This is a genomic window from Streptomyces sp. NPDC087440, assembly GCF_044744005.1.
Classification (GTDB): Bacteria; Actinomycetota; Actinomycetes; order Streptomycetales; family Streptomycetaceae; genus Streptomyces.
Genome location: NZ_JBIUXN010000004.1, coordinates 178,366 through 232,848, shown reverse-complemented (window position 1 = coordinate 232,848; position 54,483 = coordinate 178,366). Strand labels below are relative to the sequence as shown.

Below are 54,483 nucleotides of genomic sequence, written 5' to 3'. Positions count from 1 at the left end.
ACCTGGGGCTGCTGTGCGCGGCCCAGGGACGTACGGCCCAGGCCGAGCAGTGGTACCGGCGGGCCGCCTACGCGGGCCACCGGGAGGCGGCGAACGCGCTGGCGATCCTGCTGATGCAGGGGGGCGATGCTTCCGGCGCCGAGCCGTGGTTCTCCAAGGCGGCCGAAGCGGGGAGTGTGGATGCCGCCTTCAACCTGGGGATTCTGTACGCGGGCCGGGGCGACGAGCAGGGTGCCTTCGAGTGGTACGAGCGGGCGGCCGCCGCCGGGCACACCGAGGCGGCCCTCCAGGTCGGCATCGCGCTGCTGCGGGACGGCGACGAGATGGACGCGGAGGCGCATCTGCGGCGGGCCGCGGGCGGGGGCAGTGCGGAGGGGGCGTTCCGGCTCGGGATGCTGCTCGACGCGCGGCGGCCGCCCGCCGGGCCGCCCGTGCTGGGCGAGCCGGTGGACGAGAAGTCCGAGTGCGAGGAGTGGTACGAACGCGCCGCCGAGCAGGGGCACCGCCGTGCACAGGTACGGGTCGGGATGCTGGCCGCCGGACGCGGTGACGCGGAGGGCGCGGCGCGGTGGTACCGGGAGGCGGCCGAGGCGGGGAGCCTGGGCGGGGCGTTCAACCTGGGGCTGCTGCTGGCCAGGGAGGGGCGCGAGCCCGAGGCGCAGCTGTGGTGGACGCGGGCGGCGCACGCCGGTCACGGGCGGGCCGCGCTGCGGCTGGCGTTGCTGGCGGCGCGGCGGGGGGAGCTGGGCGAGGGTGAGCGGTGGTGTGTGCGGGCCGTGGAGCTGGGGCCGGCGGAGGTGGCGGAGCGGGCGGCGAGGTTGCGGGACGCGTTGCACCAGGAGCTGACGGCTTGAGCGGCGGTGGGTGGGGGTGGGGTCGGGGTTGTCGATTTGCGCTGGTCGGGGGCGCGGCGTAGGGTTGTGTCTACCGACGCGGGGTGGAGCAGCTCGGTAGCTCGCTGGGCTCATAACCCAGAGGTCGCAGGTTCAAATCCTGTCCCCGCTACTAGAGGCCGAAGGCCCGGAACTCGTGAGAGTTCCGGGCCTTCGGTCGTTTTTGTGCGCGGGGTGGGTGGGGGGTGCTGTTACTGCCGGGGGCGCTGCCCCCGGGCCCCCGTTTCGTGCCCCGGTCCCGCCCCTTCACCTAAAGCGCTCGCCGCGCGGCTTGGGGTTTGGTTGCTCGCGCAGTTCCCCGCGCCCCTTATGGGGCGCAGGTGGGGCAGAGGCCGCGGTAGGTGACTTCCACGGCGGAGATGGTGAAGCCGAAGCGTTCCGTGTCCGGGAGGTCGGAGAGGGGGTTGCGGGAGGGGTGGACGTCGCGGATGGCGCCGCACTGTGCGCACACCAGGTGCTGGTGCGGGCGGTGGGCGTTGGGGTCGTAGCGCTTGGCGCGGCGGTCCGTGGAGACCTCGATGACCTCGCCCAGGGAGACCATCTCGCCCAGCGTGTTGTAGACCGTGGCGCGCGAGATCTCCGGCAGCCGGTCGACCGCGCGGGCGTGCACCTCGTCCGCGGTCAGGTGCATGTGGTCCCCGTCGAGGACCTCGGCCACGACGCGACGCTGTGCCGTCATGCGCCAGCCGCGTCCGCGCAGTCGTTCCAGTAGGTCGCTCATGTCTTCCAGCCTAACAGGGGAGGGACCTTAGTCCCGAATGGGTGTGGAGTTGGATGCTTGTTTGACTTGGACTAAGTCCAGAGTAGGATCGATTGCAGCGAAAGCCAATGACGCAGGAGGCGTACGTGACCACGCAGGGACCGCTCACCACCGAGGCCGGCGCGCCGGTCGCCGACAACCAGAACAGCGAGACGGCCGGCGTCGGCGGGCCCGTACTCGTCCAGGACCAGGCGCTGCTGGAGAAGCTCGCGCACTTCAACCGGGAGCGGATCCCGGAGCGTGTCGTGCATGCCCGGGGAGCGGGTGCGTACGGCACCTTCACGCTCACCCGTGACGTCTCGCAGTGGACGCGGGCGGCGTTCCTGTCCGAGGTCGGCAAGCAGACGGAGACGTTTCTGCGCTTCTCCACCGTCGCGGGCAACCTCGGTTCCGCCGACGCCGTGCGCGACCCGCGCGGCTTCGCGCTGAAGTTCTACACGGAGGAGGGGAACTACGACCTCGTCGGGAACAACACCCCCGTCTTCTTCATCAAGGACGCCATCAAGTTCCCCGACTTCATCCACACCCAGAAGCGCGACCCGTACACGGGCAGCCAGGAAGCCGACAATGTGTGGGACTTCTGGGGGCTGAGCCCGGAGTCCACCCACCAGGTGACGTGGCTCTTCGGCGACCGGGGCATCCCGGCGACGTACCGCCACATGAACGGCTACGGCTCGCACACGTACCAGTGGAACAACGCCCGGGGCGAGGTCTTCTGGGTGAAGTACCACTTCAAGACCGACCAGGGCATCAAGAACCTCACCACCGAAGAGGCCAACCAGCTCTCCGGCATGGACCCCGACAGCCACCAGCGCGACCTGCGCCAGGCCATCGAGCGCGGTGAGTTCCCGTCCTGGACGGTGCAGGTGCAGATCATGCCCGCGGCGGACGCGGCGACGTACCGCTTCAACCCGTTCGACCTCACCAAGGTGTGGCCGCACGAGGACTACCCGCCGGTCGAGATCGGGAAGCTGGAGCTCAACCGCAACCCGCAGAACGTCTTCGCCGAGGTCGAGCAGTCGATCTTCAGCCCCGCGCACTTCGTGCCGGGCATCGGCCCGTCCCCCGACAAGATGCTCCAGGGACGGCTGTTCGCGTACGGCGACGCCCACCGCTACCGCGTCGGCATCAACGCCGACCACCTGCCGGTGAACCGCCCGCACGCCACCGAGGCGCGCACGTACTCCCGTGACGGCTTCCTCTACGACGGCCGCCACAACGGCGCCAAGAACTACGAGCCGAACAGCTTCGGCGGCCCGGTTGAGACCCACCAGCCGCTGTGGCAGCCGGTCGCGGTGACCGGCCCGACCGGCAACCACGAGGCCCCCGGCCATGCCGAGGACGACGACTTCGTGCAGGCGGGCACCCTCTACCGGCTGATGTCCGAGGACGAGAAGGTCCGCCTGGTCGACAACCTCGCCGGGTTCATCTCCAAGGTCTCGCGCGAGGAGATCGCCGAGCGCGCGGTGAACAACTTCCGCCGGGCCGACGCCGACTTCGGCAAGCGCCTGGAGGCCGCGGTGCGCGAGCTGCGCAGCCAGTAGGGCTGATGCCGCGAGGCCGGTGGGCCGGATTCCCCTGGAGGTCCGGCCCACCGGATTTTCCGTACCGTACGAGAATTTCCGTACGGTACGGCCTCAGCCCGCCAGTGTCGCCGGGCGGCGGCTCGGGGCCCAGCAGCGGATGATGTCGCGGACCGAGACGACGCCGACCGGCTCGCCCTGCTCGTCCAGCACGATCAGGTGGCGGAAGCCGCCGTGCGCCATGGCCTCGGCCGCGTCCTCCAGGGTCCAGGAGGGGGCGGCGAAGACGACGTCGGTGGTGGTGTGGGAGCCGGCCGTTTCCAGGTCGGGGTCCTGGCCCGACCCGACGGAGTTGAGGAGATCGCGCTCGGTCAGGATGCCCAGACCGCTGGTGTCGGAGTCGAGGACGATGGCCGCGCCGACATGACGGGCGGACATCAGCCGGGCGGCCTGGCGGAGGGTGTGGGCGGGGCCGATGGTGAGGACCATCGTGCTCATGGCATCGCGTACGAGCATGGAGTGCAGCCACCTCCTGAGTGTGCGTCCGCAGCCCCGTGGCGGTCTCCGCAACGGGAACGGATTCACAAGTTCACAAATGAGGGAACTCTCAGAGTCGCAGGCTCGCCAAGGGTCAACAAGGGGCAGGTAGAGGCAAACTGAGGGGCGCGTAAAAAAATGACACACGCCCCTCAGGCGGCTCAGGAGCGCTGGTTGAGATAGCCGAGGAGCTCGGCGTGGAGCAGGCCGTTGGAGGCCGCCGCGTTGCCGCCCTCGACGCCCGGGACGCCGTCCAGGCTGCTGAAACTGCCGCCCGCCTCCTCGACGACGATCGCGTTCGCGGCCATGTCCCACAGGGAGAGCTCCGGCTCGGCGCAGATGTCGACGGAGCCCTCGGCGACCATCATGTACGGCCAGAAATCGCCGTAGCCACGGGTGCGCCAGCACGCACGCGTCAGGTCGAGGAAGCCGTCGAGGCGGCCCTGCTCCTCCCAGCCGGTCAGTGAGGAGTACGCGAACGAGGAGTCCTCGATCTTCGGCACCTTGGAGACGTGGATGCGGGTCGCGGAGGTCAGGCTGCGGCCGGTGTACGCGCCCGCGCCCTTCGCCGCCCACCAGCGGCGGCCGATCGCGGGGGCGGACACCACGCCGACGACCGGGCGGAAGCCTCCCTCGCCCGCCTCCATGAGGGAGATCAGGGTGGCCCACACCGGGACGCCTCGCACGTAGTTCTTCGTGCCGTCGATCGGGTCGATCACCCAGCGGCGCGGGCCCGAACCCTCCAGGCCGTACTCCTCGCCGAGGATCGCGTCGCGCGGGCGGGCGCGCTTGAGGTGACCGCGGATCAGCTCCTCCGCCGCCTTGTCGGCCTCCGTCACCGGCGTCATGTCCGGCTTCGTCTCGACCTTGAGGTCCAGGGCCTTGAACCGCTCCATGGTGGTGGCGTCGGCGGCGTCGGCGAGGACGTGGGCGAGGCGCAGGTCATCGTGATAGTCGGGCATGGGCGTCACAGTAGCCGCAGCGCGTCCGGCGGGGCGCGGGCGGTCTTGACAGTGGGTGACGGGCCGTCAACGCTGACAGACGGGAGGCGAGGCTATGCCCACTGCGCGAGAAGCCCTGTTGGACGCCGCCTACACGTCACTGGCGACGCGGCCCTGGACGGCGGTGCGGATGGTCGACGTGGCCGCGGCGGCCGGCGTGTCCCGGCAGACCCTCTACAACGAGTTCGGCTCCAAGGACGGCCTGGCGCGGGCGCTGGTACGGCGGGAGGCGGACGGCTTCCTGGCGGGCGTCGACCGGGTGCTGGCGGACCGCACCGGCGCGGACGCGGACCGGCTGGCCGGGGTCGCGGAGTGGATCGTCCGGGCGGCCCGGACGAACGTCCTGGTACGGGCGCTGGTGACGGGCTGCTGGTCGGACCGGCTGCCGTCGGGGCGGGCCGCGCGGGGCGTCCCGGCGGGGGCGGCGGGGGCGGCGCAGCGGCGGGCCGACGGGGGTGTGCCGGGGGCCCCTGAGCTGGTGGAGGACGTACGGGGGCGGATGGCGGCGGGGGTGGGGGCGGGGGTGCCGTGCGAGGTGGTGGTGCGGGTGGCGGTGTCGTGGGTGGTGGCCCCTGGGGCGGGGGGCGGCGGGGTGGGGGAGGTCGTGCGGGGCCTGCTGTGAGGGGCTTGGCCTCGGGCCGGTGCAGGGCTGGCCCGGCGGCGAGAGGGCCGGGAGCGGGGTGGCCCGGTGTCGGGCGGGCCGCCCCCTTGCCCGCCCGTTCCGCCCCCGGGGGGCGGCCCCGCCGCCCAAGGGGGCGGGGGGGGGATGGCTGCCCGGAGGGCATGCCATCAGGGGCGCGGGGAACTGCGCGACCAGCCACGACGCACCCGCACGGAACAGACACCCACCACGCACCCGCACGGAACAAAGACCCACCACGCACCCGCACCGGGCAGCGAACCCGCCCCCCGTTGCCCCGCGCCCGAGCGGCTAGTGGGAGGAGCCGGAGAGTTGGAGGCCGATGACGCCGATGATGACGAAGGAGATGGAGACCAGCTTCAGGGTGGAGACCACGTCGTCCAGGAAGACCATGCCGTAGATGGCGGTCCCCGCCGCCCCGATCCCGGTCCAGACCGCGTAGGCGGGGCCCACGTCCAGGCGCTTCAGGGCCAGGGTCAGAAGCCCGAAGCTGCCCAGCGCGAACGCGGCGAACGCGATCGTCGGCCAGAGTCTGGTGAAGCCGTGGGAGAGCTTGAGGCAGACCGCGAAACCGGTTTCGAGGATGCCTGCGACCACCACTAGCAGCCACGCCATTGAGTGCCTCCCGCGTCAGCCGGAAGCCGCGTCGGCCCCGGTCGGTGACTGCTTCGTCTCGCTTGGTGTGATTATGCCTTTACCAGGGGGACGCCGGGGCAAACGCGTTCGGTTCAGTCCCCGTCGCGGCGTTCCCGGGTGGCGAGCAGCCGGCGCAGCGAGTACAGCCGGGCCGGGTCCGCGTGCCCGTCCGACACCCACTTGTCCAGCGCGCAGTCCACCGCCTGGTCGTCGTGGGTGCAGCCGCGCGGGCAGTCCTCCGTGCCCGGCTCCAGGTCGGGGAAGGCGTTGATGACGCGGGACGGGTCCACGTGGTGCAGCCCGAAGGACCGCACGCCTGGGGTGTCGATCACCCAGCCGGACTCGCCCGCCAGAGGGAGCGCGAGCGCGGAGGTGGTGGTGTGGCGGCCACGTCCGGTGACCGCGTTGACGTGCCCGGTGGTGCGGCGGCGTTCCTCGGGGACGAGCGTGTTGACCAGGGTCGTCTTCCCGACGCCGGAGTGCCCCACGAAGGCCGTGATCTTGCCGTCGAGGTGCTCCCGTACGACATCGCTCGCGGCGCCGTTCTCCAGCTCCTCGCGGCTCGTGACGATGTACGGGACGCCCAGCGGCACGTACATCTCCAGCAGGGAGTCCGCGGAGGCCAGGTCGGACTTGGTGAGGACCAGGAGCGGTGTCAGACCGCCGTCGTACGCTGCCACCAGGCAGCGGTCGATCATGCGGGGGCGCGGTTCGGGGTCGGCGAGCGCGGTGACGATGGCGAGCTGGTCGGCGTTGGCGACGACGACCCGCTCGAAGGGGTCGTCGTCGTCGGCCGTGCGCCGCAGCACGGAGCTGCGCGGCTCGATGCGGACGATGCGCGCGAGGGTGTCCTTGTCGCCCGAGAGATCCCCGACGATCATGACCTTGTCGCCCACGACCGCCGCCTTGCGGCCCAGTTCACGGGCCTTCATCGCGACGACCTGACGGTCCTCGACGAGGCAGGTCAGGCGGCCCCGGTCCACGGTGAGGACCATGCCCTCCTGGGCGTCCTCGTGCTTGGGCCGGATGTGGGTGCGCGGGCGGTTGCCCTTGCGGTTGGGCCGGACGCGGATGTCGTCCTCGTCGGGGTTCTTGCCGTAGCGGCGCATCGTCGCGTCCCCGGCCCGTCAGTTGCCCGCGAGCATGTCGGACCACATGGCCGGGAAGTCGGGCAGGGTCTTGGCGGTCGTCCCCACGTTCTCGATCTCCACGCCCTTCACCGCGAGACCGATGATCGAACCGGCCGTCGCCATGCGGTGGTCGTCGTACGTGTGGAACGTGCCGCCGTGCAGCGGGCGCGGCCGGATGTGCAGGCCGTCGGCGGTCTCGGTGACGTCGCCGCCGAGCTCGTTGATCTCCTTGGTGAGCGCGGCCAGGCGGTCCGTCTCGTGCAGCCGCAGGTGGGCGACGCCGCGCAGCGTGGAGGGGGAGTCGGCCAGGGCGGCGACGGCGGCGATGCCCGGGGTCAGCTCGCCGACCTCGCTCAGGTCCCAGTCGATGCCGTGGACCCGGCCCGTGCCGGTGAAGGTCAGGCCGCGCTCGGTCAGTTCGTACGTACCGCCCATGGCCGTGAAGATCTCGCGCAGCGCGTCGCCGGGCTGGGTGGTGCGCTCCGGCCAGTCGGGGACGGTGACCCGGCCGCCGGTGATCAGGGCGGCGGCGAGGAAGGGCTGCGCGTTGGACAGGTCGGGCTCGACGGTGAGGTCGCGGCCGAGGAGGGCGCCGGGCGTGACCCGCCACACGTTGGCCTCGCCCCCGGACTCGGGAGTGTCGACCTGGGCGCCGATCGTACGCAGCATGTCGACGGTCATCCGGATGTGCGGCAGGGACGGCAGGGTCGAGCCCACGTGCCGTACCTCCACGCCCTGGTTGAAGCGCGGCGCGGACAGCAGCAGCGCGCTCACGAACTGGGAGGAGGACGAGGCGTCGATCTCGACGACACCGCCGTCGAGGGCGCCCCCGCCGAACACCGTCAGCGGCAGCGCGCCCCGGTTGTCGTCGTCGATGCGGGCGCCGAGCGCGCGGAGCGCCGTGATCACGGCGCCGAGCGGACGCTCGTACGAACGGGGGTCGCCGTCGAAGCGGATCGGACCGTCCGCGAGGGCGGCCACCGGCGGCAGGAAGCGCATGACCGTACCGGCGTTGCCGACGTCCACGGTCGCCGGGCCGTGCAGCCCGTTCGGGATGATCCGCCAGGCCTCGCCGGAGCCGTCGGGGCCGACGCCCTCCTCGATGCCGACCCCCATCGAGCGCAGTGCCTCCGCCATCAGCAGGGTGTCGCGTGAGCGCAGCGGGCGGCGCAGCCAGCCCGGCTCGGCGGCCAGGGCGGCGAGGACGAGCGCCCGGTTGGTGACCGACTTGGAGCCGGGCACGGTGACCGTCGCGTCGACGGCCCCGGTCGCGTGGGGGGCGGGCCAGAGGGCAGGATGCACGGCGCTTTCGGTCATGCTGCCGAGTTTAGTGGGTGGGCACTGCGACGCTTCCCCGCTCCGGCACCCCGTTCCAGGTCACAGCCCGAGCAGCCAGCGCCCTCCGCCGAGCAGCGCGCACACCGACACCACGTGGAACATCCCCAGCCACATCAGCGGCGGTACGTGCGTCAGCCGCGCCAACTGGTCGGCGTCGGAGTCGGGCGCCCCGCCGTGCCGCCGCTTCGACTGGAGCTCGAAGGCGGGCCGCACCCCGCCGAGCAGCAGGAACCACACCACCGTGTACGCGAAGGCGGCCTGCACGTCGGGCCCGGTCAGCCAGGAGACCAGCACGAAGGCGGCACCCGTGAGGACGACCGTCAGCACCCCGTACGCATTGCGGATCATCACCAGCATCACCAGCAACAACGCCGTCACCAGCCACAGGAACAACGTGATGTGGTCGGCGGCCAGCAGCCACGCCCCGCCGAGCCCGAGCAGCGGCGGCGCGGTGTATCCGGCGGCGGCGGTCAGGATCATGCCGATGCCGGTGGGTTTGCCCCGGCTGACGGTGAGCCCGCTGGTGTCGGAGTGCAGCCGGATGCCGGTCAGGGTGCGGCCGGTGAGCAGGGCGATCAGCCCGTGGCCGCCCTCGTGCGCGATGGTGATCGCGTTCCGGGACACCCGCCAGACGGGGTGCGGCACGACGGCTATGAGGGCCAGCACGGCCGTCGCGTACAGAATCCACTTCTCGGGATCGGGCTGGGTGCCGGTGAGCCGGTCCCAGAGGGACCCGAGGTCGGAGGCGGCCAGGTGGACACCGGGCGGGAGACCGTGGGCGAGGACGTTCATTTCTGCGGACGGCTCCTTGGTGGCTGTACGGGCGTGGCAGTGTGGCACGTATGTGTGGACGGTATGCGGTGAGCCGGGGGGCGGAAGACCTCGCCGGGATCTTCGACGTGCAGAAGTGGGACCCGGCCGAGACCTTCGTCCCCGACTGGAACGTGGCGCCGACGAAGACGGTGCCGGTGATTCTCGAACGTACGGTGAAGGACGCAGAGGACCCGCGTCCGGTTCGCCAGCTGCGGATGCTGCGCTGGGGTCTCGTCCCGTCCTGGGCGAAGTCGCCCGAGGGGGCGGCGCGGATGATCAACGCGCGGGCCGAGACGATCCACGAGAAGCCGTCGTTCAAGCGGGCGTTCGCGACGCGGCGGTGCATCGTGCCGGCGGACGGCTATTACGAGTGGGTGACGGGGGCCGCCGAGCGGGACCTGGAGGAAGAGGGCAAGAAGAAGCGCCCCCGCAAGCAGCCGTACTTCGTGACCCCTGCGGACGGGTCGGTCATGGCGATGGCCGGGATCTACGAGTTCTGGCGGGACCGCTCCCTCCCCGACGAGCACCTGCTCGCGTGGTGGGTGACCTGCTCGGTCGTCACGACCGAGGCGGAGACGACCCCCCTGGCCGGGGGCCCGGCGGGCGAGGGCGGCCCGTCCTCCCTGACCGAGATCCACCCCCGGATGCCGCTGATGCTGACGCCGGACAAGTGGACGGCGTGGCTGGACCCCACCCTGACGGAGGTCGAGGAGGCCCGGGGCCTGCTGGTGCCGCCGGGGGCGGGGTCGGTGCGGGCGTATCCGGTGGGGACGGCGGTCAGCAATGTCCGCAACAACGGGCCGGAGCTGGTGGGGGAGCTGGACGGGCCGGAGGTCGGCACGCTCTTCTGACCACACGGGGAGGCTCGTGCCCCTCCAGGGGCGCGGGGCTGTGCTCTGCGTCCCCGCCGCACGGACGCGCCCCTTCAGGGGCGCGGGGCTGTGTTGCACGTGCGGCTCCGCCGCGCGGGCGCGACCGCTTGGTACCGGGCGGCTCTTCCGTGCCCCGTCAGGGGCGCGGGGAACTGCGCGACCAGCCACGACGCTCCCGCACGGGAACCCTGGGCAGCCGCGCGGCGAGCGCTTTAGGGAAAGGGGCGGGTCCGGGGCCTCTCTGCCTGAGCCGGGCGGGGCTGTGCGTCCGGTACGGGGGCGGGCCGGGGCCTCTTTGGACGGGCGTCCGGTGCCGGGGCTGGGCCATGGGGCGGCATCCGGGTGGGCCGGGAGCGGGAGGGGCCGCCCCCTTGCCCGCCCGTCCCGCCCCCGGGGGGCGGCCCCGCCGCCCAAGGGGGCTAGGGGGAAGGGGAAGGGGGGAGGGCGGCCCCGCCGCCCAAGGGGGCTACGGGGAAGGGGAGGAGGGCGGCCCCGGTGGCCAGTGGGGGGCTAGGGGGGAGCGGGAGGAGGGCGGTCCCGGTGGCCGAGGGGGCCCCGTCGTGGATGGGCTCGTGGTGTGCGCACCGGCAAGATGGCCGCATGGATCATGTCGTGAGTGTGGAGACCGGGGCCGGTGAGGCCAGGGTGCACTGGTATCGGGCGAAGAAGGCCCGGGCCGTGCTGGCCATCGGGCACGGCGCCGGAGGCGGGGTGGAGGCCCGGGACCTCCAGGCACTGGCCGCCGCCCTGCCCGCCACCGGCATCACCGTCGCCCTCGTCGAGCAGCCCTGGCGCGTCGCCGGGAAGAAGGTGGCCCCGGCGCCCAAGACCCTGGACGTGGGCTGGCACGGCGTCTGGCCGGAGCTGGCGAAGCCCGGCCTCCCCGTGATCGCCGCAGGCCGCAGCGCCGGCGCCCGCGTCGCCTGCCGCACCGCACAGGAGCTGGGCGCCCGCGCCGTACTCGCCCTGAGCTTCCCCCTGCACCCCCCGGGCAGGCCCGAGAAGTCGCGGCAGGACGAGCTGCTGGGCACCGGCGTCGACACCCTCGTCGTCCAGGGCGGCAACGACCCCTTCGGGAAGCCCGAGGAATTCCCGAAGGGGGACTTCGGCCTCGTGGAAGTGCCGTACGGCGATCACGGATTCAAGGTCCCCAAGAAGGCGGGGCTCACCGAGGAGCAGGTCCTCGCGGTGATCACGGACGCCGTCGGCACGTGGACCCGGACACTGCGCTGACGCTCCGGGAATGCCCGGCGGCGTACCACTGTTGTCGCCTGCGTCCGACGTAGAAACGAGAGGGAGTTCGCCGCATGGGTTCCACCATCTGCCCGCGCCGCCCGCAGGCCTCTGACCTGGAGTGGACGGTGATCTCCGGGGCGGCGGCCACGGCCGCTCAGGCGGCGGGCAAGCAGGGTAGTCGTCTATCCTCCGAGTCGAGCGGGTCCGCATTCGGGCTCGCCACGGCGCTGAAGGAGGTGGGTCCGGTCACTGGGACCGACGCAGGGACCGATGCCGGCCACGCGGAGGAGACCACCGCCGAGCGCAACGCGCGCTTCGAGCGGGACGCGCTGGGCTTCCTCGACCAGATGTACTCGGCGGCGCTGCGCATGACGCGCAACCCCGCCGACGCCGAGGACCTGGTGCAGGAGACGTACGCGAAGGCCTACGGCTCCTTCCACCAGTTCCGCGAGGGCACGAACCTCAAGGCCTGGCTCTACCGCATCCTCACCAACACGTTCATCAACTCCTACCGGAAGAAGCAGCGCGAGCCGCTGCGCAGCGCTTCCGAGGAGATCGAGGACTGGCAGCTGGCCCGCGCCGAGTCGCACATGTCGACCGGACTGCGCTCCGCCGAGTCGCAGGCGCTCGACCACCTGCCCGACTCGGACGTGAAGTCCGCCCTCCAGGCCATCCCGGAGGAGTTCCGCATCGCGGTGTATCTCGCCGATGTCGAGGGGTTTGCCTACAAGGAAATCGCGGACATCATGGGGACACCCATCGGTACGGTCATGTCCCGGCTGCACCGGGGCCGCCGCCAGCTGCGCGGCATGCTGGAGGACTACGCACGCGAGCGCGGACTGGTGCCCGCGGGCGCCTCGTCCGCCTCCGGAGAGTCGAACGACGGGAAAGGCTCGGGCTCATGAGCTGCGGAGATCCGCACGAGACGGACTGCTCAGAGGTGCTCGACCATCTCTATGAGTTCCTCGACAAAGAGATGCCGGACGGCGAGTGCACCAAGTTCGAGGAGCACTTCGAGGAGTGCTCGCCGTGCCTGGAGAAGTACGGCCTGGAGCAGGCCGTGAAGAAGCTCGTCAAGCGCTGCTGCGGCTCGGACGACGTACCCGTCGACCTGCGCTCCAAGGTGCTCGGCCGGATCGACCTGATCCGGGCCGGGCAGGCCGTCCCCGAGCAGGACGTGGCCGCACCGGACCTGATGTCGCCCGAGGTACCGGCGGACATCGCCTCCGAGGCCAAGAAGTAGGACCCCCGAAGGCCGCCGGTTCCCCCTCGTCACTCGATGGGGGGAACCGGCGGCCTTCGCGCGTTTTCGGCCCCTCGTCTCGCTAGCCTGGCCCGCGATGTGGCGGCTGTGCTGAAGGGGTGCGGGGGAGCGGGTGCGAGCCTTGCCGGCGGGTGCGCGGATCTACCTCTGCTGCGCCGTGCTGCTCTCGGGCCTGTGCGTCCTGTCCGGGGCGAGTGGCCTGGACCGGGCCCCCTGGGACGCGGTCGCGCTGCTCGCCGTCCTCTACACGGTCTGCGAACTGCTGCCCCGCTGCCCGTTCGTGGGGCACGCCGTCTCCGTCGATCCGGGCGCCTTCTTCCCCGTACCGCTGGCAGCCGTCTTCCTGCTGCCGCCGTCGGCCGCCGCGCTCGCCGTGCTGCCCGGCGCCCTGCTGGGGCGGGTGAAGCGCACGCCGGGCGGGGTGCGCCGGGTGTGGCGGGCGGCGGAGCTGTCGGTCGCCGTGTGGGCGGCGTCGTCCGTGCGGACCTGGTGGGGCGGGGACACGGACGACTTCCCGGGCCTGCTGGCCCCCGCCGGAGCGGCGGTCCTCGCCTTCTGCGCCGTCCTCACCGTGCTGGACGGCGGCATCCTGGTCACCGCAGAAAGGATTCCCGTACGGACCGCCTGGCGCGGCCTCTTCCTGCGCTCGCTGGCCCCGCACTGCGTGCACGGGCTCGCCGGGCTGATGATGGCCGTCCTGTGGCGCAGCCCCTACGGACCGGTCGCCGCCCTCTTCGTCCTCCTCCCGATGTACCTCTCCTGCTGGGTCTTCTCGCAGTACGAACGCGAGCGCGACGCCCACCGGTCGACGATCCGCGCGCTGGTCCAGGCGGTCGACCTGAAGGACCGTTACACGCGCGGCCACGGCGAACGGGTCGGCCGGGCCTCCGCGATGATGGCCGCCGAACTGGGCATGGACGAGGAACGGCGGGAGGTGCTCCGCTTCGCCGGAATCCTGCACGACGTCGGCAAGATCGGGGTCCCGACCCGCATCCTGCGCAAGGACGGACCACTGACCCCCGAGGAACGCCGGGTCATCGAACTCCACCCCGAGTACGGGCACGAGATGGTGCGCGGCATCGGCTTCCTCGGGGAGGCGCGGGCGGCGATCCTGCACCACCACGAGCGGATGGACGGCAGCGGCTACCCGTACGGACTCTCCGGCGAGCGCATCCCCGAGTTCGCCCGGGTGGTGGCCGTCGCCGACGCCTTCGACGCGATGACCTCGACCCGCTCCTACCGGCGGGCCCGGCCGGTGGCGGCGGCCGTCGCGGAACTGGAGCGGTGCGCGGGCACCCAGTTCGACGCCCGCATGGTGCGCGCCCTGGTCGCCGCCCTGCACCGGGAGGGCTGGAACCCGGCCGTCACCGCCGACGAACCCGACACCCCCGGCCCCCTCCTGGTGGCCCCCCGCGGGTCCACCCCACGGGAGGCCCAGGGCGGGGCGGTCCCCGCACCGGGCCCACCCCCTCCCGGAGGCGACGACCCCGCCCCCCGCCGGGACACCGGCAGCTCCTCCCGCACCCCCCTCCTCAAGCGGTGGAAGGCCTGACGTGGGCATCGCCTTGCGCATCGCCGCACTCCTCTGGGGCCTCGCCGCCCTGGGGCTCCTCCTGCGGGGCGGGATCGCCGAGCCCGGCACCGCCCTCGCCTTCGGGGTGCTCATCTGCCTCGGGGAGTTCGCCCACCGGGGCGGCGAGGCCGCACCGCTCGCGACCGCGGGGGCCCTCGCGTACGCCCTGCTCGGGCACTGCGGGGGCGAGGTCACCACGCACGGCGTCGCGCAGGTCGTCGTCGTGAGCGCCGCCGGTTCCCTGCTCGGCATGCTGGCGCGCAGGAGCCGCCCCGGCCCCGACCGCTGCGCCCGGCGCGTGCTGACCGTCGGGTTCGCCGCCGTGCTCTTCCAGCCCGCGTACAACTCCGGGGTGGTGGACGCGTGGGTCGGGCACGGCAGCCTGTACGCCCTCTTCCTCGCGGTGCTGCTCGCGCTCACCGGGCTCTGCGAGGCCGTGCTCGCCGCCGCACTGGTGCGGGCGCGCACCGGACATCCGTACGGCCCCCTCCTGCGGGACGAGCTGCGGGCCCTGCGCGGCATCGGCTCGGCGGTGTGCGCGAGCGGGGTGGTGATGGCCCTCGCGGTCGGGGTGGTCGGACTGTGGGCGTTGCCCGTCTTCTGCGTACCGCTGCTGCTGACCCAGCTGTCCTTCCGGCGCTACGGGGAGGTCAGGGACACCTACCGGCAGACCATCGCCTCGCTCGCCCGCGCCACCGAGATCGCCGGACACACCCGCCCCGGGCACGCCCACCGGGTGGCGGCCCTTTCGGCGGCCGTCGGACGCGAGATGGGGCTCTCCGGGGACGAGGTGACCGTGCTGGAGTACGCGGCCCTCATGCACGACATCGGGCAGCTCTCCCTCGTCGACCCGGTGCCCGCCGGGGCCACCGCCTCCCTCCCCGCCGACGAGCAGCGGCGCATCGCGCTGCTCGGGGGCGCGGTCGTGCGGCAGACCGGGGTTCCGGCGGACGTCGCCGTGGTCGTGGAGCGGCAGGCCGACCCGTACCGTGAGCAGCCCCTCACCGCCAGAATCGTCCGTACCGTCAACGCGTACGACGACCTCTCGGGGGAATGCGGAGGTGGGCTGGGCGGCCCACTGAGCGCCCTGGAGCGCCTGAGACTGGGCACCGGGCGCGACTATCAGAGCGAGGTCGTGGAATCCCTGGCCCGTGTCGTCGCGCGCGGAGTCGCCCTGCCCCCACCTGGGTAACCAGTGGGTAATGAGCGGGCCTCCGACCGGGCATGGTTGGATGCGAAGAGAGCCCCTGGCAGCGGATACGCGCAGGGGAGAGAGCCAACCGGCAGGCGGGAATCGTGAGGATCTTCGGGAAGGTACGGCATCGGCCCTCCGCCTCGTGGCGGCAGGCCACCGACCGCGCGTTCACGCTGATCGGCGACGGTCGGTACGAGGACGCGGGAGCGCTGCTGACGCGTGCGGCGGATCTCGAACCCTGGCTCTCGGAGTCCTGGTTCAATCTGGCGCTGCTGCACAAGTTCCGGCACGACTGGGACCAGGCGCGCGCCGCCGGCCTGCGGGCCGTCGCCCTGCTCGACCGCGAGGAGGGCGCCCCCGACTGGTGGAACGTCGGCATCGCCGCCACCGCCCTCCAGGACTGGCCGCTCGCCCGCCGGGCCTGGCAGGCGTACGGGCTGAAGGTGCCCGGTGCGCCCACGGAGAGCGGCGAACCGGTCGGCATGGAGCTGGGCAGCGCCGCCGTGCGCCTCTCGCCCGAGGGCGAGGCCGAGGTGGTGTGGGGCCGCAGGCTGGACCCCGCCCGCATCGAGGTCCTCTCCATCCCGCTCCCGTCCTCCGGGCGGCGCTGGGGCGAGGTCGTCCTGCACGACGGGGTGCCGCACGGGGAGCGGGTGACGGCCGCCGGGCCCTCCTTCCCGGTCTTCGACGAGATCGAGCTGTGGGCCCCGTCCCCGGTCCCGACCTGGGTGGTCCTCCTGGAGGCCGCCACCGAGGCCGACCGGGACGCACTGGAGCGCCTGGCCGCGGACGCCGGATTCGCCGCCGAGGACTGGTCCTCGTCCGTACGACTCCTGTGCCGCTCCTGCTCGGAGTCCCGGATGCCCTCCGACGAGGGCGACGGCGAACAGCACCTGGACCCGCACGACCACTCCGAACCCGGCCACCCGGGCCCGCTCGGCCACCGCACCAACGGTGACCTCTGGGTCCCCGAGCGCGAGTGCGGCCTGGCCGCGCCGCCGCAGCTGGTGCGCGGACTGCTGGACGGCTGGGTCGCGGACAGCCCGGACAGCCGCGAGTGGCGGGACCTCGAAGAGGTCTGCTGAGCGCTTGTGGCCGGTGCCCGTAGGCTGTACGGGCATCGATTCGGGTTTTGAGGAAGGCGTACGGCGGACATGGCGCAACAGCAGCAGGTCGACGAGAAGGCCGACAGCGAGTTCGTGATCGACACGGAGGACTGCGAGGCGCGCGAGCTGGCGTACCGCGAGCGCGGCACCGCCCGGCCGATCACGGTCGTCGGCAACCCGGTGCTGCACCGCGAGTGCAAGAACGTCACCGAGTTCGACGCCTCCCTCGCCTCCCTCATCGACGACATGTTCGCCAGCCAGAAGGCCGCCGAGGGCGTGGGCCTGGCCGCCAACCAGATCGGCGTCGACCTCAAGGTCTTCGTGTACGACTGCCCCGACGACGACGGCGTGCGCCACACCGGCGTCGTGATCAACCCGGTCCTGGACGAGCTGCCCGCCGACCGCCGCGTGCTGGACGACTCCAACGAGGGCTGCCTCTCCGTCCCCACCGCCTACGCCGAGCTGGCCCGCCCCGACTACGCGGTCGTGCGCGGCCAGGACGCCGAGGGCAACCCGATCGCGGTGGAGGGCACCGGCTACTTCGCCCGCTGCCTCCAGCACGAGACGGACCACCTCTACGGCCGCCTCTACATCGACCGCCTCTCCAAGCGCGAGCGCAAGGAAGCGCTCAAGCAGATGGAAGAGGGCACCCCGCGGTACGAGACGGTGCCCAACGCGTAGTCCCCGCTTGTACGTTCACCGGTGCCCGGCCCCTCGACGAGGAGCCGGGCACCGGTCGTTCACCCGGCGTCCGGCCGGGCACCGCTCGTTCGGCCCGCTTCCGGCCGGGGCCTCAGGCCGATCAGGGCGGGTGGGCCGTGTCCCGCGCCCGCTCAGGCGGCCCGGGCCGGGCCCCGGAAGGTCCGGCGGTACGCGTGCGGGGTCGTGCCCAGCGTACGCAGGAAGTGGTGGCGCAGCCCCGCCGCCGTACCGAAGCCCGACCGCCCCGCGACCGCGTCGATCGTCTCGTCCGAGCCCTCCAGCAACTGCTGGGCCAGCAGCACCCGTTGACGCAGCACCCAGCGGTACGGCGTGGTCCCGGTCTCCTGCTGGAAGCGGCGGGCGAAGGTGCGCGGCGACATGTGCGCCCGCTCCGCCAACTGCTCGACGGTCAGCTCCAGTTGAAGGTTCTGCTCCATCCAGGCCAGGGTCTCGCCGACCCGGTCGCACTGGGTGCGGGTGAGCGGCCGCTCGATGTACTGGGCCTGTCCGCCGTCCCGGTGCGGCGGCACCACCATGCGCCGGGCGATGGTGTTCGCGACCTCGGGCCCGTCCTCCTGCCGTACGAGATGCAGACAGGCGTCGATGCCGGCGGCGGTGCCCGCCGAGGTGATCACGCTGCCCTCGTCGACGTACAGCACGTCCGGCTCGAGGCGGGCCCGCGGGTGCCTGCGCGCCAGCTCGGCCACGTGCCGCCAGTGCGTGGTGCAGCGCCGGTCGTCCAGCAGTCCGGCGGCGCCCAGCACGAACGCCCCCGAGCACACGCTCAGCACCCGCGCCCCACGCTCCGCGCCGCGCCGCAGCGCCTCCAGCAGCGGCTCCGGATACGTGCGCGACTCGCAGTGCTGATCGGCGGGCACGCAGATCAGATCCGCCTCCTCCAGCCGGTCGAGCCCGTGCGGGACATTGATGGTGAAGGCCCCGGACCGGGTGGACAGCGGACTCTCCTCGACGGCACAGACCGCGAAGTCGTAGACGGGCAGCCCGTCTTCGCTCCGGTCGATCCCGAACACCTCGCACAGCACGCCGAGTTCGAACGGGTTGGCCCCGTCCACCAGCGCCACGGCCACGTTTTTCAGCATGCCACCAGTGTGGCAGTAATTCGATGCCTCATGACAGTCCTGCCACTCATCAATTCGGCTGCCGTGTACGAGAGTTGAGGCATGAACACATTCCTGAACTTCCTGGTCGTAGCGTTCGTCTTCGTACTTCTCGCACTTCCTTCGCTGATCGGGCACGCCCGGGACCTGCGGATCGATCGGCAGATCCGGAGGGCGGGGGAGGCGCGGGGCGTGGAGGAGGGGAGGGAGCGGGTGCGGGGTGCATATGGCCGTGCGGCATAGGGGTGGTGGCCGGGGTGGGGGCTGGTGGGCTCGGGGTCCGCGCCTTGTGGGGTGGGGGAGGGCGGTGTGGGGGTGGGCCCGGAGTGGGTGTTGGTGGGGCCGCCCTCTGGACCGGAGTGTGGCGCTTACGGGGAGCCCGTCAAGGGCGCTCCTTTGTCGCGTCGGCTTCGCCGATTCCGCTTCGCTTCACCCTTGACGGGCTCCCCTCCAGCGCAGGTTTCGTTGTGCGGAGGACGGCCGAAAAATGGCCCCGGAGAAGGTCCGGGGAGTGGCCGCCCGCCGTTGCCGGGCGGCGGGTGTGTGGGTGGGGGCTCCGGGAAACGGCCGATGTCGTACGTGCACCCGTCGGTGTGTGGGTGGGGTGTCGGCTATGGGTGGCGGGAGCGTGCGTCTGATGGCGGCCGGTGGGGGTGCGCCGACCTCAATGGGGCTGCTGGCGTCAGCTCGGCGGCCGACCGTGGGCGGGCAGCTGGTGCTCAAGCACGTGGCTGATGTGGGTGGGTGGTAGCCGGATTCCTCCGGCCGGTGATGAGTGACGAGTGGTTGGTGGGTGCTCAAGCTTGTTGCTGATGCGGGTGGGCGCATTCCCAAGAGATGGGGGTGCTGGGACATATACGTTCGACGCACATAGCGCCACTCCGTCTCCTGAATCTCGACTTTCGCCGCGCGGGACGCCGTGGAGGGAGGGGACGTTCGTTAAGACCGGAGCAGACGGGTCGTGGCGTGGATGATGCGACGGGTGATGCGATGGTTCATGACGGGGCACGGGTGGGAATTCGGCGGGGTGAGGCAGGGGTATCTCAGAAGTGGGACACATGGGCGCAGAAGTGTCCCACTTCTGAGATACCCCTGCTGCTTCCTCGTGGCATCACCCACCGCCCGTTCATCCCGTTCTCGAAATACGTCCGATCTCTCTCGTCATCGGGCGCGGCGAGAGCCGGGATTCCGGGGACTGGATGGCGTTATGTGCGTCGAACGTATATGTCCCAGCACGGCCACCTCCCTCACCGCCCGCCCGTCGCGGTTTCGATGAACTCCCCTTCTCCCTCCGGGGTATCAGACGTGGCGGGGCCGGGATTCCGGGGATGGGATGACCTTATGTGCGTCCAACGTATATGTCCCAGCACGGCTACTTCCCTGGAATCCACCCACTCACATCAGCAACCAGCTTGAGCACTGGCCCTACGGCGGCCCGCACCCGCAAAGCCCAGCCCGGCAGCCCCATTGAGGTCGGCGCACCCCCACCGGCAGCCATCAGACGCACGCTCCCGCCACCACGAGCCGACACCCCACCCACTCACCGACGGCTGACGAGCAACCCGGGCTGTTTCCCGGAGCCCCCACCCACACACCCGCCGCCCGGCAACGGCGGGCGGCTACTTCCCGGACCTTCCCCGGGGCCATTTTTCGGCCGTCCTCCGCAAAACGAAACCTGCGCTGGAGGGGAGCCCGTCAAGGGTGGAGCGACAGCGAAATCGGCGAAGCCGACGCGACAAAGGAGCGCCCTTGACGGGCTCCCCGTAAGCGCCACACTCCGGTCCAGAGGACGGCCCCACCAACACCCGATCCGGGCCCACCCCAACACCGCCCCCCCGGCTCCGGGAGCGGTCAGCCGGCGGTGCGGTCTCGCGCAAAGGCCCGACCTGCTGTACGGGGCGGGTCTCAATTCGCTTGGGCGGCAGCCGCGTTCAGCTCCTCAGGGCTTCTCCCTGCCTGGGCAGAGCGAGGAAGGCGTTCCAGGCCGCGCTGGTGAAGGTGAGGGTGGGGCCAGCGGGGGTCTTGGTGTCGCGGACAGGGACGATGCCGGGCAGGTTGGGGGCGAATTCGAGGCAGTTGCCCTCGCTGCCGCCGCTGTAGCTGGACTTACGCCATGCCGGTGCTTCGGTGCTCATGCTCATATTCCTCTGCGATCCCCCTGAGCAGTGCCAGGGACTTCTCGTGCGACAGTGCGTCACCCAGGGCTAGATCGTAGGAGGTCTGGCACCGGAGTACTACCGGCTCCTCGTCGATGAGATTTCCCGAGTGCAGGCCATCGGTATAGGCCGCAGGTGGCATGTCGTCGAACCACATGAGCGTCAGACTGCTTTCGACCAGTGCATGACTTCCCACCTCGAACGGAAGCACGTGCACCCGCACCCGGTCCCGCTCCCCCAACTCGATGACATGCCTCAACTGCTCCGCCATGACAGCGGGTCCACCATGAGGACGACGCAGTGCGGCCTCGTCCAGCAGCGCGGTCATGTGGGGCAACAGGGGATCTTCCAGAATGTGCGCCCGCTCCAGCCGCGCAGTGACCGCCTCTTCGAGCTTCTCCTTGCTCTTGACGGGGAAGTAGGCGCGGAACACCGCCCGCATGTACCCCTCGGTCTGCAACAGGCCCGGGATCAGGGTGAGCCCGAACTCCCGGATCATGCAGGCCTGGGACTCCAACTCCCGTGCCGCCTCGAAGTGCTTGGCGACCTTCCGCTTCTTCGCGTCCGGAAGGAATCGTACGAACACCCCTCCCGTCTGGAGGATTTCGTCCAGGCGGCGTGCGTCGTTCAGCGAGGGAATGCGCCTCCCCGCCTCGATGTGCGCGATATGGCTTTGGGTCATGAAGGCCCGTGCGGCCAGCTCTTCCTGAGTGAGCCCCGCCTTTTCGCGGCGGGCCCTCAGCTCCCCTCCGTACGGGGTGGTGGCCTTGCGGGGCTGGGGCCTGGGCAGCGAAGAGGGGTCTGGTTGCATCTCAACTCCCTTGCAGGGGCGACGGGTTGCCCCCGCAAGATACGCCGAGGGCCCCCTCCCCGTAGGCGGAACGGATGCGTTCCACCCCATCCGGCGAGGGGGCCCTCAAGCGTGCGTACCGCAGTACGGCCTAGAAGTCGTCGTCGAAACCGACGGTGCCCTCGACGGCCACCTGGTACGCGGAGACCCGGCGCTCGAAGAAGTTCGTCAGCTCCTGGACGCCCTGGAGCTCCATGAAGGAGAACGGGTTGGAGGACCCGTACACCTTCGGGAAGCCGAGACGCTCCAGGCGCTGGTCGGCGACGCACTCCAGGTACTCGCGCATGGACTCGGTGTTCATGCCCGGCAGGCCCTCGCCGCACAGGTCGCGGCCGAACTGCAGCTCAGCGGCGACCGCTTCCTTCAGCATGTCGGTGACCTGCTGCTGGAGCTCGTCGTCGAAGAGCTCGGGCTCCTCCTTGCGGACGGTGTCCACGACCTCGAACGCGAAGTTCATGTGCATGGTCTCGTCACGGAACACCCAGTTCGTCCCCGTTGCGAGACCGTGCAGCAGGCCCCGCGAGCGGAACCAGTACACGTACGCGAAGGCGCCGTAGAAGAACAGGCCCTCGATGCACGCCGCGAAGCAGATCAGGTTGAGCAGGAAGCGGCGGCGGTCGGCCTTCGTCTCCAGGCGGTCGATCTTCTCGACCGAGTCCATCCACTTGAAGCAGAACTGCGCCTTCTCGCGGATGGAGGGGATCTCCTCGACCGCGTCGAAGGCCGCGGCGCGGTCCTCCGGGTCGGGGAGGTAGGTGTCCAGGAGCGTCAAGTAGAACTGGACGTGGACGGCTTCCTCGAAGAGCTGGCGGGAGAGGTAGAGCCGCGCCTCGGGGGAGTTGATGTGCTTGTAGAGCGTGAGCACCAGGTTGTTGGAGACGATCGAGTCGCCGGTCGCGAAGAAAGCGACGAGGCGGCCGATCATGTGCTGCTCGCCCGGGGTCAGCTTCGCGAGGTCCGCGACGTCCGAGTGGAGGTCGACCTCCTCGACGGTCCAGGTGTTCTTGATCGCGTCCCGGTAGCGCTCGTAGAAGTCCGGGTAGCGCATCGGGCGGAGGGTCAGCTCGAAGCCCGGGTCGAGGAGGTTCTTTTCGCTGTTGGTGCTCATTACTGGCAGGCCTCGCAGGACTCGGGGTTCTCAAGGGAGCAGGCGAGCGCTTCGGCGTCCGATACGTCCGTCACCTGCTGGGCGGGGAGGGTGGTGGGGGCCGGGGCCGCGGCGGACGCCTGCGAGCCGGCGGCGCGGGCGATCCGGGTGGCCGGGCGCGAGCGCAGGTAGTACGTCGTCTTCAGGCCCTTCTTCCAGGCGTACGCGTACATCGAGCTGAGCTTGCCGATGGTGGGCGTTTCCAGGAAGAGGTTGAGGGACTGGGACTGGTCGAGGTACGGGGTGCGGGCCGCCGCCATGTCGATCAGGCCGCGCTGCGGGATCTCCCAGGCGGTGCGGTAGAGGTCGCGGACCTCCTGCGGGATCCAGTTGAAGCCCTGGACCGAACCGGACGCGTCGCGCAGTGCCTCGCGGGTCTGGGCGTCCCAGACGCCGAGCTCCTTGAGGTCGCGCACCAGGTACGAGTTGACCTGGAGGAACTCGCCGGAGAGCGTCTCGCGCTTGAAGAGGTTGGAGACCTGCGGCTCGATGCACTCGTACACGCCCGCGATCGAGGCGATCGTGGCGGTCGGCGCGATGGCGAGGAGGAGCGAGTTGCGCATGCCGGTCTTGGCGACGCGGGCGCGCAGGGCGTCCCAGCGCTCCGGCCAGGTGGGCGTGACGCCGTAGTGGTCGGGGTGCAGGACGCCGCGCGCGGCGCGGGTCTTGTCCCAGGCGGGGAAGGTGCCCGCGCGCTCGGCGAGGTCGCAGGAGGCCTCGTACGCGGCGAGCATGATGCGCTCGGCGATACGAGTGGAGAGTGCGGCCGCCTCCGGGGAGTCGAACGGCAGCTTCAGCTTGAAGAAGACGTCCTGGAGGCCCATCGCGCCCAGGCCCACCGGGCGCCACGTGGAGTTGGACTTCCCGGCCTGCTCGGTCGGGTAGAAGTTGATGTCCACGACGCGGTCGAGGAAGGTGACGGCCGTGTGGACCGTCTTGTCCAGGCGGTCCCAGTCGATCTCGCCGCTGTCGAGGACGAAGGCGCCCATGTTGACCGAGCCGAGGTTGCAGACGGCCGTTTCGCCGTCGTTGGTGACCTCGAGGATCTCGGTGCACAGGTTGGAGGAGTGGACCGTGTGGCCGGGCTCCGCCGTCTGGTTGGCGGTGCGGTTGGAGGCGTCCTTGAACGTCATCCAGCCGTTGCCGGTCTGCGCGAGGGTGCGCATCATGCGGCCGTACAGCTCGCGGGCCGACATGGACTTCTTGGCGAGACCGGCGGCCTCCGCCTTGCGGTAGGCGGCGTCGAAGTCGTCGCCCCACAGGTCCACCAGCTCGGGGACGTCGGCGGGGGAGAAGAGGGACCACTGGCCGTCCTGGTCCACGCGGCGCATGAACTCGTCCGGGATCCAGTGGGCGAGGTTCAGGTTGTGGGTGCGGCGGGCGTCCTCGCCCGTGTTGTCGCGGAGCTCCAGGAACTCCTCGATGTCCGCGTGCCAGGTCTCCAGGTAGACCGCTGCGGCGCCCTTGCGGCGGCCGCCCTGGTTGACGGCCGCGACGGAGGCGTCGAGCGTCTTCAGGAACGGGACGATGCCGTTGGAGTGGCCGTTGGTGCCGCGGATCAGGGAGCCTCGGGCGCGGATGCGCGAGTACGAGAGGCCGATGCCGCCCGCGTGCTTGGAGAGGCGCGCGACCTGGTGGTAGCGGTCGTAGATGGAGTCCAGCTCGTCGAGAGGGGAGTCGAGGAGGTAGCAGGACGACATCTGCGGGTGGCGGGTGCCGGAGTTGAAGAGCGTCGGCGAGGACGGGAGGTAGTCCAGGCGGCTCATCAGCTGGTAGAGCGAGGCGACCTCGGCGAGAGCCCGCTCGCTGTCGTCCTCGGCCAGACCGGAGGCCACGCGCAGCATGAAGTGCTGCGGGGTCTCGATCACCTGGCGGGTGATGGGGTGGCGCAGGAGGTACCGGCTGTAGACCGTGCGCAGGCCGAAGTACTCGAAGCGGTTGTCGCCGTCGAGGTCGATCAGCTCGTCCAGCGCCGCCGCGTGCTTGGCGACGAAGTCGGCCGTGCGGTCCGCGATGAGCCCTTCGCGGTGACCGACGGAGACGGACTCGGAGAAGCAGCCCACACCCTGGGTGGCGGCTTCGTCCCGGATCGTCCGGGCGAGGAGGCGCGCGGCGAGGCGCGAGTAGGCGGGGTCCTCGGAGATGAGACCGGCGGCGGCCTCGGTGGCGAGCTCCCGGAGCTCGGCGGCGTCCGAGCGCGCGTTGCGCCCACGCAGGGCGGCGGCGGCGACCCGGCCGGGGTCGGTGTCGGTCAGGTCGGCGGTCAGGTCGGTCAGGGTGCGCAGCAGCGCGGTCCCGGGGGCGTCCTGACTGTCCTGACTCTGCTCGGCGATGGCCGGATCGACTGGCGCGATGGTCACGTGGGGGCTCTCCCTCGCTCGGCGCGGGGCCACGGGGAGGAGCGGGGGCGCGCGAGCACACGGCAGCCCGGAAAAGGGCGCACGTCGCCTGGCGTCCACCGGCCCATCCTCGGGGCCCGGACGTATCGGTATCCGGTTCGGTCGAGCCGGATGAGCCGTCGGCAGGTCCTCGGACTTGGCGGTGCGCAAATGCGCACATGACACACCGTTGCGGGACAGTTCCGGATTCTCACCGGATTCCCCTGCGGCGACAGCGAGGACGAGCATACATGTGGTGGGTGCCCGTTGGGGAACCCACCACATGTTGTGTCGCGTGGCGTAACACTTCACCGGCGGAAGCAGGCCGGAGGGCCCCGTGCATAGGGGCTAAAGCCCCAATTCGTACGTCAGCAGGCCCAGTCCGGGCAGCGGTTCCCAGTCCTTCTCGGGCGTTCGTACGAAGCCCAGACGCTCGTAGATCCGGTGCGCGCCGAGCATCGTCGGCTGGGTCGACATCACCAGCCGTACGACGCCTTCCTCGGCCCGTGCGCGGTCGATGCAGGCCCGTACGAGTGCCCCGCCCACGCCGAGGCCCCGCGCCGCGTGCGCGACCGCGAGCATGCGGAATTCGGCCTCGCCGGCGACGGCGATGTCCTGGAGGGGGCTGCCCTGGGGAGCATAGGTGACGGTGCCCAGCACCGTCCCGTCGGCGTCCACGGCGACCAGCAGCTCGGCCTTCTCGGCGCGGGAGGCGGCGTCGCGCAGGACCGGCAGGTAGGTGTCCTGCGCGCCGTGGGAGAGGAGGCCGTCGTCCAGGTAGGCGTGGGCGGTGATCTCGCCCACAGCGGTGTATTCGGCGGGTTCCGCGATGCGGATGCGCATGTCCATGCCCGGCAGTGTGCAACGGCGACGGCCCGGTGTCCCACCCCGTATCGAGGGGCGGGACACCGGGCCGTACGACAGCCGGCCGGACCGGCTCAGCAGCAGGCTCAGCAGCAGCGGAAGCCCTCGCGCGGGTCGCCCTCGCGGGCGTCGGTGCGGCTGCGCTCGAAGGCGCGGCGGGACATGACCGGGGCGTTCGGGTCGTGCGAGCGGGCGTGGGCGACGTAACGGTCGTACGTCGCCTCGCCCGTCAGCTCGCGCACGAACCACCGCAGCCGGGACAGCCGGTGCCGCCATGCTGCCGCGCTGCGCAGGGCTCCCGTGCTCACGTGCCGCAGTGCCCCGGTGCTCATACCGTGCTCTCCTCCTTCAGCGGGCGGCCGTCCGGGCCGAGGCCCGCGGCGGCCAGCTCGGCCTTCTCCTCCTTGGTGGCGAACAGCGAGGCCGGGGCGACGATCTTCGACTTCACGTACGCCGTCTCGCTGAGGGTGACCGCCGCCGGGTGGCGGATCGCCTTCAGGCAGGCGCGGCAGGCCTCGAAGAGGACGACCACGATCAGTACGGCGAAGAGGATCGAAAGGACGCCGTCCACCGTGGAGTTGGTGACGATGGTCTCCATCTGCTCCCGGTTCTTGGCGAGTCCGACCTTGTCGAGGCCCTTGTCGAGAGCGGTCTGGTAGACGTCGCGCTGGGCGAAGAAGCCGACCTTGGGGTCGTCGGAGAAGATCTTCTGCCAGCTCGCGGTGAGCGTGACCGCGACGTCCCACAGCAGCGGAACGGCCGTCACCCAGGCGTACTTGAGGCGTCCGGACTTGATCAGCAGCGTGGTGCAGACGGCGAGCGCGACGGCCGCGAGGAGCTGGTTGGCGATGCCGAACAGCGGGAAGAGCTGGTTGATGCCGCCCAGCGGGTCGTGCACGCCGACCCACAGGAAGTAGCCCCAGGCGATGACGACGATGGCGCTGGCGATCCAGACGCCGGGCTTCCAGCTGACGTTCTTGAACGGCTTGTAGACGTTGCCCAGCATGTCCTGGAGCATGAACCGGCCGACCCGGGTGCCCGCGTCGAGCGTCGTCAGGATGAACAGCGCCTCGAACATGATGGCGAAGTGGTACCAGAACGCCTTCATCGCGGCCCCGCCGAAGGCCGCCGAGAAGATCTCGGAGAGGCCGAGCGCGAAGGTCGGCGCGCCACCCGTACGGTGCAGCAGGCTGGCCTCCTCGACGTCCTTGGCGGCCTGCGCCAGGGCGTCGGGGGAGATGGTGAAGCCGAGGTTCCCGACCGCCTGGGACGCGGCCTGCACGGTGTCGCCGACCACGCCCGCGGGCGCGTTGACCGCGAAGTACAGGCCCGGGTCGATGATGCAGGCGGCGATCAGCGCCATGATCGCGACGAACGACTCGACCAGCATGGAGCCGTAGCCGATCGTCCGGATCTGCGTCTCCTTCTGGATCATCTTCGGGGTGGTGCCCGAGGAGATGAGGGAGTGGAAGCCGGAGAGCGCGCCGCACGCGATGGTGATGAAGACGAACGGGAAGAGCGAGCCCGCGAAGACGGGACCCGTCCCGCTGGTGGCGAACTTGGTGATGCCGTCCATCTTCAGCGTCGGCAGCGCGATCAGCACGCCCACCGCGAGCAGCCCTATCGTGCCGACCTTCATGAAGGTGGAGAGGTAGTCGCGCGGGGCGAGCAGCAGCCACACCGGGAGGACCGAGGCGAGGAAGCCGTAGACCACCATCCAGATGACCAGCGTGCCCGGCTCCAGCGTGAAGGTCTCCGCCCACGAGGACTCCGCGACCCAGCCGCCCGCGACGATGGCGAGCAGCAGCAGCGCGACGCCGATCAGGGAGACCTCGGTGACCCGGCCCGGGCGCAGGATGCGCAGGTAGATGCCCATGAAGAGGGCGATCGGGATGGTCATGCCGATGGAGAAGACGCCCCAGGGGGACTCGGCCAGCGCGTTCACGATGATCAGGGCGAGCACCGCGAGCAGGATGATCATGATCGCGAACACGGCGATGAGCGCCGCCGCGCCGCCGACCGCGCCGATCTCGTCCCGCGCGATCTGGCCGAGCGAACGGCCGTTGCGGCGGGTGGAGAAGAACAGCGTGACCATGTCCTGGACCGCGCCCGCGAAGATCACGCCCGCGACGATCCAGATCGTGCCCGGCAGATAGCCCATCTGGGCCGCCAGCACGGGCCCGACCAGCGGACCCGCGCCCGCGATGGCCGCGAAGTGGTGCCCGAACAGGACGCGCCGGTCGGTGGGGTGGAAGTCCACGCCGTCGTTGTTCAGTTCGGCCGGGGTGGCGCGGGTCTTGTCGACCTTGAGCACCCGGTTGGCGATGAACTTCGAGTAGAAGCGGTACGCGATGGCGTACGAGCCGAGGGCCGCCGCCAGCATCCACGCGGCGGACACGTCCTCGCCGCGGGACAGCGCGAGCACCGCCCAGCCGGCCGCGCCGACGATCGCCACCAGGGACCAGATCGCCACCGACTTGGGCGACGGCCTGCGCCGGGCGGGCTCCGGGGCGGCCCCGGCCTGCTCGGTCTCCGCTGTCGGTCTCGGCTCTGCCATGGCGATCCGTCCCCTCGCGCGATCTTTACAGTCGTAACGTGCGCGAAATCTAGGGGCTGCGACCGCGCTGCGTAACCCCCTGTCCGTATATCGGTACGGACACGGGCCGACCATTGCAGGTCAGCGCGGGACCAGCGTCAACTCGCGGGGGAGGGGGCCGGGTTGTGGAACGGGGCCGCCGACGTGGTCGACGGCCCCGGGGCGGGACTACCAGCAGGCGTACTCGCGGTTCGGCTGGCTGACCGGCTCCTGCGTGTTCGGCTTGAGGTAGACGACCTTGTAGAGGCCGTACCAACGCTGCGTCGAGGACTGGGTCTTGCTCTTCAGCGTCTGGATCCAGCGGACGCCACCGGAGTTGTTGTCGTACGAGGAGGGGCAGCCCTTGCCCGTCAGGTTGGTGGGGCCGCCTGCCGCGTGCGCCGAGGTGGACATGGTGAGGGCGAGCATGCCGCCCGCCAGGGTCACTGCCGCCAGCTGTGCCTTTTTCCTCATGGGATGACGCGCCTTTCGGTGGATCCGGGTAGGTGCGGAACGGGTCGAGCGCGGTGCTTGCCGGTGGCCACCTGGCGTCCACGATCCTTCTTGACGGCCCCGTGCGGGTCAATGGACTAGACCAAGTGGCTGGCCGGAAAAAGCTGTACCGCGACGGGGCGCGGGAGCCGCGCCCACCGTGCGCACCTGGACGGATGCCCGGGCGGTCACGGGGACCGGATGCGGTCGAGGTCCTGGATCAAGCCTCAAACGCACCGTCTCCGTGGTCGGTTCTGGCGGTCAGTCCTGCGGGCGCTGGAGCCTCGCCACGAACTTGTAGCGGTCGCCGCGGTAGACCGAGCGGACCCACTCCACGGGCTCGCCGTTCTTGTCGAGGGAGTGGCGCGAGAGCATCAGCATCGGCAGGCCCACGTCCGTGCCCAGCAGCCCCGCCTCGCGCGGGGTGGCGAGGGAGGTCTCGATGGTCTCCTCGGCCTCGGAGAGGCGTACGTCGTAGACCTCGGCGAGGGCGGTGTAGAGCGAGGTGTACTTCACCAGTGAGCGGCGCAGGGCCGGAAATCGCTTGGCGGACAGGTGGGTTGTCTCGATCGCCATCGGTTCGCCGCTCGCCAGGCGCAGCCGCTCGATGCGCAGGACGCGTCCGCCGGCGGTGATGTCCAGAAGCCCGGCGAGGGTGTCGTCGGCGGTGACGTACCCGATGTCCAGGAGCTGCGAGGTGGGTTCGAGGCCCTGGGCCCTCATGTCCTCGGTGTACGAGGTGAGTTGGAGGGACTGCGAGACCTTCGGCTTGGCGACGAAGGTGCCCTTGCCCTGGATGCGCTCCAGGCGCCCCTCGACCACCAGCTCCTGGAGGGCCTGGCGCACGGTGGTGCGGGAGGTGTCGAACTCGGCGGCGAGGGTGCGCTCCGGGGGCACCGGGGTGCCCGGGGGGAGGGTTTCGGTCATGTCGAGCAGATGCCGCTTGAGGCGGTAGTACTTCGGGACGCGGGCGGTGCGGGTGGGGGCGGCGGCCTCCGTCGCCGTACCGCTCGCGGTGGCTCCCGTGTCTGCTCCCGTGCTGGTCTCCGTGCGTCCCCCGTCGGTGATCATGGTCCGCCCTTCCGGCTCCTGCGCTGCTGCCGTCACCGGCTCCTCCGTCTGTCGCGGCTCACATGGATGGTGGCACGGTCCGCCGCGCGGGGCTCGGGCTCCGCGCGATTCCCTCTTATACACCGCGACGCGTGGGAACGCGGTGGCTGCAGGGGCTGTTGTGCGGCCTCGTGCGGGGCCAGGTGTCGGTCCGATAACGGACGCAACGAGTGGTCTTACACACCCTTGACACCCCAAAAGGTCTAGGCCAAGCTCCAGCTACTGGTCTAAACCATTAAAGACCAGGTCCCAGTCCCACAGGCCGTACTTCGTGCGTTGTCCTCGCGGTGGGCAGGGGGTTGCAGGCATCCCTGAGCAGGAGAGTGGCGTAATGAAGCGCAAGCTCATCGCGGCGATTGGCGTCGCCGGCATGTTGGTCGGCGTTGCGGCGTGCGGTTCGGACACCAAGTCCGCCGGCGGCGGCGAAAAGGCGGCCGACACCAAGGAACTGACCGTCTGGCTCACTGTCGACGCACAGAAGAACTGGCCCGAGCTGGTCAAGTCCGCGGACGACGCGGTCACCAAGAAGTACCCGGGCCTGAAGATCAAGCACGAGTACTACGGCTGGCCGGACAAGAACGCGAAGCTGGACGCCGTCCTCGCCACGGACAACGCTCCGGACGTGGTCGAGATGGGCAACACCGAGATGCTCAGCTACATCGCCACCGGTGCCTTCGCCGAGGTCGACCCGAAGAAGTTCGACCAGTCCGACGCGTGGCTGGACGGCCTGAAGGCCTCCGTGACGTACGAGGGCAAGACCTACGGCGTCCCCTACTACGCGGGCGGCCGTGTCGGCACCTGGCGCAAGGACATCGCCGAGGAGGCCGGCGTCAAGGCGGCTCCGAAGACGTACAAGGAGCTCACCGACTCCCTGGAGAAGATCCAGAAGAAGAAGGGCGACAAGTTCAGCGCCTGGTACCAGCCCTCGCCGGACTGGTACGCCGCGATGTCCTTCGTGTACGAGGCCGGTGGCTCCATCGCGAAGGAGGAGGGCGGCAAGTTCAAGGCCAACCTCTCCTCGCCGGAGTCCCAGAAGGGCCTGACCGAGTACAAGAAGGTGCTCGACACCTACATGCACGCCGACAAGACCAAGGACGAGTCCGACCGTCCGGTCGTCTTCGGCCAGGGCAACTCGGCCATGATCTTCGGCGCCGGCTGGGAGGGTGCGACGGCCGCCACGAAGGAGAACGACAAGGTCGGCAAGCTCGACACCAAGCTTGAGAACTTCGTGATGCCCGGCCCGTCCGGCAAGGCCATGCCGGTCTTCCTCGGTGGCTCGGACCTGGCGGTGCCCGCCAAGTCCAAGTCGCAGGAGGCCGCCGCCGAGTGGATCAACGCCTTCACCGGCAAGGACGGCCAGAAGGTCCTCGCCGCCAAGGGCAACCTGCCCAACAACAAGACGGACCTCGCGCCGCTGAAGAACGACCCGAAGACGGCCGTTCCCGCCACCGCCGCCGAGTCCAGCTGGTTCGTGCCGATGGCACCGGGCTGGGGCCAGATCGAGAAGGCGCAGGTCCTCAAGACCATGCTCCAGGAGATCGGCACCGGCAAGAAGTCCGTCGCCGACGCGGCCAAGGTCGCCGACGCCGCGATCGACAAGGTCATCAACACCAAGTGACCCGCCAGCAGGGCCCCGCCGCTCGGCGGGGCCCTGCTGCCTGCCCGTGCCGAACCCTCCCGGGTCCCTGAGGGGAAGAGGGAGCAGCACGGCGCGAATGCAGTTGTACGAGAGGGATCGCTGAGGAGCGCGCGATGAGTGCCGCAGAGACAACCACCGCCAAGGTGCCGCCCACGCGGCAGGCACCGTCGCCGGGCAGCACCGGCGCCCCCGGGAAGAAGCCGGGCCGTATGACGAGAAACGGCACAGCCGCGGCTCCCTGGGCACTGCTCGCGCCCTGCCTCGTCGTGCTCGTCCTGGTTCTCGGCTACCCGCTGGTCCGCCTGGTCACCCTCTCCTTCCAGGACTTCGGGAAGTCCCAGCTGTGGGGCTTCAAGGAGACCACCTCGGTCGGCCTCGCGAACTTCACCAAGCTCTTCTCCGACAGCGAGTTCTGGGCCGTCGTGCTGCGCACGATCCTGTTCGCCGTCGGCGCGGTCGTCTTCACGATGGTCGTCGGCATGATGATCGCCCTGCTGCTGCAGAAGGTCGCCGGCTGGGTCAAGATCCTCATCAACGTCGCCCTGATCGCCAGCTGGGGCATGCCGATCGTCGTCTCCACCACCGTCTTCAAGTGGATGTTCGACAGCGACTACGGCGTCCTGAACTACCTCCTCGACAAGCTCCCGGGCGTCGAGATGAGCGGCCACAACTGGTTCGCCAGCGGCCCCCAGGGCCTCGCGGTCATCATGCTGCTGGTCGTCTGGGGCGCGGTGCCGTTCGTCGTCATCACCCTCAGCGCCGGACTCACCCAGGTCCCCAAGGAGCTGGAGGAGGCCGCCCGGCTCGACGGCGCGGGCGCCGTCAAGGTCTTCCGCTACGTCACCCTCCCCATCCTCAAGCCGATCATCGTGATGCTCACGACGCTCTCGCTGATCTGGGACATGGGTGTCTTCCCGCAGGTCTTCGTGATGCGCAACGGCCACCCCGAGGCCGAGTTCCAGCTGCTCACCACCTACTCGTACGACAAGGCCTTCGTGGTCAACGACTACTCCGGCGGCTCGGCGATCGCCCTGGTGACCGTCCTGCTCCTGCTCGGCGTCGTCGCCGTCTACATGCGTCAGATGCTCAAGATCGGAGAGGTGGAGTGACCACGACCGCAGCGGCTCCCGCCGTCACCACCGCCACGTCCACCGCCTCCGGCAAGGCCGCCAAGCCGCGCCGCAAGAAGACCAAGCTGGGCTGGAACCTGATCGGCCTGCTGGTCTTCGTGACCGCCGGGTTCCCCGTCTACTGGATGCTGAACACCGCGTTCAAGCCCGCCAAGGACGCGATCGACCCCAACCCGCACTTCTTCCCGACCGAGTTCACCCTGGACAACTTCACCCGGGCGTTCCAGGTCTCCGACTTCTGGGGTCCGGTCGGGCGCAGCCTGATCGTCTCGCTGGTCGTCGTGGTCATCGGCATGATCGTCGGCCTGCTGGCCGCGCTCGCCATCTCCCGGTTCGCCTTCCGCGGCCGCAAGGCCGTCATCGTCGGCATCCTCGCGGTCCAGATGGTCCCGCTGGTCGCCATGATCATCCCGGTCTTCCTGCTGCTGAACGACCTCGGGCAGTACGACAAGCTCACCGGCCTGATCATCACGTACCTGACCTTCATCCTGCCCTTCACGGTGTGGACGCTGCGCGGTTTCATCGTCAACATCCCCAAGGAGCTGGAGGAGGCGGCGATGGTCGACGGCTGCACCCGCACCTCCGCCTTCGTGCGGGTCGTCTTCCCGCTGCTGGCCCCGGGCATCGTCGCCACCTCGGTCTACGGCTTCATCCAGGCCTGGAACGAGTACCTGTACGCCCTCATGCTGATGAGCCAGCAGAACCAGACGGCCACCGTGTGGCTCGGCAACTTCACCACCAAGCAGGGCACCGAGTACGCACCGATGATGGCCGGCTCGACCATGATGGCCGTGCCCATCGTGATCCTCTTCCTCATCGTCCAGCGCAAGATGGCCGCAGGTCTGACGGCCGGCGCAGTGAAGGGATGACCTCACCCATGACGACGCTCATCACCCGCTCGGACACCGTCACCCGGGACGCCCTCGCCGTCCTGCAGCCCGGCTTCACCGGCACCTCCGCCCCCGACTGGCTGCTGCGCAGCGTCGGCGAAGGCCTCTCCTCCGTCGGCCTGTTCGGCCGCAACATCGCATCCCCGGAGCAGCTCGCGGCCCTCACCGCCCAGCTGCGCGCCGAGCGCGACGACGTGCTGGTCGCCATCGACGAGGAGGGCGGCGACGTCACCCGCCTCGAAGTGCGCGGCGGCTCCTCCTTCCCCGGCAACCTCGCCCTCGGCGCGGTCGACGACGTGGCCCTGACACGTGACGTCGCCCGCGAGCTGGGCCGCCGCCTGGCCGCGTGCGGCGTGAACCTCAACTGGGCCCCGTCGGCGGACGTGAACTCCGACCCTGGCAACCCGGTCATCGGCGTCCGGTCCTTCGGCGCCGACCCGGAGCTCGTCGCCCGGCACACGGCCGCGTACGTCGAGGGCCTCCAGGCCTCCGGCGTCGCCGCCTGCACCAAGCACTTCCCGGGGCACGGCGACACCAATGTCGACTCGCACCACGACATGCCCCGCATCGATGTGGGCCTGGACACATTGCACGCCCGTGAACTGGTCCCTTTCCGGGCTGCGATCGCCGCCGGTTCCAAATCGGTCATGAGTGCGCATATTCTTCTCCCTGCGCTCGACCCCACCCGTCCCGCGACTCTCAGCCCGCAGATCCTGACCGGTCTGCTCCGGGAGGAACTGGGCTACCAGGGGCTGATCATCACGGACGGCATGGAGATGCAGGCCATCTCCGCGACGTACGGAATCGAGCGCGGCTCCGTCCTGGCGATCGCCGCGGGCGCCGACGCGATCTGCGTCGGCGGCGGCCTCGCCGACGAGGAGACCGTCCTGCGCCTGCGCGACGCGCTGGTGGCGGCGGTCCGCTCCGGTGAACTGCCGGAGGAGCGGCTGGCGGACGCGGCCGCGAGGGTTCGCTCCCTCGCGACGTGGACGCAGCAGGCCCGTGAGGCTTCGGGGCCGGGCGCGGAAGTGCAGGAGGGGACCGCGCCCGGCAACGAGAACCACGAGACCATCGGCCTGGTCGCCGCCCGCCGTGCCGTCACCGTCACCCGCGCCCCGGGCGCCACCCCCGTCACGTCCGCGCCGTACGTCGCCGCGCTGACCCCGGTCGCGAACATCGCGGTGGGCGACGAGACCCCGTGGGGCGTCGCCGCCGACCTGGCGCGGCTGCTCCCGGGCACCGAGACGGGCACCTTCGACGCGGAGACCGGCTCGGCCGAGGCCGTCCTGGCCGCCGCGGGGGAGCGCCGGATCGTCGCCGTCGTACGGGACGAGCACCGTCACCCGTGGATGGCGGCCGCCCTGGACGCACTCCTGACGGCCCGTCCGGACACGGTCGTGGTCGAGATGGGCGTGCCCCAGTCGACCCCGCGCGGCGCGCTGCACGTGGCCACGCACGGCGCGGCGAGGGTCTGCGGCGAGGCGGCCGCGGAGGCCATCACGGGCCGCTAGCCACCCCGCACACCCGAAAGGCCGGGCCCCCACTGCGGGGGTGCCCGGCCTTTCGTATGCGGTGGGTCCGAGGCTCACAGCCCCGGCTGCGGTGCGTCCGGGGCTTACAGCCCCTGCCACACCGGCTTGTTGGCGTAGGTGTGACGGAAGTAGTCCGCCAGCTTCAGCTTGGAGGCGGCGGCCTCGTCGACGACGACGGTCGCGTGCGGGTGCAGCTGGAGCGCGGAGGCCGGGACGAGCGCCGAGAGCGGGCCCTCGACGGTCTGCGCGACGGCCTCGGCCTTGCCCTCGCCGGTGGCCAGCAGGACCAGGTGGCGGGCGTCCAGGATGGTGCCGATGCCCTGGGTGATGACGTGGCGCGGGACCTGGGCGGTGTCGCCGTCGAAGAAGCGCGCGTTGTCGTCGATGGTCTGCTGGGTCAGCGTCTTGATGCGGGTGCGCGACGCCAGCGAGGAGCAGGGCTCGTTGAAGCCGATGTGCCCGTCGGTGCCGATGCCCAGCAGCTGGAGGTCGACGCCGCCGGCCTCGGCGAGCGCCTTGTCGTACGCCAGGCACGCGGCCTGGACGTCCTCGGCGGAGCCGTCGGGGCCGAAGAAGGACGCCTCGGTCAGCCCCAGCGGCTCCACGACCTCGCGCAGGACGGTCGCGCGGTAGGACTCGGGGTGCCCGGCGGGCAGGCCCACGTACTCGTCGAGCTGGCAGATCCGGGCCTGGGACGCGTCCACCTCACCGGCGGCGACCTTGGCGGTCAGGGCCTGGTAGATGGGCAGCGGGGACGAACCGGTGGCGACACCGAGCAGGGCGTCGGGCTTGCTGCCCAGCAGGTTCGCGATGCTCTGCGCGATGAGCTCGCCGCCCGCCTTGGCGTCCGGAACGATGACAACTTCCACGCTGATGCCTGCCTGTCTGTGTGGGAGTGAGGAGACCGTCCGCCGGTGGTTCCGAGGGGGGCCGAACGATCTATGGTATAGACCAATCTAGCAGAGGAGGGGCCCTCCCACCTGTCCTTCCGCGGGCCGCGGGCCGTCCTTCCACTGGCGGCTGTGTGAACTCCCATGGTCGACTGACCCCGAGCATTCGTCACCTTGAGCAGCCTTGTACGAGGCAGGTCCGGGAGGTCCGCCATGTCGCCCGTAGAACGACCGGCGCAGGGGATGTCCGCCCCTTCCCCCTCCCCGGCCTCTTTCGCGGAGCGCCCGGGCCGCCTGATGTCCGCCGAGATGCTGGAGCAGCCCGCGGTCCTGCGGCGCATCCTGTCCGACGCCGCCCCGCGCATCTTCGAGACCGCCCAGTCGATCGCCGCGCGAAGCCCCCGGTTCGTCCTCCTCACGGCACGCGGCACCTCCGACAACGCGGCCCTGTACGCCAAGTACCTGCTGGAAATCCAGATGGGCCTGCCCTGCGGCCTGACCTCGATGTCGACGACCACCGCCTACGGCGCCCGCCCCTCCCTCCGCGACGTCCTCGTCATCACGGTCAGCCAGTCGGGCGGCTCCCCGGACCTGGTGGCCTCCACCCGCGCGGCCCGTGAGGCCGGGGCCCTCACCCTCGCCGTCACCAACAACCCCGATTCCCCCCTCGCGGCCGTCTCCGAACACCACATCGACATCCTGGCCGGCCCGGAGAAGGCCCTCCCCGCCACCAAGACGTACACGGCCTCCCTGCTCTCCCTCTACCTCCTCGTCCAGGGCCTCCAGTCCCGGGACGGCACCGGCACGGCCGCTGCCCTGCCCGACCTCGCGGCCACGATCCTGGCCCGCCAGGAGGAGGTCCGCGCCCTGGCCGCCCGCTACCGCTTCGCCGAACGCATGGTCATCACCTCGCGCGGCTACGGCTACCCGACGGCCAAGGAAGCCGCCCTCAAGCTGATGGAGACCAGCTACATCCCCGCCCTCTCCTACTCCGGCGCGGACCTCCTCCACGGCCCCCTCGCCATGGTCGACAACATCTCCCCGGTCATCGCCGTCGTCACCTCCGGCAAGGGCGGCGAGGCCCTCCAGCCCGTCCTGGACCGCCTGCGCGGCCGGGGCGCGGACCTGTTCGTGGTCGGACCCGCCTCCCAGGTGGCGAAGGCCTCCTCGGGCTTCGCCGTCCCGACGGACACCGTCCCCGAGGAACTCCAGCCGATCCTGGACATCCTCCCGCTCCAGCTCCTGGCGTACGAGGTCACCATCGCCCGGGGGCAGGACCCGGACGCGCCGCGCGCCCTCGCGAAGGTGACGGAGACCCGGTAGAGGGCCCTCGGCCGCGCCCCGGTGCCCCTACGCCAGCGATCCTCCCGTCGCGTCCATCCAGTGGCCCGTCACCCAGCGCCCCTCGTCCGAGGCCAGGAACGCCACGACGTCCGCCACGTCGGAGGGCTCCCCGACCCGTCCCAGCGCCGAGTGCGCGGCCGCCGCGGCCCACGCGCCCGTGTTCTCCTCGCCGCGCAGCCACCCCGCGTTGACGTCCGTGTCGACGATCCCCGGCGCGACCGAGTTGACCGTGATCCCGCGCGGGCCGAGCGTCTTGGACAGGTCCCGGGTGAAGACGTCCAGCGCACCCTTCGTCATCGCGTACGCGATCGCGTCCGGCATCGCGGCCCGCCGCGCCAGCCCCGACGAGATGTTGATGATCCGGCCCCCGTCCCGCAGTCGCTCCGCCCCCAACCGGGCCAGGAAGAAGGGCGCCTTGACGTTCACCGCGAACAGCCGGTCGAACTCCGCCTCCCCGATGGCGGCGAAACCGGTCGACGCCCCAATGCCCGCGTTGTTGACCAGGATGTCCAGCCCGTCCGCCTGCTTGTCGAACCGCGCCCAGAGCGCCGCCGCGTCCCCCTCGGTGCCCAGTTCCTGCCTGATGGCGAAGGCGGACCCGCCCGCCTCCTCGATCGCCACGACGACCTCCTTCGCGGCGGTCTCGTTCGTGCCGTAGTGCACGGCGACCCGCGCCCCGTCCCGGCCGAGCCGCTCCGCGATACCCCGCCCGATGCCCCGGCTGCCGCCCGTGACCAGTGCCGTCCTGCCCTCAAGTCGCTTGAGCGTGCTCATGGCTGCGCCCCCCTCTTTCCGTAGTGGTCGTTACAGAAAGAACCGTAGCAGCAAATAACTAGTGGGCGCTATAGAATGTGGGTCATGGCGACGAAACAGCGCGGCAGGCCCCGCTCCTTCGACCGGGAGACGGCCCTGGAGAAGGCCACGATGGCCTTCTGGGAGCACGGTTACGAGACGACCTCGGTCGCCGACCTCACCCGCGTGATGGGCATCGGTGCCCCGAGCCTGTACGCGGCGTTCGGCGACAAGCAGGCGCTCTTCGCCGAGGTGGTGGGCGTGTATGCGGAGACGTACGGCGCCTTCGGCACCCACGCCCTGGCGGAGGAGCCGACCGCCCGCGGTGCCGTCGGCCGACTCCTGCACGAGGCGGCGACGGAGTACACCGACCCGGCGCACCCGCGCGGCTGCCTGATGATCTCCGCCGCGGTCAACTGCTCGACGCCCGACGTGGAGCAGGCGCTGCGGGAGCGCCGCAGCGCCAACATCGCCGCCCTCGCCTCCCGCATCCGTGCCGACCTGGCCACCGGCACGCTCCCGCCCGGCACCGACCCCGACGCCTTGGCCCGCTTCTCCGGCGCGGTCCTCCAGGGCATGTCGCAGCAGGCCCGCGACGGGGCGGACCGGGAGGAGCTGGAGGCGGTGGCGGCCCTGGCGATGAGCGCCTGGCCGCAGGAGACGGCGGAAGTGCCGCGGAAGGCGGCGGAAGTGCCGCAGAAGGTGGCGGAAGTGCCGCAGGAGGCAACGGAAGTGCCGCGGAAGGCCGCGCGAGAGCCGTAGAAAGCAACGTAAAAGCCGCCGAAATACCCGCGGGCCACGGCGCCCGGCGGGACCCTCAGCCCACCCGGCACCGCAGCCCGGAGTTGCATCGGCCGGCGGTGTGCGGTGCCTCCGGCCGTGAGGAGGGGCGGACGCAGTCAGGGCAGAGAGCGCCAGTCCCTCGATTTCACCCTCCTGTGCGGGGAGGATGAAGCTATTGCCCGGCCATTGTGGACTAGACCACTAAGCCCTGTCTACGCCTGTGCACGGCCGGTTGTCGCACAGGTTACGGGTATGTTCGACCCCGTGCCCTCCATGAACGATCTCGTACGCCAGCACACCGCCCTCAGTGAGTCCGACCTTGAGTGGCTCCACCTGCTGGTCTCGGAGTGGCAGTTGCTCTCCGACCTGTCCTTCGCCGACCTCGTGCTGTGGGTCCCGACCCTCGACGGCACCCGTTATGTCTCCGTGGCGCAGATGCGGCCGAACACCGGCCCCACCTCCTACCACGACGACATGGTCGGCCACCTGGTCCCGCGCGGCCGCCGCCCGCTGCTCGACGCCGCCCTCGACGAGGGCCGCATCGTGCGCGAGGGCGACCCGGAGTGGCGCGAGGAGGTCCCGGTGCGGGTGGAGTCCATTCCCGTACGCCGCGAGGGCCGCGTCCTCGGCGTCATCGGCCGCAATACGAACCTCCTCACGGTCCGCACCCCCAGCCGCCTGGAGCTCACCTACCTCCAGAGCGCCTCCGACCTGGCCCAGATGATCGCCGCCGGATCGTTTCCCTTCCCCGGCCAGCAGGTCGACATGGACGCCTCGCCGCGCGTCGGCGACGGGCTGATCCGCCTCGACGCCGACGGCATCGTCCAGTACGCCAGCCCCAATGCCCTCTCCGCGTACCACCGCCTCGGCCTCGCCTCCGACCTGGTGGGCCATCACCTCGGCCAGGCCACCGCCGAACTCGCCCCCTCCCGCGGCCCGGTCGACGAAGCCCTGGTCAAGCTGGCCAGCGGCTACGCGCCCCGGGAGACCGAGGTCGAGGGCAGCGGGGGAGTGATCCAGCTGCGCGCCATCCCGCTCAAGCCCAAGGGCACCCGGATCGGCTCGCTCGTCCTGTGCCGGGACGTCACGGAACTGCGCCGCCGAGAGCGCGAGTTGATCACCAAGGACGCCACCATCCGGGAGATCCACCACCGGGTGAAGAACAACCTCCAGACGGTCGCCGCCCTGTTGAGACTCCAGTCCCGAAGGATGGACTCCGACCAGGGGCGCGAGGCGCTCAACGAGGCCGTGCGGCGCGTGGGTTCGATCGCGATCGTCCACGAGACGCTGTCCCAGAACCTGGACGAGCGCGTCGAGTTCGACGAGATCGCCGACCGGGTGCTGGCGATGGTCGCCGAAATCTCCCCCGGAAAGGTGACCTGCCGTCGGACCGGACGCTTCGGCATCCTCGACGCGGAGGTCGCCACTCCGCTCTCCATGGTCCTGACGGAGGTTCTGCAGAACGCCCTGGAGCACGCCTTCGCCCCCGGCGACGAGGGCACCGTCGAGGTCTCCGCCGTGCGCGGCGGCACCTCCGCCGAGGCCCGGCTGCTGATCACCGTGCTGGACGACGGCTGCGGGCTGCCCGAGGGCTTCGACCCGAAGAAGGCCGGGAACCTGGGGCTCCAGATCGTCCGGACGCTGGTCGAGGGCGAGTTGGGCGGGACCTTCGACATGGTCCGAGGTCCCGAGCGCGGGACGCGGGTGGTCCTGGACATCCCGGTGCGGCCGCAGAAGTAGTCCCCGTACAGAAGCAGAAGCAGAAGCAGCCCCGTACGGAAGCAGTCCCCGTACACGAGCGAACAGACCAAGCGAAGAGCCCCGGACCGAGGTGACGGTCCGGGGCTCAACTGCTCACGCTTTACTGCGCATTGGGGGGTACTGCGCGCTGCGATTCGGGGGCGGTGACTGCATACGCGCTGTATGCGCCGCCGAGCTCAGGCTCGAAGCAGGGTGGGTCAGGCGGTCGCGTTGCGCGCCCGGTTGCGAGCGGCGCGGCGCTTCATCGCGCGGCGCTCGTCCTCGCTGAGGCCACCCCAGACACCCGAGTCCTGGCCGGACTCGAGCGCCCACTGCAGGCACTGCTCCATGACGGGGCAGCGGCGGCAGACGGCCTTGGCTTCCTCGATCTGCAGCAGCGCAGGACCGGTGTTGCCGATGGGGAAGAACAGCTCCGGGTCTTCCTCACGACAAACGGCGTTGTGACGCCAGTCCATGGCTGCTACCTCTCCTTGTGACATGCACGTTGCTTGTGAATGTGAACGCTTTCACGAATCCCCTCACAGGGGAAGGGCCGACTTCCAGCGAACACTGGTTGTGGTCCTGAGTGTGAGGAGGGATTCTGGTTCTCAGGGAGGCCGGTGTTGCGGGCCGTCCCGATCGCCATGAAGAGACTCGCAAACCTCGTCGGCGGATACAACCCCTTCCGAGAAGTTTTTTTTGATTCCTCGGTGTCGGCTAGGTCACAGCCGTACTTCCATGGGGTGGATGGCAGTCCGTACGTTCGAGATAAAGGACTTTAGGCCCTTCCACTCACACAATCACACGCAGTGCACGGCGAACGCCTGTGAACGCGACGCTCGTACGCAACCCCAGGTGGTCACCGTCCATTTGAAGGGGCAGTGGCACCTTCGAATGCAAGGTGAAGTCCGTCAGGTCATGGAGCGTGACGGCGTGCTTCCCGTGCGGGCCGCGCTCCGGTGTGGAGGTGAGGAGCTGCGTCGCATAACGGGTGACCGCGGGGGTGGAAAGACGGCTGAGGCCCAACACGTCGAGCGCGGTCTCGAAGGACGCCTCCGGGGAGGCGTACAGCGGACGATTCCCCAGGTAGGTCCAGGGGGAGGTGTTGCAGACTATCGACAGAACGAGGTCGGTCACCGGGTCCTCACCGGGCCTCTCCAGAGAAATCACACCCTGCCTGCGATGCGGTTCCTCAAGGAATTGCCGGACCACCTGACGCAGATAGAGGGCGTGCGTGGAGCGTTTTCCGCGTTCCCGCTGCTGTTCGACCCGGCCGATGACGCCGGCGTCGAATCCAAGACCGGCACAGAAGGTGAACCAGCGTTCCGGAACGGCTTCGTCCTCCGTTCCCGGTACGCCCTTTGTGAGCCCGAGGCTCACTGTGCGTTCGCTTCCGGTACGCAGCGCGTCCAAAAGCGCTCCCGTCGCCTCTACGGCGTCATTGGGAAGACCGAGCGCGCGGGCGAAGACATTCGTGGAACCGCCGGGGACGACCGCGAATCCGGGAAGCCGTTCGGGATCGGGACCGTCGTGCAGCAGCCCGTTGACGACCTCGTTGACGGTGCCGTCGCCGCCGAGCGCGACCACCAGATCGACCGTGTCAGCGTTGTCGGCGGCCCGTCGGCCGAGGTCGCGGGCGTGCCCCCGGTACTCGGTGGTGACCGTCTCCAGCTTCATCTCGCTGGCCAGGGCGTGGATCAGGACGTCCCGGGTGCGGGCACTGGTGGTGGTTGCTGCCGGATTGACCACGAGAAGTGCGCGCATGCGGTGCAGGTTACCGGGGTGGGGATGTGAAGGTCGGAGCGAGGGGTTCGAGTGCTGGGTCACGCAGTGTCTCGTTACCCTGCAGGAGTGAGTAAAAAGTCCGTACGGAAGTCCGTCGCGAAGCCCGCAGCCCAGCCGGAGGCCCCGCTGCCCGAGTCGCCGGTCGTGCCGCACCCGCGTGAGTCCCGGCCGGCCCGGCTGGGCGTCGCCGCCGCACTGGTGGCCGTGGAGGGCCTCGCGCTGGTCGCCGTCGGTCTGTACATGCTGGTGATGGGGCTGTTCGGCAGCCCGGACCGGCCCGAGCAGGCCGAGATGGGCGGGCTCACCCTCATCGCGCTGGCCGTGCTGCCGCTGCTCGCGGCGAACGGGCTGCGGCTGCGCCGGAGCTGGAGCCGCGGTCCCGCCGTGATCACGCAGCTGATGGCGCTGCCCGTCGCGTACACCCTGATGACCACCGACGCCGCCTTCTCGATCCCGGCGGGCATCGCGCTGGGCGTGCTCGCCGTGGTCTCGCTGGCGCTGCTGCTGAACCCGGCCGTCGTGGACGCCCTGGGCATCAAGAGGGGCCCGCGCGGCGCCTGAGCGCCGGGCGGGCCCCGTCCCGTACGACGTGCTGCCCGGGTTACTCCTCGACGAGGAGCTTCTCGCGGAGCTGGGCCAGGGTGCGGGCCAGCAGCCGGGAGACGTGCATCTGGGAGATGCCGACCTCCTGGGCGATCTGCGACTGGGTCATGTTGCCGAAGAAGCGCAGCAGCAGGATCTTCTTCTCGCGCGGCGGCAGGTCTTCGAGCAGCGGCTTGAGGGACTCGCGGTACTCGACGCCCTCCAGCGCCACGTCCTCCGCGCCCAGGGTGTCGGCGACCGCCGGGGACTCGTCGTCCGTGTCGGGGACGTCCAGGGACAGCGTGGAGTACGCGTTGGCCGACTCCAGGCCCTCCAGGACCTCCTCCTCGGAGATCGCCAGGCGCTCCGCCAGCTCGTGCACGGTCGGCGAGCGGCCGTGCTGCTGGGAGAGCTCCGCCGTCGCCGAGGTCAGCGAGAGCCGCAGCTCCTGGAGGCGGCGCGGCACCCGTACCGCCCAGCCCTTGTCGCGGAAGTGCCGCTTGATCTCGCCGACGACCGTCGGAGTCGCGTACGTCGAGAACTCGACGCCCCGCTCCGGGTCGAACCGGTCCACCGACTTGATCAGCCCGATCGTGGCGACCTGGGTGAGGTCGTCCAGCGGCTCGCCCCGGTTGCGGAAGCGCCGCGCCAGGTGCTCGACCAGCGGCAGGTGCATCCGCACCAGACGGTTGCGCAGCTCCGCCTTCTGGGGGGAGCCGTCCGGCAGACCGCGCAGCTCGATGAAGAGCAGCCGGGCACCCGAGCGGTCCCGGGGATTGGGGGCCTCGGCGTCGGCGCGCTCCCGGTGGGGCTCGGGCACGTCGGAGGCACCGCCGTGCGTCTCGCCCGCCGCGCCCCCGGCCGCGGCCGGGTCCTTGACCTGCCCCTGGTCCCGGACCTCTGGGGAGGTCGTGTCGTCGACGTACTCGTTGTCGCGCTTCTCGTCGCTCATCTGGTCCGCCGCCCGCTCTGCCGCCTGAGCCTCTTCCGCCGGGTGCGGGCGGGCCTGCTGCTCAGGAATCCCGTTCAGCGCCCGCCTGCTGCGCTCCTCGTCCCGCACCGGCCCGTCCCCGCTCATACCGGACCGGGACCCGCGCCGCGCTGTTTGTACAGGCTGATGCTGACCGTACGGTCGTCGGCGACGGTCGCGTCGACCTTGCCGGCGAGTGCGGACAGCACCGTCCACGCGAACGTGTCGCGTTCGGGGGCGCGGCCGTCGGTGGTGGGCGCCGAGACCGTCACTTCCAGTGAGTCGTCCACCAGCCGGAACACACAGCTGAGGACGGAGCCGGGCACGGCCTGCTGGAGCAGGATCGCGCACGCCTCGTCGACCGCGATGCGCAAGTCCTCGATCTCGTCGAGGGTGAAGTCCAAACGCGCTGCGAGGCCGGCCGTGGCCGTGCGCAGCACCGACAGGTAGGCACCCGCAGCGGGCAGCCGGACCTCCACGAAGTCCTGGTTCCCGGGCTCGCCTGCGATAGGGGACACCCTCACCTCCAAGGTGGCACAAGCGGTACGTCTCTTACGTCTATCGCCGGTGACGCTATCGCGATCCGCCGCCCCGTGTCGCCGGACCCCCTGCCCGGCGAGATGTCACACATGGTAAGCCCATGCGTACGCACAGTGGCTAGGGGTGTGCGGGGCCCAATTGGACGGCACCGATGAGGGGTTGACGTACCCACGCCCCGCACGATCGAACCCGTCCGGGGCGGGTGAACCGGCTCAGACGATCGATCCGTCGACGAAGCACCAGCGCCAGCTCTCGCCCGGTTCGAAGCTGCGCATCACCGGGTGGCCGGTGTCGTCGAAGTGCCCGGTGGCGTGCCGGCCCGCGGAGGAGTCGCAGCAGCCGACGTGCCCGCAGGTGAGGCAGAGACGCAGCTGTACGGGGTGGGTACCGGCGGCCAGGCACTCCGGGCAGGTGTCGTTCAGCGGCTCGGGGGCGGGGTGCGGCAGCTCTTCGACATGCGGACAGTCGTTCATGGGAGCCATTGTTCATGAAGTATTGGGTGCGCGACGTGCCGTGGAGGAGAAGGGCGGGCCGGTTCGATGGATGCGACACCTCTGCTGGCGTTGATCGCGGTGAGCGCGGCGGTGGCCGGGCTCGCCCGGCGCACCCCGGTGCCCGCCCCGCTGCTGCTCGTGGCCGTGGGCATCGCCGCCTCCTTTGTGCCGGGGGTGCCCGAGTACACGCTCGACCCGCACATCGTGCTGCCGCTGCTGCTGCCGCCCCTGCTGCACACCGCCGCGCTGGAGAGCTCGTACCTGGACCTGCGGGCGAGCGTGCGGCCGGTGGCGTTCCTGTCGGTCGGGTACGTGCTGTTCGCGACGGTGGTGGTGGGGTGGCTGGTCCACCTGGTCGTCCCGGGGCTGCCGCTGACCTCCGCCCTGGTGCTCGGGGCGGTGATCGCGCCGCCGGACGCGGTGGCGGCCACCGCGATCGCCCGCAGGCTGGGGCTGCCGGCCAGGACCACGGCGATCCTCCAGGGGGAGTCGCTGGTCAACGACGCCACGGCCATCACCGCGTACAAGGTCGCCCTGGCGGCGGCGGTCGGGGAGGGCGCGAGCTGGAGCGCGGGCGTGCAGGAGTTCCTGGTGGCGGCGGTCGGCGGGGTGGGGGTGGGACTGCTTCTGATGGTGCCGCTGCACTGGCTGCGGACCCGGCTGAAGGAGCCGATCCTGCAGAACACCCTGTCGCTGCTGATTCCCTTCGTCGCCTATGCGACGGCCGAGTACGTGCATGCGTCCGGGGTGCTCGCGGTGGTGGTCGTCGCGCTCTTCCTCGGGCACCGCTCGTGGCAGGTGGACTTCGCGACCCGGCTCCAGGAGGCGGCCGTCTGGAAGATGGTCTCCTTCGTGCTGGAGTCGGCCGTCTTCGCGCTGATCGGGTTGCAGCTGCCGGTGGTGCTGGAGGGGCTGGGACCGTACGAGGGCGGGGCGGCCCTCTGGTACGCCGTCGTGGTGTTCCTGCTGGTGGTGGCGGTGCGCTTCGTGTGGGTCTTCCCGGCGACCTATCTGCCGAGGCTCTCGGAGCGGGTCAGGAGGCGCGAGCCCGACACGAAACTCTCCGCTCCGTTGATCGTGGGGTGGGCGGGGATGCGGGGCGTGGTGTCGCTCGCGATCGCCTTCTCGATCCCGATGACGGCGCAGGGGGAGCCGTTCCCGGGGCGGAACCTGATTCTCTTCCTGACGTTCACGACCGTGATCGGGACGCTGGGCGTGCAGGGGCTGACGCTCGCCCCGCTGATCCGGGCGCTGAAGGTGACGGGGCGGGACACGTACGCGGCGACGCTGGCGGAGGCGCAGGCGCAGAGCGAGGCGTCGGCGGCGGCCGACGCACGCCTCGACGAGCTGCTGGCGGACCCCGCCAACGCCCTGCCGGGCCCGCTGGAGGACCGGCTGCGCACGGTGCTGGAGCGGCGGCGCAACGCGGTCTGGGAGCGGCTCGGGGCGGTCAACGAGGAGACCGGGGAGTCGGCGGACGAGACGTACCGCCGGGTGGCCCGGGAGCTGATCGACGCGGAGCGGGCGGTGTTCGTGGAGCTGCGGGACACGCGGCGGATCGACGACGAGATGCTGCGCACGCTGCTGCGGAGGCTGGACCTGGAGGAGGCGGCGGGGTGGCGGGAGGAGGAGTAGGGCGTGCGGGTCCTGCGGGGGCCTGAGGGCGTGGGGCTGCCTCGGTCCGGCGGGCGGGCGGGCTGGGTCGGCGGGTAGGGGGCGGCCCCGGTCCGGCGGGCGGGTGGCCCGGTCCTACGGGTTCTACGGGGCCCTACGGGCGGCCCGGTCCCGAGGGCATGGGGCGGCCCGTTCCTACGAGTCCTACGGGCGCCCCGTGACGACCGCCGTCAGCCGCGTCCCCGGCCGGAAGGCGCCCCGCGCCGTCAGCGCGGCCAGCGCGTACAGCAGCTTCGCGACGTAGACCGGCTCGACGGGCAGCCCGTGCCGGGCCTCGAAGTCCGCCGCGAAGGCGAGCAGCTCGGGCGAGGTGCGGGCGTACCCGCCGCAGTGGAAGCCGTCGGCGAGGGACCAGTCGCCCCGGCGCCCCCCGAAGGCGGCGCTCTGCAACCGTTCGACCTCCCCCTCCAGGAAGCCGCCCTTGAGCACGGGCACGCCGATCGCCCGCTGGTCCGGGGCGAGCCCGGCCGCCAGGCCCGCGAGGGTGCCGCCCGTGCCGCAGGCGACCGCGGCCACGTCCGTCACGCCGTGCAGCTCCCGGCCGAGCTCGGTGCAGCCCCGGGCGGCGAGCGCGTTGCTGCCGCCCTCGGGGACGACGTACGCATCGGGGAATGGCGTGGCGGGCAGCAGCGCGGCCAGGTACGCCGGGTCCGAGCGGCGGCGGTAGTCGCTGCGGGAGACGAAGTGCAGCCGCATGCCGTCCGCCGCGCACCGGGCGAGGGAGGGGTTGAGGGGGCGGTCGGCGAGCTCGTCCCCCCGGACCACGCCGACGGTCGGGATGCCCAGCAGGCGGCCCGCGGCGGCGGTGGCGCGCAGGTGGTTGGAGTACGCGCCGCCGAAGGTGAGCAGGGGGCGGCCCTGGGCCGCGCGGAGGTTGGGGGACAGCTTGCGCCACTTGTTGCCCGGGAGGTCCGGGTGGATCAGGTCGTCCCGCTTGAGGAGGAGCCGTACGCCGTGCTCGTCGAAGCGGGGGTCCCGCACGGGGACGAGGGGCGAGGGCAGGGCGGGACGCAGGTCGGCAGGCACGGGGCCATTGTCCTGCGCCTGCGCCTGTGCCGACCTGCCGGAATGCCGCCCCCGGCCTACTTCAGCCGGTCCCGGACCCGGTCACGCATCCAGTCCATGGCGAAACCCTTGGGGTCGACCTTGCCCGGCTGCCACTCCAGGTGGCCGATGACCGAGCGGGAGCTCCAGCCGTGGGCCCGGCAGATCGCCGCCGAGACGCGTTCGATCGCCTCCAGCTGGGCGTCGGGCCAGGGGTCCTTGCCGTCGCCGAGGTTCTCGCACTCGAAGCCGTAGAAACGCGCGTTGCCGTCGGTGTTGGCCTCGTTGTCCGCCGGGAGCCGCTTCTCGGCGATGACCGCGCGCAGTACGTCGTCGTCGCCGAGGCCCGCGTGGTTGGCCCGGCCGTAACCGACCAGGTGGACCCGGCCGTCCTTGGCGATGACGCCGTGGCAGAGCGGGCCGGGCAGGCCCGCGTGGCCGTCGCGGCAGATCGCGACCGTCGCGTCGGTGCCCCGGGTGACCGTGTGGTGGATCATCACGCCGTGCACCGGACCCCACGGGCCGTGGCCGTGCCGGTTGTGGGTGCGCCAGTCGCCGACCTCGACCACGGTCACCCCCTCGGCGCGCAGTGCGGACAGGAAGGCGTCGGCGGAGAGGGGGTTGGCCATGGGGCTCCTCCAGAGGGGTGGCAGTGGCTTGTTTCGCTTGCCCTGCTTCCGGTGCTTGCACCGCTTCTACCGGAAGATCACCCTCCGTAACAGCCGTTCGTACGGTGTGCGAGCCGATCCGGACACCCGGCCACAGGTCAGGCCGCCGCGAGCCAGAGGTCCGGGCCGAAGACCTCGTAGTGGATGTCCGCGGCGGGGATTCCCCTGGTCAGGAGCTGGGAGCGGACCTCCCGCATGAAGGGCAGCGGCCCGCACAGGTACGCCTGCGTGCCCACGGCGATCTCGACGTCCGCGAGGTCGACCCGGCCGGTGCGGTTCGCCGGGTGACCGGGCTCCGGGTGCTCGTAGAAGAAGTGGGCCGTGGCCGAGGGCAGCTTCTCGGCCAGCAGCCCGTGGTCGGTGCGCAGGGGGTGCGCGGCGGGGGAGCGGTCGGCGTGGACCACCGTCACCGGTGCGGTGTGCCCGGTCGCCGCCAGGTGCTCCAGCATCGAAACCATCGGGGTGCAGCCGATGCCCGCGGAGGCCAGCAGGACGGGGGCCCGGCCGTCCTGGAGGACCAGGTCGCCGTACGGTGCGGAGACCCGCAGCCGGTGGCCCTCGCGCACGTGCGTGTGCAGGTGGGACGACACCTCGCCGTCGCCGACCCGCTTGACGGCGATGGTGCGCAGTGCCGCGCCGGGCGCCGAGGAGAGGCTGTACTGCCGGATCTGCCGTGCCCCGTCCGGGAGCTCCACCTGCACGGAGACGTACTGTCCGGGCTTCGCGGCGGGCATCGGCGCCCCGTCCGCCGGGCGCAGCTGGAAGGTGGCGACCTCCGCGGTCTCCTCGATCCGCCCGGTGACCTCCCACTCCCGCCAGGTGTCGCCCTTCAGGACGCCGTGCTCCGCGTACAGCCGGTCCTCGATCGCGATGAGCGCGTTCGCCATCAGCCAGTACACCTCGTCCCAGGCCGCCGCGACCTCCGCCGTCACGGCGTCCCCGAGCACCTCGGCGATGGCTGCGAACAGGTGCTGGTGGACGACCTTGTACTGGCCCGCCGTCACACCGAGTGACGCGTGCTTGTGCGCGATCCGCGCCAGCATCGCGTCCGGCCGCTCGTCGGGCCGCTCCACCAGGTGCGTGGCGAAGGCGGCGATCGACCCGGCGAGCGCCTGGCGCTGGGTGCCGGCGGCCTGGTTGCCCCGGTTGAACAGGTCGCGCAGCAGCTCCGGGTGGGCGGTGAAGAGGTTCTCGTAGAAGAGCGCGGTGATGTCCTCGATCGCCGCACCGACGGCGGGGAGGGTGGCGCGGACGGTGGCGGTGGCGTTCTGGGAGAGCATTCCGGGACTCCTTGCGAGGCGGGGCGAGGTTAATTGGTATCTGAGAGTCGTATTTTTGGGTGCGGAGAGGCGAGGTCGTACGGGAACGGATCGGCCGGAAATGGCCGGTAACGGGCGGTCAGTCCATCGTCCGCGTCGCCGACAGCCCCAGCAGCAGCGGCCCCGTCGGCGACCCGGTGAGCGTGTCCACCGTCAGCGGGTCCAGCGAGGCGAAGAACGCCTCCTGGGCCTGCCGCAGCGCCCCGCGCAGCGTGCACGCCGACCGCAGCGGGCACGGCGAGTCCCCCTCGCAGTCGACGACGTCGCCGGGCCCTTCGAGTTCCCGCACCACCGCGCCGACCGACGCCGACCGACCCGCCTCGGTGAGCGCGAGCCCGCCGCCGCGGCCCCGGCGGGCCTCGACCAGGCCGAGGTGTTGGAGCCGGGAGACCACCTTCGCGGTGTGCGTGTACGGGATCTCCATGGCCGTCGCCACCTCCCGGGTGGTGGGCAGGTCGCCCTTGTCGACGGCCAGGCGCATCAGGACGCGCAGTGCCAGGTCGGTGAATCTCGTCAACCGCATGGCTTCACGCTAAGTAACTTGCATCTCAAATGCAACTTAAGCGGTCCGGGGGTCCCGGGCGTCCCGGGAGCCCCGGGAGGGTCAACCCGGCGCGCGGGATTCCCCCTTCTCCGGTGATCTAGTCACACTCTTTTGTGTAATGGCGCCGCGACTCCCCGTGCTGAAAGGCTTCTGCCGCAGGTCAGCAGATACGCCGTGAGAGGGAGTCAGATGTCGGTCGAGGCAGGTTCCGAGGTCCGCGAACAGCAGGTGCCGCCGCAGCAGAGTCTCGGTACGGCCGCCGCGCGGAACTTGGCGACCACCACCAAGTCCGCCCCGCAGATGCAGGAGATCACCTCCCGCTGGCTGCTGCGGATGCTCCCCTGGGTGCAGGTCCAGGGCGGCGCGTACCGGGTCAACCGCAGGCTGAGCTACTCGGTCGGGGACGGCCGGGTGGAGTTCGTGCAGACCGGCAGTCAGGTGGCCGTCATCCCGGGCGAGCTGGGCGAACTGCCCGCGCTGCGCACCTTCGGCGACCAGTCCGTGCTCCAGGAGCTCGCCCAGCGGTGCGAGCAGCGGGAGTTCGACGCCGGGGACGTCATCGCGAGCGAGGGCGACAGCGCGGACACCGTGTACCTGCTGGCGCACGGCCGCGTCGAGAAGATCGGGTCCGGTCCGTACGGCGAGGAGCAGGTGCTCGGCGTCCTCGCGGACGGCTCGTACTTCGGCGACCAGGCCCTCGTCGAGGAGGACGCCTCCTGGGGGTACACCGCGAAGGCCGCCACCGCGTGCACGGTCCTCGCGTTGAGCCGGAACAACGTACTGACGCTCGCGGACCGCGCGGAGTCCCTGCGCGACCATCTCGCCTCCGTCCGGGACCTGCCGCGCCAGCGCACCAACAAGTACGGCGAGGCCCCCATCGACCTGTCCGCAGGACACGTCGGCGAGGCCCTGGTCCCGCACACCTTCGTGGACTACGACGCGGCTCCGCGCGAGTACGAACTCTCCGTCGCGCAGACCGTCCTGAAGGTCCACACCCGTGTCGCGGACCTCTACAACCAGCCGATGAACCAGACCGAGCAGCAGTTGCGGCTCACCGTCGAGGCGCTCCGCGAGCGCCAGGAGGACGAGCTGGTCAACAACAAGGAGTTCGGCCTCCTCGCCAACTGCGACTACGGGCAGCGCCTCCAGCCGCACGACGGCGTGCCCAGCCCCGACGACCTGGACGAGCTGCTGTCCCGGCGGCGCGGCAACAAGTTCTTCCTGGCCCACCCGCGCGCCATCGCCGCGATCGGCCGCGAGTTCAACAAGCGCGGCCTGGTGCCCGACAGCGTCGACGTGGGCGGCAACCAGATCCCGGCCTGGCGCGGCGTCCCGATCTTCCCGTGCAACAAGATCCCGATCAGTGACGCCCGGACGACCTCGATCATCTGCATGCGTACGGGACTTGAGGAGCAGGGCGTCATCGGCCTGCACCAGACCGGACTCCCGGACGAGATCGAGCCCAGCCTCTCGGTGCGCTTCATGGGCATCGACGAGCAGGCCCTCATCTCGTACCTGGTGACCGCCTACTACTCGGCGGCCGTCCTGGTGCCGGACGCGCTGGGCGTGCTGGAGAACGTGGAGATCGGCCGCTGGCGCTAGTCACCGGCGGGAGGAGGGGACGGCCCGAGGGGGTAAGAGGGGTGGACGGGGGTGTGGTCGCGCAGGGGCGTCGACACCCCCCGGTACGGAGGGAGTTGGCATTGACGATGACCACGACCCGGGCAGCAGGCGACACGGGCGGCCCGGAGGGTGCCGCCGAACTCCTCGCCCGTACCAGGGCCGCCGTCGATCCCCGGCTGCGGGAGACGGTCGACTCGCTGCCGGGGCAGATCCGCCGCATCGCCCGGTACCACTTCGGCTGGGAGCAGGCCGACGGCACCGCGACCTCGGCCCACGCGGGCAAGGCGATCCGGCCCGCCCTGGTCCTGGCCGCCGTGCACGCGCTCGGCGGAGACACCCGGAGCGCCGAACACGCGGCGGCCGCCGTCGAGTTGGCGCACAACTTCACACTGCTGCACGACGACGTGATCGACGAGGACCCGACCCGCCGGAACCGGCCCACGGCCTGGACGGTGTTCGGCATCCCCGACGCGATCATCGCCGGTGACGCGATGTGCGCGCTGGCCCTGCGGGTGCTGGCCGAGGACCCGCACCCGGCCGCCCAGCAGGCCTCGGCCCGGCTGTCGGCCTGCATCGTCGAGCTCTGTGCGGGCCAGCAGGCGGACTGCGCGTTCGAGAACCGGGCGCCGCAGGACGTCACCATCGCCGAGTGCCTGACCATGGCCGAGGCGAAGACCGGCGCCCTGCTCGGCTGCGCCTGCGCGATCGGCGCACTGTACGCGGGGGCCGCACCGGACGAGGTCGAGGCGATGGACGCCTTCGGCCGCGAGGCCGGCCTCGCCTTCCAGCTCATCGACGACCTGATCGGCATCTGGGGCGACCCCGCCCACACCGGCAAGCCCGCCGGCGCCGATCTGGCCGCCCACAAGAAGTCGCTGCCCGTCGTGGCGGCGATGGCCTCCGGCTCCCCGGCCGCCGCCGAACTGGCGGAGCTCTACCGGGGTCCCGCCATGGACGCCGCCACGGTACGTCGAGCCGCCGACGCCGTGGAACGGGCCGGGGGCCGGGACTGGGCGCAGAGCCAGGCCGCCGACCGCATGGCCAGGGCCGTGCACCACCTCTCCAGGGCGGTGCCGGACCTGGCCGCGGCCGACGACCTGCTCGCGCTCGCCGAGTTCGTGACGCGCCGCACGCGCTGAACCGTGGGGGAGGGGCCCGCCGGGGAATTCCGGCGGGCCCCTCCCCGTACACCCAACTCTGCGATCATGGGCGTTCGTTGAGCACGGACGTCCGCCGCAGCGGTGCGGGCGGGGATACGGAGACGAGCATGGGCGTACGGATACGGCAGGCGACCGCGGCGGACCGGGAGGCGGTGCTGCCGCTGGTGGACGCGGCGTTCCGGGGCGACCCGGTGAGCCAGTGGATCTTCCCCGGGGCCGCGCACTACGACCGGGTGCACGGCCAGATGATGGGGGCCTTCTTCGACCTGGTCCTCAAGCACGGCTGGGTGGACGTCACCGAGGACCTGTCGGCCGTCGCGATGTGGCTGCCCACCCCGGCGGGCGTGCCGGAACCGGACGACGGGCCCGCCCAGCTGCGCGCCGCCCTCGACCCCGACAACGTACGCGTGGAACTGGTCGGCACGATCACCGCCGCCCACCACCCGCACCACCGCGAGCACGCCTACCTGTGGATCATCGCCGTGGACCCCGAGCGGCAGGGCGAGGGCCTCGGTTCCGCGCTGATGGCGCCGGTGCTGGAGAAGTGCGACCGGGAGGGCACGGCCGCGTACCTGGAGGCGAGCAGCGGGCGCAGCCGGGAGCTGTACCGGCGCACCGGCTTCGTGGACATCGGGCAGCCGCTGCGGCTGCCGGACGGGGGGCCGCTGATGTACCCGATGTGGCGCGAGCCGCAGACCTTCCCGCAGAAGTAGGCGGGGGTCACACGGCCGGGAAGATGCGCTCGACCGTGATCGCCACCAGCTCGTCCAGCGCCTCGGGGGTGTCCGAGAGCATCTCCGGCAGCGTGAAGTGCTCCACCAGGAGTCCGGTCATGGCCAGGTAGAGGACCCGCATGGCGTCGGCGTCGCCCGGTAGGCCCGACGCCAGGTGGAAGCGGAGGTTCTCGTCGAACTGCTCCCGGACGGTCCGGTTGAGCTCCGCGCGGAGCGCGGGCCGCCGGGTGGCCTCCAGGCGCAGCTCCAGCATCGCGAGGTAGCCGGAGCGCTCGGCGGTCATCCGGCGCACGAGGTCCCGCATCAGGTGCACGAGCAGCTCGCGGGACGGTTCCGGGGTCATCAGGCGCGCCACGTGCGCGGGGTCGGGGACCATCCGCTCGTTGACCCGGGCCGCGGTCTGCGCGAGGAGCGTGTCGCGGTCGGCGAAGTAGTTGGAGGCGGTACCGGTGGGGGTGCCGGCCCGCTGGTCGACGGCGCGGAAGGTGAGTCCGCGCGCGCCCTCGTCGGTGAGGACCTCAATGGCGGCGTCCAGCAGGGCGGTTCGACGTTCGGGGTTCTTGGCCATGGATCTTCTTCCGTTCCGGATCTCGTGCCGCAAAGGGCTTGCGCAACCACTACACCTGAAGCACTATAGCTGTCGTGGTTCTGGCGATGGACCGGAACCACGCCCCCAACCCTGAAAAGGACCCGGCTT

General features: G+C 71.0%; 54 protein-coding genes, 1 tRNA gene and 1 riboswitch (2 of these 56 cut by a window edge). Of the genes, 26 read left to right on the top strand and 29 right to left on the bottom strand.

The window, feature by feature from the left end:
- Window positions 1-854, top strand: partial view of a tetratricopeptide repeat protein gene (locus tag ACIO3O_RS12140; protein ID WP_401744755.1) — the 3' end only. The gene continues 1,093 nt to the left of window position 1, outside the view; 854 of the gene's 1,947 nt are visible here — the last part of the coding sequence; its start codon lies off the left edge, out of view; its stop codon occupies window positions 852-854.
- Window positions 855-931: 77 nt separating this feature from the next.
- Window positions 932-1,005, top strand: a tRNA-Met gene (locus tag ACIO3O_RS12135).
- 195 nt (window positions 1,006-1,200) lie between these two features.
- Here ACIO3O_RS12135 and ACIO3O_RS12130 read toward each other — a convergent pair.
- On the bottom strand, window positions 1,201-1,614 hold the full coding sequence (locus ACIO3O_RS12130) for a Fur family transcriptional regulator (RefSeq protein WP_401744754.1): 414 nt from the start codon (window positions 1,612-1,614) through the stop codon (window positions 1,201-1,203).
- Window positions 1,615-1,721: 107 nt separating this feature from the next.
- Between ACIO3O_RS12130 and ACIO3O_RS12125 the strand changes: the two genes are divergently transcribed.
- On the top strand, window positions 1,722-3,197 hold the full coding sequence (locus ACIO3O_RS12125) for a catalase (protein WP_401744753.1): 1,476 nt from the start codon (window positions 1,722-1,724) through the stop codon (window positions 3,195-3,197).
- A gap of 93 nt (window positions 3,198-3,290) precedes the next feature.
- Here the strand turns inward: ACIO3O_RS12125 and ACIO3O_RS12120 are convergent, their stop codons facing one another.
- Window positions 3,291-3,692, bottom strand: coding sequence for a cyclic nucleotide-binding/CBS domain-containing protein (locus ACIO3O_RS12120; protein WP_401744752.1), 402 nt, complete (start codon window positions 3,690-3,692; stop codon window positions 3,291-3,293).
- A 182-nt stretch (window positions 3,693-3,874) separates the two neighbouring features.
- On the bottom strand, window positions 3,875-4,675 hold the full coding sequence (gene hisN, locus ACIO3O_RS12115) for a histidinol-phosphatase (RefSeq protein ID WP_401744751.1): 801 nt from the start codon (window positions 4,673-4,675) through the stop codon (window positions 3,875-3,877).
- Window positions 4,676-4,769: 94 nt separating this feature from the next.
- Between hisN and ACIO3O_RS12110 the strand changes: the two genes are divergently transcribed.
- The gene (locus ACIO3O_RS12110; protein WP_401744750.1) at window positions 4,770-5,336 is read left to right on the top strand and encodes a TetR/AcrR family transcriptional regulator; all 567 of its coding nucleotides are present in this window, start codon (window positions 4,770-4,772) and stop codon (window positions 5,334-5,336) included.
- Between the two features lie 309 nt (window positions 5,337-5,645).
- Here ACIO3O_RS12110 and ACIO3O_RS12105 read toward each other — a convergent pair whose 3' ends face one another.
- The 4 genes from ACIO3O_RS12105 to ACIO3O_RS12090 form a co-directional block, all read right to left on the bottom strand.
- Window positions 5,646-5,969: a multidrug efflux SMR transporter gene (locus ACIO3O_RS12105; protein ID WP_189820663.1), complete on the bottom strand. Its 324-nt coding sequence runs from the start codon at window positions 5,967-5,969 to the stop codon at window positions 5,646-5,648.
- A 113-nt stretch (window positions 5,970-6,082) separates the two neighbouring features.
- Complete coding sequence (gene rsgA, locus ACIO3O_RS12100; RefSeq protein WP_401744749.1) at window positions 6,083-7,099, bottom strand: ribosome small subunit-dependent GTPase A; 1,017 nt, start codon at window positions 7,097-7,099, stop codon at window positions 6,083-6,085.
- An 18-nt stretch (window positions 7,100-7,117) separates the two neighbouring features.
- On the bottom strand, window positions 7,118-8,437 hold the full coding sequence (aroA, locus tag ACIO3O_RS12095) for a 3-phosphoshikimate 1-carboxyvinyltransferase (RefSeq protein WP_401744748.1): 1,320 nt from the start codon (window positions 8,435-8,437) through the stop codon (window positions 7,118-7,120).
- Window positions 8,438-8,497: 60 nt separating this feature from the next.
- Window positions 8,498-9,250, bottom strand: coding sequence for a M50 family metallopeptidase (locus ACIO3O_RS12090; RefSeq protein WP_401744747.1), 753 nt, complete (start codon window positions 9,248-9,250; stop codon window positions 8,498-8,500).
- Window positions 9,251-9,300: 50 nt separating this feature from the next.
- On the opposite strand from ACIO3O_RS12090, the gene ACIO3O_RS12085 reads away from it, so the two are divergent.
- From ACIO3O_RS12085 to def, 8 genes are all read left to right on the top strand, one after another.
- The gene (locus tag ACIO3O_RS12085) at window positions 9,301-10,122 is read left to right on the top strand and encodes an SOS response-associated peptidase (RefSeq protein WP_401744746.1); all 822 of its coding nucleotides are present in this window, start codon (window positions 9,301-9,303) and stop codon (window positions 10,120-10,122) included.
- A gap of 621 nt (window positions 10,123-10,743) precedes the next feature.
- Entirely contained in the window at window positions 10,744-11,376 is a 633-nt protein-coding gene (locus ACIO3O_RS12080; protein WP_401744745.1) for an alpha/beta family hydrolase, read from the top strand.
- Window positions 11,377-11,615: 239 nt separating this feature from the next.
- The gene (locus ACIO3O_RS12075) at window positions 11,616-12,284 is read left to right on the top strand and encodes a sigma-70 family RNA polymerase sigma factor (protein WP_189821317.1); all 669 of its coding nucleotides are present in this window, start codon (window positions 11,616-11,618) and stop codon (window positions 12,282-12,284) included.
- A complete protein-coding gene (rsrA, locus tag ACIO3O_RS12070) occupies window positions 12,281-12,622 on the top strand; it encodes a mycothiol system anti-sigma-R factor (RefSeq protein WP_401744744.1) in 342 nt (113 codons plus the stop codon). Before ACIO3O_RS12075 ends, rsrA begins: the two co-directional genes overlap by 4 nt.
- A gap of 133 nt (window positions 12,623-12,755) precedes the next feature.
- Window positions 12,756-14,195 carry an HD-GYP domain-containing protein gene (locus ACIO3O_RS12065; RefSeq protein ID WP_401744743.1) on the top strand — a complete coding sequence of 480 codons (1,440 nt, stop codon included), beginning with the start codon at window positions 12,756-12,758 and terminating at the stop codon, window positions 14,193-14,195.
- A gap of 1 nt (window position 14,196) precedes the next feature.
- Window positions 14,197-15,408, top strand: a complete 1,212-nt coding sequence (locus ACIO3O_RS12060) for an HD-GYP domain-containing protein (protein WP_401744742.1) — start codon at window positions 14,197-14,199, stop codon at window positions 15,406-15,408.
- A gap of 104 nt (window positions 15,409-15,512) precedes the next feature.
- The gene (locus ACIO3O_RS12055) at window positions 15,513-16,496 is read left to right on the top strand and encodes a hypothetical protein (protein WP_345228514.1); all 984 of its coding nucleotides are present in this window, start codon (window positions 15,513-15,515) and stop codon (window positions 16,494-16,496) included.
- Between the two features lie 69 nt (window positions 16,497-16,565).
- Window positions 16,566-17,198 (top strand): peptide deformylase, encoded by a 633-nt coding sequence (gene def / locus ACIO3O_RS12050; RefSeq protein ID WP_401744741.1) that lies wholly within the window; start codon window positions 16,566-16,568, stop codon window positions 17,196-17,198.
- Between the two features lie 152 nt (window positions 17,199-17,350).
- On the opposite strand, the gene ACIO3O_RS12045 is transcribed toward def, so the two are convergent.
- Window positions 17,351-18,319 (bottom strand): helix-turn-helix domain-containing protein, encoded by a 969-nt coding sequence (locus ACIO3O_RS12045; protein ID WP_401744740.1) that lies wholly within the window; start codon window positions 18,317-18,319, stop codon window positions 17,351-17,353.
- Window positions 18,320-18,400: 81 nt separating this feature from the next.
- Here ACIO3O_RS12045 and ACIO3O_RS12040 point away from each other — a divergent pair, with 81 nt between their 5' ends.
- Window positions 18,401-18,580 carry a hypothetical protein gene (locus ACIO3O_RS12040; RefSeq protein ID WP_401744739.1) on the top strand — a complete coding sequence of 60 codons (180 nt, stop codon included), beginning with the start codon at window positions 18,401-18,403 and terminating at the stop codon, window positions 18,578-18,580.
- A gap of 1,688 nt (window positions 18,581-20,268) precedes the next feature.
- On the opposite strand, the gene ACIO3O_RS12035 is transcribed toward ACIO3O_RS12040, so the two are convergent.
- From ACIO3O_RS12035 to ACIO3O_RS11995, 9 genes are all read right to left on the bottom strand, one after another.
- Window positions 20,269-20,472 (bottom strand): DUF397 domain-containing protein, encoded by a 204-nt coding sequence (locus ACIO3O_RS12035; protein WP_401744738.1) that lies wholly within the window; start codon window positions 20,470-20,472, stop codon window positions 20,269-20,271.
- On the bottom strand, window positions 20,444-21,304 hold the full coding sequence (locus ACIO3O_RS12030; RefSeq protein WP_401744737.1) for a Scr1 family TA system antitoxin-like transcriptional regulator: 861 nt from the start codon (window positions 21,302-21,304) through the stop codon (window positions 20,444-20,446). The genes ACIO3O_RS12035 and ACIO3O_RS12030 overlap by 29 nt, the downstream gene beginning before the upstream one ends.
- A 130-nt stretch (window positions 21,305-21,434) precedes the next feature.
- A complete protein-coding gene (locus tag ACIO3O_RS12025; RefSeq protein WP_401744736.1) occupies window positions 21,435-22,451 on the bottom strand; it encodes a ribonucleotide-diphosphate reductase subunit beta in 1,017 nt (338 codons plus the stop codon).
- Window positions 22,451-24,850, bottom strand: a complete 2,400-nt coding sequence (locus ACIO3O_RS12020; RefSeq protein ID WP_401744735.1) for a ribonucleoside-diphosphate reductase subunit alpha — start codon at window positions 24,848-24,850, stop codon at window positions 22,451-22,453. The genes ACIO3O_RS12025 and ACIO3O_RS12020 overlap by 1 nt, the downstream gene beginning before the upstream one ends.
- 142 nt (window positions 24,851-24,992) lie before the next feature.
- A riboswitch (cobalamin riboswitch) is annotated at window positions 24,993-25,134 on the bottom strand.
- 82 nt (window positions 25,135-25,216) lie between these two features.
- Window positions 25,217-25,717, bottom strand: coding sequence for a GNAT family N-acetyltransferase (locus ACIO3O_RS12015; protein ID WP_401744734.1), 501 nt, complete (start codon window positions 25,715-25,717; stop codon window positions 25,217-25,219).
- Between the two features lie 101 nt (window positions 25,718-25,818).
- Complete coding sequence (locus ACIO3O_RS12010) at window positions 25,819-26,064, bottom strand: YbdD/YjiX family protein (RefSeq protein WP_401744733.1); 246 nt, start codon at window positions 26,062-26,064, stop codon at window positions 25,819-25,821.
- Window positions 26,061-28,289 carry a carbon starvation CstA family protein gene (locus ACIO3O_RS12005; RefSeq protein ID WP_401744732.1) on the bottom strand — a complete coding sequence of 743 codons (2,229 nt, stop codon included), beginning with the start codon at window positions 28,287-28,289 and terminating at the stop codon, window positions 26,061-26,063. The genes ACIO3O_RS12010 and ACIO3O_RS12005 overlap by 4 nt, the downstream gene beginning before the upstream one ends.
- Window positions 28,290-28,496: 207 nt before the next feature.
- Window positions 28,497-28,781, bottom strand: coding sequence for a hypothetical protein (locus ACIO3O_RS12000; protein ID WP_401744731.1), 285 nt, complete (start codon window positions 28,779-28,781; stop codon window positions 28,497-28,499).
- A 279-nt stretch (window positions 28,782-29,060) separates the two neighbouring features.
- Entirely contained in the window at window positions 29,061-29,870 is an 810-nt protein-coding gene (locus ACIO3O_RS11995; protein ID WP_401744900.1) for a GntR family transcriptional regulator, read from the bottom strand.
- Window positions 29,871-30,240: 370 nt separating this feature from the next.
- On the opposite strand from ACIO3O_RS11995, the gene ACIO3O_RS11990 reads away from it, so the two are divergent.
- From ACIO3O_RS11990 to ACIO3O_RS11975, 4 genes are all read left to right on the top strand, one after another.
- Window positions 30,241-31,527, top strand: a complete 1,287-nt coding sequence (locus ACIO3O_RS11990; protein WP_401744730.1) for an extracellular solute-binding protein — start codon at window positions 30,241-30,243, stop codon at window positions 31,525-31,527.
- 134 nt (window positions 31,528-31,661) lie between these two features.
- On the top strand, window positions 31,662-32,657 hold the full coding sequence (locus ACIO3O_RS11985) for a carbohydrate ABC transporter permease (protein WP_401744729.1): 996 nt from the start codon (window positions 31,662-31,664) through the stop codon (window positions 32,655-32,657).
- 86 nt (window positions 32,658-32,743) lie between these two features.
- Window positions 32,744-33,547 (top strand): carbohydrate ABC transporter permease, encoded by an 804-nt coding sequence (locus ACIO3O_RS11980; protein WP_401744899.1) that lies wholly within the window; start codon window positions 32,744-32,746, stop codon window positions 33,545-33,547.
- Between the two features lie 8 nt (window positions 33,548-33,555).
- Window positions 33,556-35,079 carry a glycoside hydrolase family 3 protein gene (locus ACIO3O_RS11975; protein ID WP_401744728.1) on the top strand — a complete coding sequence of 508 codons (1,524 nt, stop codon included), beginning with the start codon at window positions 33,556-33,558 and terminating at the stop codon, window positions 35,077-35,079.
- A 104-nt stretch (window positions 35,080-35,183) separates the two neighbouring features.
- Here ACIO3O_RS11975 and nagB read toward each other — a convergent pair whose 3' ends face one another.
- The gene (nagB, locus tag ACIO3O_RS11970) at window positions 35,184-35,969 is read right to left on the bottom strand and encodes a glucosamine-6-phosphate deaminase (protein ID WP_401744727.1); all 786 of its coding nucleotides are present in this window, start codon (window positions 35,967-35,969) and stop codon (window positions 35,184-35,186) included.
- 264 nt (window positions 35,970-36,233) lie between these two features.
- Between nagB and ACIO3O_RS11965 the strand changes: the two genes are divergently transcribed.
- Window positions 36,234-37,313, top strand: a complete 1,080-nt coding sequence (locus ACIO3O_RS11965) for an SIS domain-containing protein (protein WP_401744898.1) — start codon at window positions 36,234-36,236, stop codon at window positions 37,311-37,313.
- A 27-nt stretch (window positions 37,314-37,340) separates the two neighbouring features.
- Here the strand turns inward: ACIO3O_RS11965 and ACIO3O_RS11960 are convergent, their stop codons facing one another.
- Complete coding sequence (locus ACIO3O_RS11960; RefSeq protein WP_401744726.1) at window positions 37,341-38,108, bottom strand: SDR family oxidoreductase; 768 nt, start codon at window positions 38,106-38,108, stop codon at window positions 37,341-37,343.
- A gap of 84 nt (window positions 38,109-38,192) precedes the next feature.
- On the opposite strand from ACIO3O_RS11960, the gene ACIO3O_RS11955 reads away from it, so the two are divergent.
- Window positions 38,193-38,888, top strand: coding sequence for a TetR/AcrR family transcriptional regulator (locus tag ACIO3O_RS11955; RefSeq protein ID WP_401744725.1), 696 nt, complete (start codon window positions 38,193-38,195; stop codon window positions 38,886-38,888).
- A gap of 294 nt (window positions 38,889-39,182) precedes the next feature.
- A complete protein-coding gene (locus ACIO3O_RS11950) occupies window positions 39,183-40,649 on the top strand; it encodes a sensor histidine kinase (RefSeq protein WP_401744897.1) in 1,467 nt (488 codons plus the stop codon).
- 218 nt (window positions 40,650-40,867) lie between these two features.
- Here the strand turns inward: ACIO3O_RS11950 and ACIO3O_RS11945 are convergent, their stop codons facing one another.
- Window positions 40,868-41,125 (bottom strand): WhiB family transcriptional regulator, encoded by a 258-nt coding sequence (locus ACIO3O_RS11945; RefSeq protein WP_004937597.1) that lies wholly within the window; start codon window positions 41,123-41,125, stop codon window positions 40,868-40,870.
- A 316-nt stretch (window positions 41,126-41,441) separates the two neighbouring features.
- Window positions 41,442-42,413: a diacylglycerol/lipid kinase family protein gene (locus ACIO3O_RS11940; protein WP_401744724.1), complete on the bottom strand. Its 972-nt coding sequence runs from the start codon at window positions 42,411-42,413 to the stop codon at window positions 41,442-41,444.
- A 147-nt stretch (window positions 42,414-42,560) separates the two neighbouring features.
- On the opposite strand from ACIO3O_RS11940, the gene ACIO3O_RS11935 reads away from it, so the two are divergent.
- A complete protein-coding gene (locus ACIO3O_RS11935) occupies window positions 42,561-42,995 on the top strand; it encodes a hypothetical protein (RefSeq protein WP_401744896.1) in 435 nt (144 codons plus the stop codon).
- 40 nt (window positions 42,996-43,035) lie between these two features.
- On the opposite strand, the gene ACIO3O_RS11930 is transcribed toward ACIO3O_RS11935, so the two are convergent.
- From ACIO3O_RS11930 to ACIO3O_RS11920, 3 genes are all read right to left on the bottom strand, one after another.
- Window positions 43,036-44,094: an RNA polymerase sigma factor SigF gene (locus tag ACIO3O_RS11930; RefSeq protein WP_401744723.1), complete on the bottom strand. Its 1,059-nt coding sequence runs from the start codon at window positions 44,092-44,094 to the stop codon at window positions 43,036-43,038.
- Window positions 44,091-44,504: an anti-sigma regulatory factor gene (locus ACIO3O_RS11925; RefSeq protein WP_401744722.1), complete on the bottom strand. Its 414-nt coding sequence runs from the start codon at window positions 44,502-44,504 to the stop codon at window positions 44,091-44,093. The genes ACIO3O_RS11930 and ACIO3O_RS11925 overlap by 4 nt, the downstream gene beginning before the upstream one ends.
- Window positions 44,505-44,738: 234 nt before the next feature.
- On the bottom strand, window positions 44,739-44,999 hold the full coding sequence (locus tag ACIO3O_RS11920; RefSeq protein WP_401744721.1) for a UBP-type zinc finger domain-containing protein: 261 nt from the start codon (window positions 44,997-44,999) through the stop codon (window positions 44,739-44,741).
- Between the two features lie 66 nt (window positions 45,000-45,065).
- Between ACIO3O_RS11920 and ACIO3O_RS11915 the strand changes: the two genes are divergently transcribed.
- A complete protein-coding gene (locus ACIO3O_RS11915) occupies window positions 45,066-46,655 on the top strand; it encodes a Na+/H+ antiporter (protein WP_401744720.1) in 1,590 nt (529 codons plus the stop codon).
- Between the two features lie 183 nt (window positions 46,656-46,838).
- Here ACIO3O_RS11915 and ACIO3O_RS11910 read toward each other — a convergent pair whose 3' ends face one another.
- The 4 genes from ACIO3O_RS11910 to ACIO3O_RS11895 form a co-directional block, all read right to left on the bottom strand.
- Window positions 46,839-47,720 carry a 1-aminocyclopropane-1-carboxylate deaminase/D-cysteine desulfhydrase gene (locus tag ACIO3O_RS11910; RefSeq protein ID WP_401744719.1) on the bottom strand — a complete coding sequence of 294 codons (882 nt, stop codon included), beginning with the start codon at window positions 47,718-47,720 and terminating at the stop codon, window positions 46,839-46,841.
- A 56-nt stretch (window positions 47,721-47,776) separates the two neighbouring features.
- Entirely contained in the window at window positions 47,777-48,367 is a 591-nt protein-coding gene (locus tag ACIO3O_RS11905) for an N-acetylmuramoyl-L-alanine amidase (RefSeq protein ID WP_401744718.1), read from the bottom strand.
- Window positions 48,368-48,504: 137 nt separating this feature from the next.
- Window positions 48,505-49,686 (bottom strand): globin domain-containing protein, encoded by a 1,182-nt coding sequence (locus ACIO3O_RS11900; protein ID WP_401744717.1) that lies wholly within the window; start codon window positions 49,684-49,686, stop codon window positions 48,505-48,507.
- A 118-nt stretch (window positions 49,687-49,804) separates the two neighbouring features.
- The gene (locus ACIO3O_RS11895; protein WP_401744716.1) at window positions 49,805-50,248 is read right to left on the bottom strand and encodes an RrF2 family transcriptional regulator; all 444 of its coding nucleotides are present in this window, start codon (window positions 50,246-50,248) and stop codon (window positions 49,805-49,807) included.
- Between the two features lie 210 nt (window positions 50,249-50,458).
- Between ACIO3O_RS11895 and ACIO3O_RS11890 the strand changes: the two genes are divergently transcribed.
- The 3 genes from ACIO3O_RS11890 to ACIO3O_RS11880 all read left to right on the top strand — a co-directional run bounded on the left by ACIO3O_RS11890 (window position 50,459) and on the right by ACIO3O_RS11880 (window position 53,765).
- On the top strand, window positions 50,459-51,871 hold the full coding sequence (locus tag ACIO3O_RS11890; protein ID WP_401744715.1) for a family 2B encapsulin nanocompartment shell protein: 1,413 nt from the start codon (window positions 50,459-50,461) through the stop codon (window positions 51,869-51,871).
- A gap of 107 nt (window positions 51,872-51,978) precedes the next feature.
- Window positions 51,979-53,031, top strand: a complete 1,053-nt coding sequence (locus ACIO3O_RS11885) for a family 2 encapsulin nanocompartment cargo protein polyprenyl transferase (protein ID WP_401744714.1) — start codon at window positions 51,979-51,981, stop codon at window positions 53,029-53,031.
- A gap of 128 nt (window positions 53,032-53,159) precedes the next feature.
- Window positions 53,160-53,765, top strand: a complete 606-nt coding sequence (locus ACIO3O_RS11880) for a GNAT family N-acetyltransferase (RefSeq protein ID WP_401744895.1) — start codon at window positions 53,160-53,162, stop codon at window positions 53,763-53,765.
- A gap of 7 nt (window positions 53,766-53,772) precedes the next feature.
- Here the strand turns inward: ACIO3O_RS11880 and ACIO3O_RS11875 are convergent, their stop codons facing one another.
- On the bottom strand, window positions 53,773-54,354 hold the full coding sequence (locus tag ACIO3O_RS11875; RefSeq protein WP_401744713.1) for a TetR/AcrR family transcriptional regulator: 582 nt from the start codon (window positions 54,352-54,354) through the stop codon (window positions 53,773-53,775).
- Window positions 54,355-54,481: 127 nt separating this feature from the next.
- Between ACIO3O_RS11875 and ACIO3O_RS11870 the strand changes: the two genes are divergently transcribed.
- Window positions 54,482-54,483 carry a 2-nt sliver of a dihydrofolate reductase family protein gene (locus ACIO3O_RS11870; protein WP_401744712.1) on the top strand. The gene runs 583 nt beyond the window's last position, so only 2 of the gene's 585 nt are visible here; the start codon is cut by the window's right edge — 2 of its three bases fall inside, at window positions 54,482-54,483; its stop codon lies off the right edge, out of view.

Excerpts from the sequence above, each read along its gene's own strand:
- ACIO3O_RS12130 (WP_401744754.1), bottom strand. The coding sequence starts at position 1,614 with ATGAGCGACCTACTGGAACGACTGCGCGGACGCGGCTGGCGCATGACG.
- ACIO3O_RS12125 (WP_401744753.1), top strand. The coding sequence starts at position 1,722 with ATGACGCAGGAGGCGTACGTGACCACGCAGGGACCGCTCACCACCGAG.
- ACIO3O_RS12120 (WP_401744752.1), bottom strand. The coding sequence starts at position 3,692 with ATGCTCGTACGCGATGCCATGAGCACGATGGTCCTCACCATCGGCCCC.
- hisN (WP_401744751.1), bottom strand. The coding sequence starts at position 4,675 with ATGCCCGACTATCACGATGACCTGCGCCTCGCCCACGTCCTCGCCGAC.
- ACIO3O_RS12110 (WP_401744750.1), top strand. The coding sequence starts at position 4,770 with ATGCCCACTGCGCGAGAAGCCCTGTTGGACGCCGCCTACACGTCACTG.
- ACIO3O_RS12105 (WP_189820663.1), bottom strand. The coding sequence starts at position 5,969 with ATGGCGTGGCTGCTAGTGGTGGTCGCAGGCATCCTCGAAACCGGTTTC.
- rsgA (WP_401744749.1), bottom strand. The coding sequence starts at position 7,099 with ATGCGCCGCTACGGCAAGAACCCCGACGAGGACGACATCCGCGTCCGG.
- aroA (WP_401744748.1), bottom strand. The coding sequence starts at position 8,437 with ATGACCGAAAGCGCCGTGCATCCTGCCCTCTGGCCCGCCCCCCACGCG.
- ACIO3O_RS12090 (WP_401744747.1), bottom strand. The coding sequence starts at position 9,250 with ATGAACGTCCTCGCCCACGGTCTCCCGCCCGGTGTCCACCTGGCCGCC.
- ACIO3O_RS12085 (WP_401744746.1), top strand. The coding sequence starts at position 9,301 with ATGTGTGGACGGTATGCGGTGAGCCGGGGGGCGGAAGACCTCGCCGGG.
- ACIO3O_RS12080 (WP_401744745.1), top strand. The coding sequence starts at position 10,744 with ATGGATCATGTCGTGAGTGTGGAGACCGGGGCCGGTGAGGCCAGGGTG.
- rsrA (WP_401744744.1), top strand. The coding sequence starts at position 12,281 with ATGAGCTGCGGAGATCCGCACGAGACGGACTGCTCAGAGGTGCTCGAC.
- def (WP_401744741.1), top strand. The coding sequence starts at position 16,566 with ATGGCGCAACAGCAGCAGGTCGACGAGAAGGCCGACAGCGAGTTCGTG.
- ACIO3O_RS12045 (WP_401744740.1), bottom strand. The coding sequence starts at position 18,319 with ATGCTGAAAAACGTGGCCGTGGCGCTGGTGGACGGGGCCAACCCGTTC.
- ACIO3O_RS12040 (WP_401744739.1), top strand. The coding sequence starts at position 18,401 with ATGAACACATTCCTGAACTTCCTGGTCGTAGCGTTCGTCTTCGTACTT.
- ACIO3O_RS12035 (WP_401744738.1), bottom strand. The coding sequence starts at position 20,472 with ATGAGCACCGAAGCACCGGCATGGCGTAAGTCCAGCTACAGCGGCGGC.
- ACIO3O_RS12030 (WP_401744737.1), bottom strand. The coding sequence starts at position 21,304 with ATGCAACCAGACCCCTCTTCGCTGCCCAGGCCCCAGCCCCGCAAGGCC.
- ACIO3O_RS12025 (WP_401744736.1), bottom strand. The coding sequence starts at position 22,451 with ATGAGCACCAACAGCGAAAAGAACCTCCTCGACCCGGGCTTCGAGCTG.
- ACIO3O_RS12015 (WP_401744734.1), bottom strand. The coding sequence starts at position 25,717 with ATGGACATGCGCATCCGCATCGCGGAACCCGCCGAATACACCGCTGTG.
- ACIO3O_RS12010 (WP_401744733.1), bottom strand. The coding sequence starts at position 26,064 with ATGAGCACCGGGGCACTGCGGCACGTGAGCACGGGAGCCCTGCGCAGC.
- ACIO3O_RS12005 (WP_401744732.1), bottom strand. The coding sequence starts at position 28,289 with ATGGCAGAGCCGAGACCGACAGCGGAGACCGAGCAGGCCGGGGCCGCC.
- ACIO3O_RS12000 (WP_401744731.1), bottom strand. The coding sequence starts at position 28,781 with ATGAGGAAAAAGGCACAGCTGGCGGCAGTGACCCTGGCGGGCGGCATG.
- ACIO3O_RS11995 (WP_401744900.1), bottom strand. The coding sequence starts at position 29,870 with ATGATCACCGACGGGGGACGCACGGAGACCAGCACGGGAGCAGACACG.
- ACIO3O_RS11990 (WP_401744730.1), top strand. The coding sequence starts at position 30,241 with ATGAAGCGCAAGCTCATCGCGGCGATTGGCGTCGCCGGCATGTTGGTC.
- ACIO3O_RS11985 (WP_401744729.1), top strand. The coding sequence starts at position 31,662 with ATGAGTGCCGCAGAGACAACCACCGCCAAGGTGCCGCCCACGCGGCAG.
- ACIO3O_RS11975 (WP_401744728.1), top strand. The coding sequence starts at position 33,556 with ATGACGACGCTCATCACCCGCTCGGACACCGTCACCCGGGACGCCCTC.
- ACIO3O_RS11965 (WP_401744898.1), top strand. The coding sequence starts at position 36,234 with ATGTCCGCCCCTTCCCCCTCCCCGGCCTCTTTCGCGGAGCGCCCGGGC.
- ACIO3O_RS11960 (WP_401744726.1), bottom strand. The coding sequence starts at position 38,108 with ATGAGCACGCTCAAGCGACTTGAGGGCAGGACGGCACTGGTCACGGGC.
- ACIO3O_RS11955 (WP_401744725.1), top strand. The coding sequence starts at position 38,193 with ATGGCGACGAAACAGCGCGGCAGGCCCCGCTCCTTCGACCGGGAGACG.
- ACIO3O_RS11950 (WP_401744897.1), top strand. The coding sequence starts at position 39,183 with ATGAACGATCTCGTACGCCAGCACACCGCCCTCAGTGAGTCCGACCTT.
- ACIO3O_RS11945 (WP_004937597.1), bottom strand. The coding sequence starts at position 41,125 with ATGGACTGGCGTCACAACGCCGTTTGTCGTGAGGAAGACCCGGAGCTG.
- ACIO3O_RS11940 (WP_401744724.1), bottom strand. The coding sequence starts at position 42,413 with ATGCGCGCACTTCTCGTGGTCAATCCGGCAGCAACCACCACCAGTGCC.
- ACIO3O_RS11930 (WP_401744723.1), bottom strand. The coding sequence starts at position 44,094 with ATGAGCGGGGACGGGCCGGTGCGGGACGAGGAGCGCAGCAGGCGGGCG.
- ACIO3O_RS11920 (WP_401744721.1), bottom strand. The coding sequence starts at position 44,999 with ATGAACGACTGTCCGCATGTCGAAGAGCTGCCGCACCCCGCCCCCGAG.
- ACIO3O_RS11915 (WP_401744720.1), top strand. The coding sequence starts at position 45,066 with ATGGATGCGACACCTCTGCTGGCGTTGATCGCGGTGAGCGCGGCGGTG.
- ACIO3O_RS11905 (WP_401744718.1), bottom strand. The coding sequence starts at position 48,367 with ATGGCCAACCCCCTCTCCGCCGACGCCTTCCTGTCCGCACTGCGCGCC.
- ACIO3O_RS11900 (WP_401744717.1), bottom strand. The coding sequence starts at position 49,686 with ATGCTCTCCCAGAACGCCACCGCCACCGTCCGCGCCACCCTCCCCGCC.
- ACIO3O_RS11895 (WP_401744716.1), bottom strand. The coding sequence starts at position 50,248 with ATGCGGTTGACGAGATTCACCGACCTGGCACTGCGCGTCCTGATGCGC.
- ACIO3O_RS11890 (WP_401744715.1), top strand. The coding sequence starts at position 50,459 with ATGTCGGTCGAGGCAGGTTCCGAGGTCCGCGAACAGCAGGTGCCGCCG.
- ACIO3O_RS11885 (WP_401744714.1), top strand. The coding sequence starts at position 51,979 with ATGACCACGACCCGGGCAGCAGGCGACACGGGCGGCCCGGAGGGTGCC.
- ACIO3O_RS11880 (WP_401744895.1), top strand. The coding sequence starts at position 53,160 with ATGGGCGTACGGATACGGCAGGCGACCGCGGCGGACCGGGAGGCGGTG.
- ACIO3O_RS11875 (WP_401744713.1), bottom strand. The coding sequence starts at position 54,354 with ATGGCCAAGAACCCCGAACGTCGAACCGCCCTGCTGGACGCCGCCATT.